Below are 57,235 nucleotides of genomic sequence, written 5' to 3'. Positions count from 1 at the left end.
TCAGCGTGTCGCTCAAGCCGAGCCGCGCAAAGATCGTGAACATAGGAATCGCGATCAGCAGCGGCGGGAACATATAGGCGTAGAGCATCGCGCCGACGATGAGCTTCTTGCCGCGAATGCGCTGTCGCGTCACGGCGTAAGCAATCATCACCGAAAAGACCATGGTCACGACGACCGTGACCACCGCCACGACGACGCTGTTCATGAAGTGGGTCGGATAGTCGGTCAGTTCGAGCAGGTTACGGTAGTATTCCAGCGTGAATGGCCCCGGCATAAGGGAGACCGTGCTGAGCAGACTCGTCGGCTCGCGGAGGCTGGAAATGAACATCCAGTAGATCGGAAACGCCGAATAGATCGCGATCACGATTGCGGAGGCATAGAGGCTGAGCCGGGCGGGGAGCGATTTAACGGCGGCCATTAATCGTCCTCCAGCGGGAAGATACGGAAGTAGAAGAACACGGCCACAGACAGGATCGCGAACGAGATCGTCGCAATCGCAGCACCGCCGCCGATGTCGAACAGGCTGAACGCGTGACGATAGGACAGGATGGCCAGATGTTCGGTGGAGCCGACCGGACCGCCGCGGGTCAGTAGCCAGATTACGTCGAATTTGTTGAACATCCAGATTGCGCGCAGCAATACCACCACGGTGAGGATCGGCTTCAGCATCGGCAAGGTAATGTGGAAGAAGCGCTGAACCGCCGTAGTGCCGTCGACTCGTGCTGCCTCGTAAAGGGATGTCGGCACCGTTTGCAGAGCCGCCAGAAAGCATGTCGTGACAAATGGTGTCCACATCCAGACGCTGACGAGAACGACAGATGTCATTGCCGCGCCTGAGCTCTCAAACCAATTCACCGGCGGCAGGCCCATCGCGGCGATAGTCTTGGTGATAATGCCGATACTGCCGTCCACCATCCATTTAAACGTCAGGATCACGACCACGGTCGGCAAAAGATACGGTAGGATGGACAATCCGCGCACGAAGTTTCGGCCTGGAAACGTCTCGTTCAGGATCAGCGCGAATCCGATGCCAAGCACGACTTGAAGCACGATCGACCCGAGAGAATAAAGCACACCGTTCCAGAGTGCGCGCCAGAACTCCGGTAACTTCAGAATTGCGATGTAATTATCGAAGCCAGCCCACTTCGCTTCGCCGACGAACGAATCAAGCTTGTAAAAGCTCAGGCTGATCGCATACGCCACCGGCGCAACGATCAAAACGAGCGTCACGAGAAGTCCGATCACCAGGAAGGTGTATATCGTCGCCTTCGAACTCAACTTCGTCTTTCCGGGGAAGAGCCCGGCCGGGAGCATCCGGCCGAGCAGTTGGCACACGCGTTTCTTATGATGCCGTGAGCTTGCGCATCTTGTCTCCAGCCGCCTTGACGCATTCGGTCGCCGGCATGTTCTTCAAGACGCGATTTTGCAACATCTCGGGGATCACAAAGCCTTCGAACACCTTACCCGGACGCAGGTCCGGCGCCGGGCCTTCCGTGTCGACGGACGTCAGGATCATCGACTTGTCGACGATGAAATTTTTCATCGTCTCCACCGCATCCTTGTGCTTCTCGATCAGCGGGTGGGCGCGCCAGCGCGCGTCCTCGTAGACGTCGAGGCGTGGCGGCTGGAAGTGCAGCGGCGCGGTGTGCAGGAAGTTGATATACTGGTTCTCGGTGAACCATTTCATGAACTTCATCGATTCACTGGAGTTCGGCGTCTTCAGCACAACCCAGCCGTCATAGCCGTGGTTGACGGCCTTCGCCTTCCCTGCGCTGTCCATGTACGGCGTGATACCGTACTTGGTCGCGAGAGCCGGCGACGTGCGCTCCAACGCTTCAATGATACGGCCCGCATAGGCAGTGTGTCCGACCTTGTCCGAGGAGAAATTGGAGAGAACCTCGCCGAAGCTCGCCTGGCTGGTGCCCGACGGCATGGTCTTGTAAAGGTCGGCGAAGAAATCGAGATAGGCCGCGACCTTCGGAGCGTTCGCCGCGTTGTCGATGGAGACATTCCATTTGTCGTCGAAAAGCTTGACGCCCTCGGCCCACATGAAGCCCGGCGACAGCCAGTTGGTCGCGCCGTTGCTGCCGATCGGGAACAGCGAGCCTGAGCGGCCATCCTCGTTCAGCGCCTGTGAGTTCTTCAGCATCTCGGCCCAGGTCTTCGGGACGCTCAAGCCCTTCTTCTCGTAGAGATCTTTGCGATAGTAGATCCAGGCCAGATTGTAGTCGTAGGGATACCAGTAGACCTCATTCTTGATGGGGAAGAGAATTTTCGGTCCCCACTTGTGCTTGCTGGTCAGTTCGGTCAGCGGCATCAAATGCCCTTCGGCCTGCAGCAGCAGAACGTGACCGACGAATGCGAATGTCGCGATATCATAGGGCTGACCGCCGCGCAGAGACGTCGTCACCTTGGTGAAGGCATCGTCAAGCGGCACCGAGTCAACAATGACTTGCGTGCCTGTCATCCGCTCATACTCGGCACAGGCAACTTTGAGCGCGCGAATGCTGTCGATGGAAGTTTCGGTGTTCAGGAAGCGGATGGTTTTCTTGCCTTGGCCCCATACCGCCGGTGCGCCGAGCGTGCCTGCGGCAAGACCCGCGCCAACTGCTCCCGCTCCCTTGATGAGCGTACGGCGATCGATATTCGATATTCCGTCTTTAGCCATTTCCCTTGTCTCCCCTAGAAATTTCACTGTTGTGAACGTTCATTTTGGTTTCTTGGTCGTCTAAAGTCGCTGCCCCGTTGACTTCGAGAACAGGTGGAGCCGTCCAGCCTGCAGCCGGACGGGAATTCGTTGGCCGAACTTCCAGTTATCGACACGGTCGGTAAGAATACGCAGACGAGCCCCGCTCACTTCTCCGATCGTCAGTGTCTGAGCTCCTAGTTGCTCGATGACGCCGACCTCAAATGCCAGCGCGTCGGGTCCCTCGCCAAGTGCGATATGTTCGGGCCGGATACCGAGCACGACATCCTCGTTGGCCGCTCGGTATTGCTCGGGCAGAGAAACCCGCAGCGCACCACTCTCGAACACGCCATTGGATGCTCGTCCTTCGACGAGATTCATTTCCGGCGAACCGATAAATCCCGCCACAAACAGATTCACGGGGCGATCGTAAACTTCGAGCGGAGCCCCAACCTGCTGCACGTGACCGTCGCGCATGATGACGATGCGATTGGCAAGCGTCATCGCCTCGACCTGATCGTGGGTCACATACACCATGCTGGTGCCGACTTCCTGGTGCAGGCGCGCGATTTCCTCTCGCATCCGGACACGCAGCTTGGCGTCCAGGTTCGACAGCGGCTCGTCCAGCAAAAACACCTCAGGTTCACGCACGAGCGCACGGCCGAGTGCGACGCGCTGCATCTGGCCGCCCGAAAGCTGTTTCGGCTTACGCTTCAGGAATTCATCAAGACCCAGCATCTTTGCTGCGCGCTGGACCCGCATGTCAATCTGCGCAGGATCCATCTTTCGCATCCGCAAACCGAAGGCGAGATTCTCGTAAATCGTCTTGTGCGGATAGAGTGCGTAGTTCTGGAACACCATGGCGATGTTGCGATCTTTCGGCTCCAGCGCGGTAACATCGCGGTCACCGATAAAGAGTTTGCCTGAGGTAATTTCCTCAAGGCCCGCCATCATGCGCAGCGTTGTCGACTTTCCGCAGCCTGATGGCCCGAGGAACACCACGAATTCACCGTCGCGAATCGTCAGATCAACGCCGTGAACGGCGACAACCGGACCGTAAGCCTTGCGAACCTTTTCGAGCCTAATCTCTGACATGCATCACTTGTTCTGACCGGCCACGAAACCGTGGATGCGATGATTGATCGGCGCGAGCGCCTTCTGAATATCGCGGTAAATCGGAAAACCCTGATCGTAGACAGCGGTCCGGGCCGGATCCGGCACCGCCCGCGATACGATTTGAACGACATCGGCCGCCGCACGCTCATCCTTGAAAACGCCAATGCCGACGCCTGCCAGCAATGCCGCGCCATACGAGGCATCAGCGACGGCTGGCAGTTCAACCGTGATGTTCAGCACGTCGGCGACGATCTGTCGCCACAAGGCGCTGCGCGCGCCGCCACCCGTCAAGCGCGCCGTCGAAAATCCAAGACCCTTGGACTTCATGACCTCAAGACAATCCCGCAGGGAATAGGCCACGCCCTCGTAGAGCGCGCGGACAAAATGGCCGCCGCCGTGGTTGAAGCCTGCACCGACGAAATCCGCCCGCAGCAGCGGGTCCCAGTAAGGGCTGCGTTCGCCATTCAGATAAGGATGGAAGAACAATCCCTCTGCGCCTGGCCGCACCGCAGATGCTCGGGTATCCATGGCATCGAAAACTGCGCTGCCGTCTTCACCGTCACGGCGGAAGAATGTATCGCGCAGCCATTTGTGCGCGGACGCGCAGGAGTTGGTAGCGGCAATGACGTACCAGTGGTCCGGCACGACATGATAGTAATTGATCAGCGAGAAGTCTGGCTGGGCCTTGGGCGACAGCACATTGACTGTCGCGGCGGTCGCGAGCTTCACGACCCCCATCCCCTCGCGCACCATGCCCGCGCCAAAGGTCTCCGCTGCGGTATCGGACGTGCCGCAGACCACCGGCGTGCCTTCCGCCAGGCCTGTCGCCTGCGCAGCTTTCGCCGTCACCTTGCCGACAATGGCGCTCGGCTTGACGATCGGCGGCAATGTTGCCATCGGCCAGCCAATCATGTCGCACAGTTCTTTCGACCACTCTACCTTCTGTGCATCCAGCATCAGAGTGCCCAGAGCATCAATAGTATCGGTCTCCCAAGTACCGGTGAATTGCGCGCGCAGCCAATCCTTGGCGACATAAAGCCGCCTGACACGCGCGAACGCTTCCGGCTCATGCGTGCGCAGCCACTGCATCTGCGGCAACGTCCAGGTCGGGTTGGCGCGATTGGCCCCGATCTCCAGAATACGCGCGTCAGCCTTGTCGCGAAGCTGCTGCGTCTCCTCGCGGCTGCGCTGATCGTTCCATAAAATCGCGGGGCGGATCACGTGGCCGTCGGCATCCTCGAGCACCTGCGTGTGAGCGCCGGCCGAGAACGAAATCGCGGCGATATCGGACGCGGGGCGCCCGGACGCTTTCAAACCACAACGTAATGCATCGCAAGCCGCCAACCACCAGTCATCAGGGTTCTGCTCGCTCCAGCCCGGATATGGCGACGATGTCGCGACGGGTGCGGACGCCTCGCTGACCAGCGAACCATCACTCCTGATGATGCTGATCTTGAGCGAGCCCGCACCGAGATCGATGCCGACCAGGAGAGGATCAGACACAGCCATGCGCACCCTCCCCGAATGCCGCGCCGCCGCGCGTCCTGTCAATCACGGCGAATGTCTTTCGCGTTCGGCCCCGGACGCAAACCTAGCTTGCCGGGATTCAGGAGATTGGCGGGATCGAGCGCATCCTTGATTGTCTGGAGCACATTGAGACCCGCGCCGAGTTCGCGCTGCATCCATGGATTTCTGAACAAGCCAGCGCCGTGATGATGCGCGATCGAGCCGCCGTGATCGAGCGTCAGTTCCTGCACCGCATCCCAAAGTCTGGCGTGGATCGGCAGCGCTACCTCATCTGCCATCGGCGGCAGGCGGATCGTCATGTATTGGCATGCGCCTTCGGGATAGACGTGCGACCAGTGCGCGCCGAAATGAACGCCCGGATGAATCTTGCGTACAGCGTTGCTGATCGCGTCATACATAGCGGGGATTGCCGACCAGTTACCGGTCACCTCAATGGTGTCATTGAAATAGCCCGCATCGTGCCACTTCTGCGAGTAAGCGACGTAGCGGTTTTCCTTCCAATGGTGAAACGGAGCATCAGGCCCGATTTCGCCGCCAAGTTCCTTGGCGATCGCCAGCGCCATATCCTGCTCGACTGTGACCAGCGGCTCGCTGCCACTGAACATCATCATGGCCAGATAGGGCCTGGTCTTGAACAATGCGATGTCCTTAGTGCGCTCATCGCTCTCAACCCGATCGTAAAGCCGCACGACGGCCGGGCGCAGTTCTGCTTGCATAATGAGCCGCGCGCAGTCCCAAGCCGCCTGCTGCGTCGGAAACGCCAGCACAACACCGCGCTCGATCTCAGGCTTTTTCCAAATTCGCAGCGTGGCCTCAGTAATAATACCGAAGGCACCTTCACCGCCGATCATCAGATCTCGGATTGACGGACCGACCGAGCGCCGCGCAACCGGGCGCACTTCAAGCGGCGTGCCATCCGGCAGCACGGCTTTCAAACCGGCAACGATGTCCTCGATCTTTCCATAACGGCTGCTGGCCTGTCCTCCACCACGGCAGGCGAGCCAGCCGCCGACGGTGGAAATCTCGATCGACTGCGGTAAATGACCGCACGTGTATCCGGCTTCATTGAGCTGACGCTCGAACTCGGCGCCGTTCATGCCCGCCTGCACGGTCACGACTGCATCGGTCGGGTTGATCGAAACGATTTTATCGAGCCGGCGCGTGTCCAGCATGATCTCACCGCCGAGCGGAATCGCGCCGCCCAGAACACCCGAGCCGTTGCCGTATGGAATGATCGGAGTATTCCGCGACCTGGCAAGCTGAACGACGCGAATAATCTCATCCCCGTTCGCTGGACGCACAACGAGACGCGGCACCGCTCCGGCGAGAGTGCCGGCGCGCTCGCGGAAAACAGCGAATGGCAGGCGATCGCGCGCATAGCCGAGGCGCTGATCGAATGATGCTAGAACGTTGTCATTACCGACGATTGCCCCAAAAGCAGAGACGAGGCTTTCATCGACACGATCGGTTTCGCGCACGGCGGCGATGGTGGTTGCAGTCATGACAGCCCCTTTTCAGAGGCCAAATTCGCCACGCTCACTCGGCGCACTCCCCTGATCGCACTATATTTTCTCGTGATTGAACAAATGGCTTGCACAATCGTTTGTTCAAACGTCTTACAAACGGCCCCTGCGGTCAAGTTAAAATTTAGCGCGGGGCTGGGCCTGTGGAAGCGCGGATGACCAGACCGTCTGGCGCGAGAGGCGCGACCGGTCGCGGCGTACCGCCGTTCAAAAGGTCGATCAGAAGATCGGAAGCAATTTCACCCATCAACTCCGTAGGCATCTTCACCGACGTCAATTGCGGATAAAGCATTGTCGCAACCGGCGCATCGTGCAGGCCCATCACCGATATGTCGCGCGGAATTTGCAGACCCGCTTCATGCAACAGAGCCATCGCACCCGCTGCGGTGACCAGCGTGGCGCCAAGAACAGCCGTCGGCTTCAGTGCAAGAAGACTGCGCATCGCATCCGCACCGCCCTCCGCCGTGTATCCAGCAACGGCGACCAGCTTCGGATCGAACGGAATACCGTGCCGCTTCAATCCGTCGCGATATCCGGCCAGTCGTTCGCCGGCGTTGAACCCGCCGGGACGGCCCGCAAGATGTGCGATCCGCTTGTGACCCATCTGCGCCAGATGATCGACGGCCATTGCCGCAGCGGCGCGGCTGTCGAGCACGACGCAATAAGGGCTGCCCGACAGTTGCCGGTTGAGCAGCACGAATGGCGTATGGGTCGATTCAAGCTCTTCGCGCAACAGGGCGTCATCGTCGAGGCTCGCGACCAGCAGCCCGTCGGCGCGGTTGCCATGCGACAGACGGTGATAGACGGCGTCGGTCGCGCCCGATTCCCGGTGTGCAATCAGCAACGAATAGCCATGCCGTGCAGAGGATTTTTCGGCACCGCGAATGGCAGACGCAAACACCGGGTTATCGAGTTGCGGAACGATGAGACCGAGCGTCCGGCTGCGTGACGTCCGCAAACCCTGCGCGAGCGTATTTGGTGAATAATCCAGATTACGAGCGCTTTCGAGAATCCGCTCTCGCGTCTCCGGACGAATGCGCTGGCTCTCCTCGCCGCGCAGCACCCGCGAAGCGGTGGATACGTCGACCCCCGCCATACGTGCAACATCGGCTAGTCTCGGCCTCATCGATTCCTGCATCCCAAACGGCGTTCGCGCGGCGAGCGTAGACTTGGAGGCTCTATAAAACAAGCAAGCGCAAGGCCCGGACTCGACGCATTCCGGCCGTCAACGTACAAGGCTTGAGCGGTCGAAAACCGGATTGGCCGGGTTAACGGATGCAGCCATGAACGTCACCATCTATCACAACCCGGATTGCGGAACGTCCCGCAACACGCTGGCAATGATCCGGCAAAGCGGCATCGAGCCCACAATTATCGAGTATCTGAAGCAGCCGCCCACCCGCTCAGAACTGATCGAGCTCATTGCGGCGATGGGAGTTTCTGTGCGCTCGCTTTTGCGCGAGAAGGGCACAACCTATGCCGAGCTTGGGCTCGGCGATCCGAAATGGACAGATGATGATCTGATCGATCAGATGCTCGCACACCCAATCCTGATCAATCGGCCGATCGTCGTGACACCTAAGGGCGTCAAGCTGTGCCGGCCCTCGGAGGCTGTGCTCGACGTTCTGCCAAATCCGCACATAGGCAGGTTCGTCAAGGAAGACGGCGACGTCGTCAACCCTGTATGAGGCACGTCGCTGCCGATGACCAACACCCTGCTTATGCAAGGAGAAGGTCAGGCAACTTGCGACTCAGTTTTGTGAATCAGCCTTGGCGAAGCGATCGTCAAGCGCGTAGCCCGCGCCACGAACCGTGCGGATCGGATCCGACTCGCGCCCAAGATTCAGCAGCTTCCTGAGACGGCCGATGTGCACGTCCACCGTGCGCTCGTCGATATAGATGTCACGGCCCCACACGCCATCGAGCAGCTGCTCGCGGCTGAACACACGCCCCGGGTGTTCCAGGAAGAACTCCAGAAGCCGGTATTCGGTCGGGCCCAAGTCGATCGGGCGGCCAGAACGGGCAACGCGCCGCCGGTCACGATCTAGCTCGATGTCGCCAAAGGCGAGAACGGTCGCGAGGCGTTCGGGACTTGCGCGTCGCAGCAGGCCCTTCACACGCGCCAGCAGTTCCGGCACCGAGAACGGTTTGACGATATAGTCGTCCGCTCCGGTCGCAAGGCCCCTCACCCTTTCGCTTTCCTCGCCGCGCGCGGTCAGCATGATGATCGGAATCTGCTTGGTCTCGGGTCGTGCACGCAACCGCCGGCAAAGCTCGATCCCGGACAGGCCTGGAAGCATCCAGTCGAGCACGATGAGATCGGGAACATGCTCCTTGAGCCGGGTGTCCGCATCGTCGCCGCGGGCAACCGTCTCGACGTCGTAGCCCTCGGCATCCAGGTTGTAGCGAAGCAGCGTGGTCAACGCCTCTTCGTCCTCGACCACAAGAATTCGGGCGCTCATTTCAAGTCCTTTAGTTCGTCTTACAAATTAACTGCCTGACGCGGCCGTTGCAAAGTTCGTCATATCGCCCTTCGGGCGCTGATCGAGCATCTGCTGGCCTTCGATCATGTAGAAAACCGTCTCGGCGATGTTGGTCGCATGGTCGCCGATCCGTTCAATATTCTTGGCGCAGAACATCAAGTGAATACAGAAACCAATATTGCGCGGGTCTTCCATCATATAGGTCAGAAGCTCGCGGAACAGGGACGTGCAGATTGCATCGACCTCTTCGTCGCCCTTCCAGACGGTCATCGCGGCAGGCAGATCGTGCGCCGCATATGCATCGAGCACCGACTTGACCTGCGACTGAACGAGGTCGGTCATGTGTTCCAGGCCACGGATCAGCTTCAGCGGATGGAAATCGCTGTCGAGCGCTGCGACGCGCTTGCCGATGTTCTTCGACAGGTCGCCGATGCGCTCCAGATCGGTGGCAACGCGCATTGAACTGACGATCTCGCGCAGGTCGACCGCCATCGGCTGGCGGCGAGCGATCGTCAGCACCGCGCGTTCCTCGATCAAGTGCTGCAGTTTATCGATCTCGAGGTCGGCCGCGACAACGCGCTTGCCCAGCGCGACGTCGCGCCGGATCAACGCATCGACGGAATCGACGATCTGCCGTTCTGCCAGTCCACCCATCTCGGCCACGAGCCGGTTGAGTTCCTGAAGGTCGTCGTCGAACGCTTTGGCGGTATGATCTGAAGCCATGATATGTTTTCTCCCGCGAATGCGCGTCAGCCGAAGCGGCCGGTGATGTAATCTTGTGTGCGCCGGTCGGTCGGCGAGGTGAATATCTTGTTGGTGTCGTCGAACTCGACCAGCTCACCAAGATACATGAACGCTGTCTTGTCAGACACACGCGCCGCCTGCTGCATATTATGCGTCACGATGGCGATCGTGTAGTCCTCCTTGAGTTCCTGGATCAGTTCTTCGACCTTGGCGGTAGAGATCGGATCGAGCGCCGAGCAAGGTTCGTCGAACAGGATGACCTCAGGACGGACGGCGACAGTGCGTGCGATGCACAGGCGCTGCTGCTGGCCGCCGGACAGGCTGAGGCCGCTGGCGTTCAGCTTGTCCTTGACCTCGTTCCAGAGCGCGCCGCCCTTCAACGCGGCCTCGACGCGGCCGTCCATTTCGGACTTCGAAATCTTTTCATAGAGCCGGATACCGAACGCGATATTCTCATAGATCGTCATCGGGAACGGGGTCGGCTTCTGGAACACCATACCGATCCGGGCGCGCAGCAAATTCAGGTCCAGTTTCGGATCGAGAATATTGGTCGAGTCCAGCATCAACTGGCCGACCGCTCGCTGACCGGGATAAAGGTCGTACATGCGGTTGAAGATGCGCAGCAATGTGGATTTGCCGCAGCCCGACGGTCCGATGAAGGCGGTCACGCGGTTCTCGCCGAGAACAAGATTGATGCTCTTCAGGGCGTGGTGCTCGCCATAATAGAAATTCAGATCGCGCGCGGTCACCTTGGGCCGCGCATCAAGCCGGCCAATACCACCCGGTACGGGGCTGCGGGAAAGATCTACGCTGACAGAAAGCTGCTCGTTCATTTCGATGTCCTCTCGGCGCCGAGAATGCGCGCGCCAATGTTAAGGGCAAGTACGGTCAAGGTGATAAGCAAAGCCCCGGTCCATGCGAGCTGTTTCCAGTAGTCGTAGGGGCTTTGGACGAAGTTGTTGATGGTCACCGGCAGGTTCGCCATCGTCTTGGTCAGATCGAGACTGAAGAACTGGTTGCTCAGCGCAGTGAACAGCAGCGGCGCGGTTTCGCCAGCGACGCGTGCCGTCGCCAGCAGGACGCCGGTGATGAGGCCGGCGCGCGCAGCGCGATAAGCGATACGCTTAATGACGAGCGAACGCGGAAGACCGAGTGCAGATGCTGCTTCACGCAGCGGATTGGGCACGAGACCAAGCATGTCTTCGGTGGTGCGCACCACGACCGGGATCACGATCACCGCAAGCGCCAGCGTGCCGGCCAGCGCCGAGAAGCCGCCCATCGGTACAACGACCGCACCATACACGAACAAACCAATGATGATCGATGGCGCGCTCAGCAGGATGTCGTTGATGAAGCGGATCACCGAGGTCAGGCGGTCGTGTTTGCCGTATTCGGCGAGATAAGTGCCGGCGAACAATCCGATCGGCGCGCCGATGCCGACGCCAAGCACCGTCATGATGATCGAGCCGACGATGGCGTTCAGCAATCCGCCGTCGGTGGATCCGGGCGGCGGCGTATTCTCGGTGAAGACACCGAGATGCAGGCCAGCAAAGCCGTTGTAGAACAGCGTGAACAGGATCAGCGCGAGCCAGGTCACGCCGAAAACAGCTGCGCCAAGGCACAGGAACCGGATGACGATGTCCCAGCGGCGGCGAGAGGCATAGATCGGGTTCATGACTTAGTTCCCCGCCTTCTTTTCAAGACGCATCAGCATCAGCCGCGCTGCTGCGAGCACGAAGAACGTCAGTACGAACAACAGCAAGCCAAGCAGAATGAGACCGGACTGATGCAGACCGTCGCTTTCCGCAAATTCGCTGGCGATGGCCGCTGAAATTGTCGTGCCCGGAGCAAAGACCGATGAGGATATCCGGAACGAGTTTCCGATAATGAAGGTCACCGCCATCGTCTCGCCGAGCGCACGGCCGAGTGCGAGCATGATGCCGCCGATCACGCCGACCTTGGTATAAGGGATCACGACGTTGCGGACGACTTCCCAGGTGGTGCAGCCGACACCATAGGCCGCCTCCTTCAGCACTGGCGGCACCGTCTTGAATACGTCGACAGAAATCGCGGTGATGAAGGGTAGCACCATGATGGCCAGAATCAGCGCGGCATTGAACAGGCTGAGGTAGGACGGCGGCCCCGCGAAAATCGTGCCGAGGACGGGCACACCGTCAAACAGCCGGATCATGAAAGGCTGGAATGAGTTTGCCAGGAATGGGCCAAGTACGAAGAAGCCCCACATGCCGTAGATGATCGACGGAATACCTGCGAGCAGTTCGACGGCGATGCCGATCGGACGGCGCAGCCACTGCGGGCAAAGCTCGGTCAGGAAGATCGCGATACCGATACCGACCGGGATGGCGATAATCATCGCGATCACCGAGGTTATCAGCGTGCCGTAGATCGGTCCAAGCGCGCCCAGAACCGGAGGATCAGCGGACGGCGCCCAGCGCTGTGTCCAGAGGAATGCAAACCCGTATTCCTTCATCGCGGGCCATGCGCCTGCGATCAGCGATAGAATAATGCCACCGAGAATAAGCAAGACGGCGATCGCGCAGACCCTGGTGGTCCAGTAGAATGCCTTGTCGCCGAACTTGAATGCGCTCAGAGCTTTTGCGCGATCGTAAGGTCCGGCTGCTTCCATTGAGGTGCTCTGAACCGCCATCTCTGCCACGCTAGTCCCCTGTCCCATTCACTTTACATAGTTGCCGGCCGCACACGTCGTTACGCCAGCGGTAGTCCAAGAAAACGGAGGAGAGGCAAGCCTCTCCTCCGGAACATTTGCTTAGCTCTTGATGTCAGCCGACCAGGTCTTTTCGATCAGCTTGACCACCGGCTCAGGCATCGGGATGTAGTCGAGCTCTTCAGCCATCTTGGCGCCCTTCTCGAACGACCACTTGAAGAACTTGATCGCTTCCGCGGAGGCAGCCTTGTCGACCGGGGTCTTGTGCATCAGGATGAAGGTTGCGGCGGTGATCGGCCACGAAGCTTCGCCCGGCTGGTCGGTCAGAATCACGTAGTAGCCCGGAGCCTTGGCCCAATCAGCATTGGAAGCCGCCGCCTGGAACGCAGCAACGGTCGGCTGAACGGTCTTGCCGGCCTTGTTGATCATCGCAGTGTAGGTCAGCTTGTTCTGCTTGGCATAGGCATACTCGACATAACCGATCGAGTTCTTGGTCTGGCCGACGTTGCCGGCTACGCCTTCGTTGCCCTTGGCGCCGACACCGGTGGGCCATTCAACAGCGGTCCCCTGACCAACCTTGGCCTTCCACTCAGGGCTGGCCTTGGACAGATAGTCGGTGAAGTTGAAGGTCGTTCCCGAACCGTCCGAACGGCGAACCACGGTGATGGCATCGGTCGGCAGCGTCAGCTTCGGGTTCAGCTTGGCGATTGCGGGGTCGTTCCACTTGGTGACCTTGCCGAGATAGATGTCGCCCAGCAGTTCGCCGGAGAGCACCAGTTCGCCCGGCTTGATGCCTTCGAGGTTCACGACAGGCACGATCGCGCCCATCACCATCGGCCACTGAATGAGGCCATCCTTCTCGAGCTGTTCAGCCTTGAGAGGCGCGTCGGTCGCGCCGAAGGTCACGGTCTTGGCCTGAATCTGCTTGATGCCGGCGCCGGAACCGATCGACTGGTAGTTCAGACCGTTGCCGGTCTCTTTCTTGTAAGCGTCAGCCCACTTCGAGTAGACGGGGAACGGGAACGTCGCACCCGCGCCGGTGATGTCGGCAGCAAAGGCCGAGGTCGATGCGGCGACAAGGCCGGCAGCGACGATCGCTTTTTTAATGAAATTCACTGGGTCTCTCCATCGTGTGAACAAAGCGCCTGACCGTTCGAGATCGTTATCGCGCTTCGAGGCCGCCTTCTTAGAAGGCCGAGCCTGCACTTTTTATGAAATCCACATGACAGCGGTGTGACAGCGTTTACCACTCAGTAACACACAACCAAGCCATTGATTTATAAGATGAATATATAATAATCTATTCCGGAAGAACGATGGATGCCACTCATGTTTACCCGCTTCCCTTCTAAGCAGCCGAGTGTGACAGTGCGTGGATATGATTGGCGGCAGGTATCTGCTGCGCCAACCGCCGCACCGAGCAAGGGCTCCAAGGACGATCTGCATGCCCCGGCAAGGGTAATCATGGACGCAGGAACCCCGTCCTGCCCCCGGCACGCAGACCGTTGGACCCGCTCGGCGAAACTAGCGAGCTACCAGGACAGCACTCTTATTTCAGGCTCGCCCGCCTGACGCCCGATGGAACTGCCTCCGCTTTCTTTCCTTTGGAATCGAACTGCTTGAGGTAGGCGACGACATCGTCAATCTGCTTTGAATCTTTCAAGCCCGGGAAAATCATCTTGGTACCCGGAATCTTGGCTTTTGGATCCTTGATGTATTCCCGGAAGGTCGCTTCATCCCAGGTGAGGCCGGAGTTCTTGTTCGCCGCCGAGTAGTTGAAGCCTTCAATAGTCCCGGCTTTGCGCCCGAATAGTCCGTTGAGCACGGGCCCGACGGCGTTCTTCGCGCTTTCACCGATCCGGTGGCAAGCCCTGCACTGAGCAAAAACCTTCTCGCCTGCGGCCGCATCCTGGGCGGTGGCGGGAACAACCGAGAGAAGCCCTGCTCCTACGACGAGAACGAAAATGCGCATGCGACCACTCCATGTCTGATAAACAGACGGCTGAGGAAACCAAATCTGAAACGAGCGAGCTGTTGGCCGGGCGGGTTAGTCCAGCGAATTGATGATTTCCCGGTAAGCGGCTTCGGGAAATGCCTTCAATGTGTGCGTCCTGATATTTCCCATCATTCCAAGTTGCAGGTTGAAACGCGCAGCAACCGCATCGTCCGGAGCTTCGTAAACTGCGACGATGTCATATTGGCCCATGGTCAGGAAAAATGATTTGAACTCACCGTCCATATCCTTGAGCGCCTGCTTCGCCGCATCCAGACGGCGCGGCGAGTCCTTCACGGCCTGAACGCCTTTGTCAGTCCAGTTCGCCAGCATGATATATGTCGTCATGGCAGCCCTCCGTACGTACGAGGCCCCCACCAGTCTCAAGCTCCTGACCTGAAGAACACGATCCGGGTCAACAACGTGTAGTCCGACTCCAGAACCATGATGGCCACGAACACCAGCAACACCAAGGGCTACGGACAAGACTTAAGGGGCACGGCTCATGTCGACACGGGATGGCATGCCTCAAGATAGCCATCGCAATGCTGGCCGCCTTGCCCCCTTAACCGGTCGCAACATCGAAACCGACATCAGCAGTTTAAAGAGCAAGTATGCCGGTCGGGTTCAATTCAGCGAAGATGCTGCGATCGCAGGTGTCATTGAACTATGGGCATTACTACTAGAGGATGTTCCTCGCCGGGCTTGATTGTCAATAGACCGGCTCATGCGGACAGGCGATGCTTGTTGAGCGCTGTGCCGTCGCATAATGCCGCAATGCAATCGGGAACACAGAAGCGCGTGACGTCTTCTCACCTTGCCTTCAAAAATTTTGCAGATGCACAATGGATCTAACAGCGCGTGCTATTCTTGTCTGGTTGCGCTATACTTGCTCCACAGGTCGCGACCCGGTTTGCCCGGCATAGCTCTTTCGTGAACTTGGCCGTCTCATCTGGTCGCCATTTCTGCGCACGAAGGCGATTGAACGTCGCTTGAAAAAGACGCCCAATCTCGCCGGTGCGAACGCATGGGAGATTGCGGCCATGGCCACACCGTATTCAGACAACATTCCACAAGTTGTACCAGACGCGTCTTCCGGCGCTGCCGTCCCTGTCGTTCGCGACATCCGAACCTCCGATCTGCTCGAGGCCTTGCGGCTGGGCTGGGAAGACTTCAAGGCGATCCCAAGCCACGCGGTTATTCTGTGCGTGATCTATCCGGTGCTCGGACTTGTGATCGCAAGGACAGTGCTCGGCTATTCGGTGTTGCCGCTGCTGTTCCCGCTCGCGGCGGGCTTCGCACTGATCGGTCCCTTCGCCGCGCTTGGGCTCTATGAGCTCAGCCGCCGGCGCGAGCGCGGGGAAGAGCCTTCCGCATGGGATGCATTTGCCGTGCTGCGATCACCGTCTTTCGGAGCGATGCTCGGACTTGGCGTGATCCTGCTAATTCTTTTCGTTGTCTGGGTCACCACCGCAGATTCCATTTACGTTGCCATCTTCGGCAACACTCCTGCTGCAAGCATTCCCGATTTCGCCTCACGCATTTTCTCGACCAAGGAAGGGCTGCAGCTGATGGTCGTTGGATGCAGCGTCGGCTTTCTGTTCGCAGTCATCGCTTTGTGCATCAGTGTCGTGGCGTTTCCGCTGATGCTTGACCGGCATGCGAATACGATCGATGCCATGCGGACCTCGCTGCGGGTCGTGGCGAAGAATCCCGTTGCAATGGCGACGTGGGGTCTGATTGTCGCGGCGCTGCTGGTGATCGGATCGATTCCGCTGTTCCTCGGTCTCGCCGTTGTTCTGCCCGTACTCGGTCATGCCACGTGGCATCTTTATCGCAAGGTGCTCGAGCCGGATCCAAATCCATACCAGGAACCGCCACACCCGCCGAAAGGACGGCGCTACGCGGCCGATTTTCCTGCTTCTCTGCTCCCGTGGGGGCGCGACAAGCCGTAGGACCAATCACCGAAGCGTTTCCGCTGCTCCGTCGTCCATAGCGGAAACGCTTGAGACCGGTTACATCCCGAGTGCTCGCCCGTCGCTGCGCGGATCATGCGCTCCCGTCATGCGTCCATCGGCTTCGATGCGCATGGCGCCCGGATGTCCAGCGAGAGGACTTTGAGCGGGAAGCGGACTCATTTCGTGGCCGCGCTCCGCAAGTTTCTGGAACACCTCCGCGCCAGCGTCCTTTTCGAGCTTCAGGCTGTCGCGTGAATCGGAGAACGTAGGATCAGTGATCCCATGCCGGAGTGCGCTACGATTCCTTTCTTCCAGTCGGCGAAGCTCTTCCTCTTGTGAGTACGAAAGCGCTTATGGGTTCCGAACGATATGCGTTCCGGTCTCGCCGCGAAGCGCAGGCATCGCGTGATCAAGGTGACTGATGATGGCGCACTTGCCGCCGCCTTCCAGAAAGCGGATTGCCGCATCGACTTTCGGAGCCATGCTGCCCGGCGGAAAATGTCCCTCCCGGTGATAGGCCTTGATCTCGTCGAGCGGACCTCCGTAAGCTCCTTCTGGTTCGGCTTGCCGAAATTGATGGCGACACGCGGCACCGCCGTCAGGATCAGCAACTCGTCGATATCGAGCACGTTGGCGATGTGTGCCGACGTCAGATCCTTGTCGATAACCGCAGGCACGCCGGTCCGCACGCCCTTCGCATCGCGGATCACCGGCATGCCGCCCCTGCCACCGGCAATAACGATGGTGCCGCGCTTGACCAGCGCATCGACCAGCGAAATATCGCAGACGTGTTTTGGTTTCGGCGACGGCACAACATGACGTCAGCCGCGACCTGAATCCTCGGGCATCGCCCAGTTCAGTTCCTTACTGATGTTCTTGGCTTCCTCTTCCGTGAAGAGCGGACCGACAAACTTGGTCGGGTTGCGGAAGGCGGGATCGTCGGCATCGACTTCCACCTGGGTCAGGAGACTTGCGACGTGCCGCTGATTGCCCTGTTCCCGCAAGGCGTTCTCGATCGCCTGCATCAGGAGATAGCCGATGCCGCCCTGACTGTGCGCCACGCAGATGTCCGTCGACATCGGCGGAATGCGGCTCATGGTCAGCATCTGAAGATCATGATCTTGCCGACCACGGGGCCATTTCCGTGCGTGATCACCAATTCATTGTCGATCTGGGCCAGCGGCAACAGCGCCTCCGCGGTCTGCTGTGCGACGGACTTCTGCTCTTCGGAGGTGCCACTGATGTCTTCCGGATGAACCGCATTGCCACCGATGGCGATTACAAGACCGCGTGGAGGCGATGCAATCCGCCAGAACTTCGTTGTCGGTCGAAGTCCGCGCCAGCGACGGCCCCACCTCCCTCAGAAACACGCTTGAGCAGGCGCGATTGCGCTGGCAATCTCATCGCCCATCGAGAGGCCGCGCGCGATGATCGACTTGAGATCAATGCCGCCGCGCGCCCGGATGGCCTTGGCAAGGACCGGTCCGAATACGTCGCGCATCCAGGCAAGTCGCGCGAGCGTACTCGCGTCATTGCCTCAAAAACGCATCACTTTTCCAAGGCACTCGTTGATTGCACAATAGGCGCAATTACCAAACTTGGTGTTCTCGACAACAAACAACGGGTTGCGCGCGCGTAAACAGGACAAGGTCAGACGAGGTTAGGGGCTTTGCCCTGCACCGGCGAAAGTTTCGGTGAGGAGACCTTCTTACCATCCTTGCGCAAGGTATCGGGAACCGTCAGCCACGCCATGATCACGTCGTGAGCGTGCCTGCGGCGGTCTTCAAGCCAGCCCGCATCGCCCAGATCCTTGTCGAACATCAGCGACAGTGTATGCCGGTTCGATACGTGGAAATAACTGAACGCCGTAATCGTCACGTAGAGCTGGATCGGATCCACGCCGCTGCGGAAAATGCCGGCCGCCGCGCCTCGCCGTAGAATATTCTCGATGTTGGAGACGAGCGGCATTGTCAGCGCGGCGATCTTGCGGGATTTGCGAAGATACTTTCCGCGCTGCAGATTCTCCGTGTTTATCATCGCGATGTAGTCTTGGTGATTCTGGAAGAACGTGAACGTAAAATCGACCAGCTCGCGCAGGGCTTCCGCGGGGTCGAGACTGTCGAGATTAAGCTGCTGTTCGGCGGCGCGGATATCCGTATAGACATGCTCCAGAGCGGCGAGATAGAGCCCGTCCTTGTCGCCAAAGTAGTGATACAGCAGGCGCATATTGGCCTTCGCACGGTGAGCAATCGCATCGACGCGCGCCCCGCCAAATCCATTGCGGCAGAATTCATAAGTCGCAGCTTGCAGGATCGATTCCTTGGTGAGGGCGGAATCTCGTTTGCGTTTGCCACCAGCGGCTTTCTTGCGTGCGGGCTGCTTCTTTGCTGACGTCTCGTTCATTCGTGCACCTGGTCAACACCATTGAAAGCATTTGGTGACTTTAACATAGTTGCCATTACGGGCGGGGTCATTCCACTTCTGAAACTGCATTCTGCGGGCAATATGGGTCCTAGCTACCACATCGCCGCAACTGCAATCAAATGACGAGATCCGCCGTCCTCGCTGGATGGACGGCCTATTGGCCAAAGCGCTTGCTTCAACGCACATCGGAGACCGTCACGCCGTTGCGGGCGACCAGGCGGCCGGCTTTATAGACGTCACGAGGTTTGGGCCGCGCGATAACGGCTTCCTGAACATGCTGCGCATCGATCACCAGAAAATCCGCAGGCCCGCCTTCCACAAGACCATACCCCTTAATACCGAGTGCTCGCGCCGCGTGCGACGTCACCATGTCGAACGCAAGCGCGAGTTCCGCGTCGGTATTGAAACCTGAACGATACCCCACGATCATCGCCCGTTCGAGCAGATCGCCATCGCCATAAGGCCACCAGGAATCGCGGATGTTATCGTTGCCCGCGAAGACATTCACGCCCGCTTCGTGAAGCAGCAGGACCGGCGGAAATGCGTGAGCGCCGGGCGCATTCGTCAGAATCGAATCCCCGGCTTCCGCAAGGCGATTTGCCGCCCGCAGCGCGATATCTCGCGGAACCCGACCCAGCGCATGGGCGTGACTGATCGTTACCCTGCCACCAAGTCCAGGCACCTTCGTGCGCCGCGCGATCTCCTCGATTTCGAACACACCGAGCAGATCGCCGTCGTGCAGATGGATATCGATGCCAACACCATGACGCTCCGCGACATCGAGATTGCATCTGGAGACAGGCGCGATCGTCAAAAGTGGAGCTGCAGAGACCATCGCGAAGGACCCCTCGCTCGAAGCCTCCTATCTGGGAGGAGAGGCCCCAGGCAAGCGGCGCAGAGAGAATTGTGGTCGCGGCCTGATCCACCGCGACGCGGGTCCATTTTCAATGCCCGCGACGTTATGCATCACCTGAGCCGGTTGTCGCTATCGGTTGCCTCCGCTGACCGTCAAAAGCTCCGCAGTCACGGCGTCGACTGGCAGAAAACCGTTGATGCTCCTGAGGATGGCTCTCGATTGATGGTATTCGATGAGCGGAGCGGTCTGCTCATCATACGTATGCAGACGCACTTTCAGCGCCTCGTGATTGTCATCGAGACGAACGTCCCCGCCGGCTTCTTGCATCTCACGAGCCCTGATCATGACCCGATCGAGCAAGATCTCCTCGTCTGCGCGCTCCTGACGCCAACATATGCAAGATGCGCGGTTCGGGGGAAGGTTCCGTCAGACCATCTAGCGGGTTACTTGCGGACAGCCGGCCGCAGAATGAGGTGTCCATTCGGACGACACGCGAACCGGGATGGATCTCAGCCGACGTCCCGGCCCCCGTCGATCATGTCAGGCTCCTGTAGGGTTCGTCTACTCGGCAGCATGCTGCTTTTTGACATCGTCTCCAAAATGGGTCCAGCGACGAGCTCTCGCCATATCCATATTGCTTATCTCGCAGCACTCAGGATTTACGCCGGGTTGGGGTATGCGCGGGTCTTTGGTTACCGGAGAACCAGCTCTTCGACTTTACGAACTCACTCTCAAGAAAACGCCTGACCTCTCTGGTCAGCTTTCTAAGATCGCTTTCAGGACGGCGAAGCAACCACACGTTCAAAAATGCCGTCTCATTCGGAAGCACCCGGACAAGTCGTTCGGCATGCGCAAAGGGCACAGCGAGCAGGGCCAGACCAAGGCCCTCCGCCGCCGCAGCAAAGTGACTTGCAACTGGCAAAATGCGCAGGGCATTTCGTACCTCCGTCGCGGCAAAGAACTGTGTGGCCAACTGCATCTGGCCGGCGCGTTCACTTCGGAAGCCGGCAAAATCCTCTGTGAGTCCGATAATGTCGTGATCCTTGAGTTGAGCCAGCGATCGCGGTGCAGGATGCGCCGCCAGATATTCTTCCGAAGCGAATATCCCGAACGCGACGGTCGCTACCCGCTTTCCGATCAGTTCACTTTCGCCGGGATCACCCATTCTGATGACGAAGTCGAGATCGCTCGTCGCCAGGGACTGCTGATGCATTGTCGATGTGAGTTCGAGACGCAGACGGCTGTTCAGACTGCGGAGTTGTTTGACGCGAGGCAGGAGCCAGTGCTTTGTCAGTCCCTCCGTGGCGGAGATCTTAACCACGGACGACCTCTGGCCGACCCGCGAACGCAACTCGCGATTGAACAAGTCGAACGCGGACAAAATATCCCCAGCCGAGCGCCGGAGATCTTCGCCTTCCGGCGTGAGTTTTACTCCCGACGACGCCCGAAAGAACAGCGGCGCTCCGACGTACCGCTCAAGCTCCTTTAACCGCCGGCTCAGTGTCGGTTGGCTCATCCCAAGTTCATTGGCGGCGCGATTGACGCTTCCCGTTCGAGCCACGACCAGGAATAGACGGTACAGGTCCCAGTTTGCTTCGGTCACATCTGCATTCCGCGCTGCCTGGGAAGGGATAGGGATAGTGATGGGACGGGCATGCAGAGCTAGTTTACACGCCTGTCGTGTCCCTGCCAGTACCGTTCACGAAGCTTGCGCTTCAATATCTTTCCCGAGGGATTTCTCGGCATCTCTGACAAGAACTCGATCGACTTCGGGATCTTGTAACCTGCCAGGCGCTCCCGCGCATACCGCAAAATGCTGTCGGCGTCCGCAACGGCATTCTGCATCGGCACTACAAGAGCCTTGACGGCTTCGCCCCACCGCTCATCCGGTACGCCGATGACCGCGATATCGGCGACATCCGGGTGGCTGAACAGGACACTCTCGATTTCCGCGGGATAAATGTTCTCTCCGCCGGAGACAATCATGTCCTTGATACGATCGTGGATATAAAGGTATCCGTTTTCATCAAGATATCCTGCATCGCCGGTATGGAGCCATTCACCTTTGAGGGTCTTCTCTGTGTCGTCGTGACGATTCCAGTATCCAACCATGTTCTTTGCCGTCCGGCAGACGACCTCTCCCACCTCGCGCGGTGGCAGCGGCGTTCCCAGAGCATCCACAATTCGCAGTTCAACGCCGTCGATGGCCCGGCCGCATGATTTCATGACTTCGCTGTCGATACGGGAATGGTCTTCCGGCAAAAGCGCGGTCAGCACTCCGGTGGTCTCGGTAAGGCCGTAGACCTGGACAAAAGCGGTTTGCCTGAACACGCGCAACGCGCTTTTCAACAGATCGATTGGAATTGGCGAGGCGCCATAAATCACTCGCTTTAGCGAAGAGGTATCGATCTGATCGATATTCTTTTCAGACAGAAGCGCCAGTATCATCGCGGGCACAAAGAACGAAGCCGTGACACGATCGTGTTGAATCCATTGAAGGACCTGAGACGGGACAAACTCGCGAAGAACGACGATCTTCATACCAGCGAGCAGGCCCAGGATGCCCGTCCCGGCCCCGGCGATATGAAACAGCGGCATTGTAGTCAGCAGCGTGTCACTGGATGTCCAGTGACCCCAGAAGTCGAATACCGCCGGCGACGTCAGCGAAAAATTCCGGTGAGTGAGCTGAACCCCCTTGGGATGACCAGTCGTTCCACTGGTGTACATCTGAATACAGACGTCCTCGGGCTGAGAGATCACGCCGGGATCACGGGGGTTCTGCGCGTCGCGCCACGCCGCGTAAGACACATCGAGAACAATCACCTCGCGGATCGTGACGAGTTGATCGCGAATCTTGCCGAGCGTTTCCAGAAACGGTTCACCGATAAACAGCACTTCCGCTTCGGCATCGTTGATCACAAACGCGATCTCCGGAGCGGCAAGCCGTGCGTTAATGGGCACGAGCACCGCATTCGCCTTGGCGGCACCCAAAAGAACCGAAAAGAAGGCGTCGCTGTTTTTGTCGAGAATCGCGATGCGGCGCGCAGGTTTGACGCCGGCCGCGATCAGGCCATTTGCAACCTGGTTTGAGGCACGATCGAGAGCACCATAGGTGGTTTCCCTGCCCTCAAAATTCAGCGCGACCGCATCCGGGGTCAAAGCTGCATAGTATCGTGGAATATCGGAGAGCGTCTCGATTGGCGCGACGGCGTTAGCCAAGGCTATGGAGTTGGTCATGAACAGCGTTTCCCTTGGGCTCCATTGAATCTGGACCTTTAGGACAGGAGGCTGAACGTGCCCGTCCTGAAGAGGTAGGGAGAATTTGGCGACTGGCTATTCAATGATGAATGACGCAATCGCTATTCACTGCTGGTTATAGGCTCGAAATATCTGCCATGGCGATCATTCCGGCCGCGACGACAATGACAGTCATAACCATGATGAAAGGTGCTGATTGTTATGACGGATATCACGCTCGCCAACGTTAAGGACTTCGTTGGCCAGAGCCTTGGGGCGTCGGACTGGGTCGATGTTGACCAGCTCCGAATCAATCAATTCGCCGAATGCACTGGCGACCAGCAGTGGATCCACGTCGATATTGAACGCGCCAGGAAAGAGAGCCCGTTCGGCGGCACGATTGCCCACGGATATCTCAGTCTCTCGCTGGTCGCCGCACTGGCAATGAAGCTGGGACTTGCTCCCAGGGATGCCTCTGCAGTCATCAACTATGGGCTGGATAAAGTCAGGTTCATTACGCCCGTGAAGGCCGGCGAGCGGGTTCGCCTGCAATTGGCTCTGATCGGCATCGAGCCGAAGGACAACGGGCAATTCCTGATCAAAAGCAAAGCGACGCTGGAGATCGAGAACAATCAGTCTCCGGCTCTGGTGGCGGAGAGTCTCGCTCTCATCATCCCCTAATCAGGTGACGACGCGACCGATAATCAAAAACCCGGCCCGTTTCCGGGCCGGGTTTGATAACTCAGGACGACGACAGCACGGCCGTCAGACCGCCATCGACGGCCAATATCTGCCCGGTGATATGCTTTCCGGCGTCGCTGGCGAACAATAGCGCAGCACCCTTGAGATCGTCATCATCGCCAAGGCGTCGAAGCGGCACACCTTCGGTTAACTTGTCGACACCGACCGATGCGATCACTCCCTTCGTCATTTTTGACGGGAAGAAACCCGGCGCAAGCGCGTTGGACGTGATGCCATGACGGCCCCAACTGCCCGCAAGAGCGCGGGTGAAGTTAACCACCGCACCTTTGCTGGTGTTGTAGGCGATCGTCTGCATCTCACCGCTGCTGCCGAACAGCCCGGCAACCGATGCGAGATTGATGATCCGCCCGTACTTGTTGGGAATCATCGATTTCTTGCCGATCTGCTGGCTAAGCACGAACAGCGCGCGGATATTGAGATTCATCAGCTTGTCCCATGCTTCGATGGGATGATCTTCCGTCAGCGCGCCCCAGGTCGCACCGGCGTTGTTCACGAGGATGTCGACCTTGCCGAGCTTGGCGATTGCGCCATCCGCGAGCCGCTTGATGTCTTCGTCCTTGGAATTGTCGGCTGCGATCCAGTCTGCCTTGATGCCAAGCTTGGCGAGATGACCCTGAGCTTCTTCCAGATCACCGGCTTTGCGCGACGAGAGGACGATTTTTGCCCCCTGCTCGCCAAGTGCCTCGGCGATCTGAAGCCCAAGCCCGCGCGAGCCCCCTGTAACGAGTGCGGTCTTGCCGGTCAGATCGAATGCCTTCTTGATGCTTCCCATGTCGCTTGTCGTCCCTCTGATGAGTTGAATGGTTACCGTCTCGGATGCGGCTATTTTCCGCGGAAGACCGCAGGGCGGCGCTCAACGAAGGACTGAATGCCTTCCTTGAAGTCCTCGCTGTTAAACACGCGGTCTCTGATCTTCGGGATGTAGTCGATTGCAGACCGCTCGCCGCTCTCGATGAACTTCAGGGCGGCTTCCTTGGTGACCTGAATGCCGATCGGCGCGTTCTTCGCGATCGTCTGAGCAATCTCCATCGCACGCTGGATCTGCTGGCCGGGGCTCACCACCTCCTGGACCAGACCGATCTTGTAGGCCCGCTCCGCCGAAAACTCATCGCAAAGGAAGAGATGATACATCGCGTCGCCCCAGCCGGCGCGCGTCAGAAAGCGAAAATGCGCACCACCCAGCGGGGCGATGCCGCGCTTGGATTCCATCTGGCAGAAACGCGCGTCGCTGGCGGCGATAACAATATCGCCGGCAAGCATCATTTCGATGCCGATGGTGAAGCAGATACCTTGAACCGCCGTGACGACAGGCTTTCGGCAACGCTTCTGAAGCGCGAACGTATCGACGTTGCCTTCTTTTAGCTTGAGCGCATCCTTGTCCGCTGTCGGACCGAAGAACTTCGGCATATCGAGGCCGGCGGTGAAATCGCTTCCTTCCGCGCAGACCACACCGACCCAATAGTCATCGGTATTGTGCAAGAGGGTAAGCGCATCGGACATCTGATGCATCATCTGCGGGCTGAAAGAATTCTTCTTGGCCGCGTTGTCGATGATGATCTTCAATACATGACCATGCACCTCGGTTCGAACCTGCCCTATAGCAGCCTTTGTCTCACTCACGTTGTTTCCTCCTGAATGCTCTTGGATCAAATTGCCCGACATTAGGATCGACGATCCGCCATAAAGCCGGGCGCGCTATCGGAGTAAATGGATTAGCGGAATGAAACCAGCCGCCTTCCGAATGCTCCATCCAGCTTCCTGCAATACCCGTTGCCATCCGATCAGGCGTCGGGCGCGCTTGGGCTCGATCAGATCAGCCGACACGTCTTCCAGCTACTAAAATTCTGGATGATCGCTATTCATCAGTGAATGACCATCTTGGGCCACGCAGCGCTTCACCTCTGAATAGCGCCGGTTCAAGATTTTCATTGGGGCGGACAAAGTCCGCCTGCTTAGCTCTCGCGACTTTGCCAAAAGCCGAAAAAGGCAACGCAAAGCCGTAAAGCCTGGGAGGGCGCCATGAATTTCAAGACATTCGCAAAAATCGCGCTTGGACTGATCGTAGCATATGGGCTCGCAACAAGCGATGCAGCGCTCGCGCAGAAACGCTACGACCCGGGAGCGACCGATACTGAAATCAAGATCGGCAACACATCGCCGCACAGCGGACCCGCTTCGGCATACTCTGCGATTGCAAAAGCGCAGGCGGCCTACTTCAGGATGATCAACGACCGCGGCGGCATCAACGGCCGCATGATCACTTACATCTCTTATGACGACAGCTACAGTCCGCCCAAGACCGTCGAACAGGCCCGCAAGCTGGTCGAGAGCGACGAGGTCCTTTTCCTGCTGAGCAATCTCGGCACGCCAGGCAACACGGCCATTCACAAGTACATGAACCAGAAGAAGGTGCCGCAACTGTTCGTCACCAGCGGCGCGGACAAGTGGGCCGATCCAGCGAACTATCCGTGGACCATGGCACTTCTGCCCAGTTATCGCGGCGAGGCACGCATCTATGCCCAGTACATTCTCGCGACTTATCCGGACGCCAAAATCGGGGTGCTGTATCAAAATGACGACTTCGGAAAAGATTATCTGATCGGGCTGAAGGAAGGGCTCGGCGAAAACGCCAGCAAGCTGATCGTCGCCGAGGTGCCGTTCGAGGTTTCGGCTCCAACCATCGATTCCCAGATCGTGCAGATCAAGGCCGCGAATCCAGCGGTCTTCATCAACATCGGAACGCCGAAGTTCGTCGCACAAAGCATCAAGAAGGTTGGCGAGCTTAACTGGAAGGTTGTTCAGATTATCCCCCAGGTTTCGACCACGATCGGAGGCGTCATCAAGCCGGCAGGCTTCGAGAACGCGCAGGGCGTGCTCAGCGCCTATTACCTGAAGGACGCCACCGATCCAAAATGGAAGAACGATCAGGGCATGATCGAGTGGAATGCCTTCATGGACAAGTATCTTCCGGACGCAGACCGGGCGGATAGCCTTTACATTTATGGATATGCGGTCACCCAGATCATGGCACAGGTGCTCAAGCAGTGCGGCGACGACCTGACCCGCGAAAACGTCATGAAACAGGCCGCCAGTCTCGATATGGAGGTGAATATGCTTCTCCCGGGCATCCGCGTGAAGACGAGCGCGAGTGACTACCGGCCGATCGAGCAGCTTCAGATGATGCGCTTTTCCAAGGATCAGTGGGAGTTGTTCGGCCCGATTCTCAGCAGCGAAAACAAACCTATGTAGCTCCACCCAGACTGACCCGACACTCATTCATCGAGTGCCGGGTTTCTTTTTATTTGCAGGACAAGAACTCAAGGAGCTTCACACCATGTTAGGCCTGATGCAGGACTGGCCCTTGCTGTGCCACCGTATCATCGACCATGCCGCGGACTGTCACCCCACGCGAGAGGTCGTGACCCGGTCAGTCGAAGGACCGATCCATCGCACCAACTATCTGAACATCCGGACGCGCGCCCTGAAGGTTGCACAGCGGCTCGACCGTGACGGCATCAGGCTCGGAGACCGCGTCGCGACCCTAGCCTGGAACACATGGCGTCATCTTGAGGCCTGGTACGGAATCATGGGCATCGGCGCGGTCTGTCATACGATCAACCCGCGGCTGTTCCCTGAGCAGATCGCGTGGATCGCCAATCACGCTCAGGATCGGATCCTGCTGACCGACCTCACCTTCGTGCCGCTGTTGGAGAAGCTGGCGCCGCAACTCTCCTCGGTCGAGCGTTTCGTGATTCTCACCGACCGTGCGCACATGCCGGCGACAAATCTGCCCGGGGCAATCGCTTACGAAGACTGGATCGATAGCGTCGACGGCAATTTCGAATGGAAATCGTTCGACGAGAATACCGCAGCCGGTCTTTGCTACACGTCGGGGACGACCGGGGATCCGAAGGGGGTGCTCTACTCCCACCGCTCCAATGTCCTGCATTCGCTGATGGTCGCGCAGGCTGATGTAGTCGGCCTGAAATCCACCGATACCGTGTTGCCTGTCGTCCCGCTGTTTCACGCCAACAGTTGGGGGCTGGCGTTCCATGCCCCGATGACCGGCACCAAGTTGGTGTTTCCGGGCGCGAAGATGGACGGCGCGTCGATCTACGAGCTTCTCCGGGACGAAAAGGTCTCACTGACGGCTGGTGTGCCGACCGTCTGGCTGATGCTTCAGCAATACATGGAAACAAACAACCTGCGGCTGCCCGATCTCAAGCATCTGACGATTGGCGGCGCAGCCCCACCGCCCGCCATGATCGAGGCTTTCGGCCGCATGGGGATTCCGGCGCGTCAGGGCTGGGGCATGACCGAGATGAGTCCGATCGGCTCGATCGGAGCACTCAAACCGCCATTCGAAAATCTCTCCGGCAAGGACAAGATCGACCGGCTCTCCAGCCAAGGGTTTCCCCCTTTCCTTGTCGAGATGAAAATCACGGACGACTTCGGCAAGAAGCTGCCACGGGATGGGAAGACGTTTGGACGCCTGAAGGTCCGCGGAGCGGCCATCGCCAAGGCGTACTATCGGGTCACCGACGGTATTCTCGATGACGAGGGATTCTTTGACACCGGAGACGTCGCCACTCTCGACGAGCACGCCTATATGCGGATCACCGACCGCTCCAAGGATGTCATCAAATCCGGGGGCGAATGGATTTCCTCGATCGATCTGGAAAATCTGGCGGTCGGCCATCCCGACGTGCTGGAGGCCGCGGTGATCGGCATCCGCCATCCCAAATGGGACGAGCGGCCCCTTCTCATCGTCCAGCTTAAACCGGATTCGAAGACGAAGGGTCCCGACATTCTCCACTTCATGGAAGGCAAGATCGCGAAGTGGTGGATGCCCGACGACGTCGCCGTCGTCGATGCGATACCTCACACCGCAACCGGCAAGATCAAGAAGACCGATTTACGGGAACAGTTTCAGCACTACCGGTTTCCAGGCACTTAGCCGCGGGACATATCGAGTCCGGCCCGGTCGGACCGTTCGAGAATGGATAAAAAAATGAGTTCAGTGCGCTTCGAAAAACAAGCAAATGTTGGCGTCATCACGATCGACAATCCGCCGATCAATCTCGCCGATAACGCGCTGTTTGCGGCTTTCGAGACTGTACTCGACGAGATTGAAGCGTCCGACATCCGCGCGCTGCTGGTCCAGGCCGCGGGCGATCACTTCGGCTGCGGCGTGAATGTGCAGACCACCTTCGTTGGTGTCGACAGCAAGAGCGCCCGTCAGATGCTGGGCCGGGGGATTCGGATCTGCACCCGGCTGGAAGCCCTGAACATTCCTGTCGTCTGCGCCGTTCAGGGGCTTTGCCTCGCAGCAGCGCTCGAAATCGCACTCCGATGCGATGTCATCATCGCTGCCGATGATGCGCAGTTTGCACAGGTCGAACAGCACATTGGCGCTGCGACCTATCTGGGCGGCGCTTATCTTCTGGCCGAGCGCTGCGGCCCTGCCCGCGCGCGCGAAATCTGTTTCACCGGCGACTTCTATGACGCGGCATCGTTTGAACGCTGGAATATCATCAATCGGGTTGTTCCTCGGGCCTCGCTGCAAGCCGAGGCCATGGCATGGGCTCAAAAGCTCGCCAACGCACCGACCAAAGCTCACGCCGTCACCAAGCGCCTGATGCGCGCGTTTCTTGACCACGGCGTACGCGCTGCGGACGAACTGCTGCTCGACCTCGGCCCGCCGCTCTTCGACAGCGCGGACTTCAGGGCCGGCGTGCAAGCAGTGGTGGAACACGGTTCAAAAAACTTCCGCGGCAAGGTCGTTTTTCAGGGGGGCTAGAGGCTATCCAACTCAGGCGGCGATCCCCGGAGAGCCATTGCATAGCTGCCGCGCCACCGTTTTGAATTGACGTTGCCAGAACTACAACCGCACAATTTTCATCAGAAAATCGCCAGTCAACTGTCGCGAGGCCTTCATGTCGACCACGAACCCGCTGTTCCAGCCATTCCGGCACAAATCGCTTTCACTGCCCAATCGCGTGGTGATGGCGCCGATGACGCGCTCTAAGAGCCCGGACGGGACCCCCGGTGAGGATGTCGCGACCTACTATCGCCGCCGCGCGGAAGGCGGCGTCGGGTTGATCATCACCGAAGGAACCACGGTCGACCGCGCAGGCGCATCGAATGATCCGAACATCCCGAACTTCTATGCCCCGAAGAGCCTCGATGGCTGGCGTCGTGTGGTGAAAGAAGTTCATGCGGCCGGAGCAAAGATCGCGCCGCAAATCTGGCATCAGGGAATGGTCCGCAAGGCTGGGACCGGTCCGCGTCCGGAAGGCAAGTCTGATGGGCCATCGGGATTGTCCGGTTCAGGCAAGCTGGTTGGCGAGCCGATGACCGACGCGGATATCGCAGACACCATCGAAGCGTTTGCGAAAGCCGCGGGCGCCGCCAAGGAGATCGGCTTCGATGCCGTCGAACTTCATGGTGCGCACGGCTATCTGGTGGACCAGTTCTTCTGGGAGCAGTCGAACCGGCGCGACGACGCTTACGGCGGGGATCTCGTCAAGCGTACTCGTTTTGCCGCCGACATCATCAAGGCCATCCGCCAGCGTGTGGGACCGGACTTCGTCATTATTCACCGGTTTTCGCAGTGGAAGCAGCAGGACTACGGTGCGAAGCTGGCTCACTCGCCCGACGAACTCGCCGCGTTCCTCCAGCCGCTGGTCGACGCAGGCGCCGACATCTTTCACTGCTCGACGCGGCGGTTCTGGGAGCCCGAATTCCAGGGCTCCGACCTCAATCTCGCCGGCTGGAGCAAGAAGCTCACCGGCAAGCCAACGATCACGGTGGGATCGGTGGGTCTGAAGGGCGGCGACTTCATTCAGTCCTACAAGGGTGAAAGCGCGGAAGTTGGCGATCTCAGCGAACTTGAAGCGCGGCTTGCGGATCATGAGTTCGATCTGGTCGCAGTTGGCCGCGCGCTGATTACCGATCCGGAGTGGCCGGCCAAGGTGCGCGACAAACGCTTCGCCGAACTTGCACCGTTCTCGCCAAAAGCAATGGCGACGCTCTAAGCGGCGCTAGTCCTCACCGTTCGGTACGATACCTGGACGGCGCGGCACATCGTGTGCAGGCGCCGGCTGTCGCAGTCCCGTACCCATTAGATGACCTCTAAACACGGCTCGCCTTATATATAGGACTACTCTATAATAGAGAGATGAATAAGCTCTCAGTCATTTTCGACCGCAGCCGTATGCCTCTGTACTTGCAGCTGGCATCGGTAATGCGGCAGCGCATTGAAGCGGGCCGCTGGCAGAACGGGGACAAGATCTCGACGATAGAAGAGCTCGAAGCCGAATTCGGCGTTGCCAAGATCACCATCAGCAAGGCCATCGAGATTCTTCGCGAAGAAAAAATGCTCGATTCCCGGCAGGGTCTCGGCACCTTTGTATCCTACGTGCCGAAGGAACGGCACTGGCTGAACATCGCCAATGACCTCGACGGCCTTATCAGCTCTATCAAGGACAATCGCGTCGAGATCGTCCACATAGAAGAAAAAGTTGCCAGCCCTCCCCTCGGCGAGGGTGAAGGTGTCCCCGCGCACAGATATGCGCTGCTGAGAAGCGTGCAGTACAACGGGGATGAGCCGTTTTCAGTCGTCAACCTGCACCTGTCGCAAGAGATATTCGCACGCGAACGGAAACAGTTCACGCGGTTACCGGCCCTGCCGCGCATTATGGAGATGAAGGATATCTCGATCAGTCACGCCTATCAGACGGTGACGATCGGCATAGCGAATCCCGAGGTCGCCGACCTGCTCAAGATCGGACTTGGCGAGCCCACCGCCGACTGCAGGATCGTTCTTCTGGACGACCGGAATGTTGCGATCTACGTCGCGGATTTTCATTACCACCGGAATTGTTTCGCGCTTCGGCGCGATCTGATGAATCGCAGCTAGCCAGGCGCTCCGGCGAAGCCCCCGCCCGAAAAAAATCCTGGGGCCGAAACCCCAGGCAGTACAGAGGAAGTGTCCGCGCGCCAGAGATGATCTTTGGCGCGCGCGATTGTGTACGGATCGTCAGCTCAACCGGCAGACTCCAGTTCCGCGATAATAAGTTTATCGACCATCCGGCGCATCTTCATCGGCGCCGCGTCGATTCCCAGAATGATGCGCTTGTAGTTCGGGTCGCGCTCTTCCTCGAGCTGGATTCGCTCCAGGATGACCTTGTCTTCCTTGAACGCCATATCGAGATCGGCGGTCAGCGAGGCGTCCATGTTGTGCTCGTTGGTGCGGAAGTTACGGACATGGAACCAGTGCTGAAGCACCGTCCGTTCATCGACCGGGGTCAGAACGTGGCAGGCGAACATCCGAACGCCCTTATCCCTGTCCTCCGTATCGGGAATCGAACCGGCAGGGCACGATCCCATGTCGATCGCGAAGTAGCACGGCGTCGAGTAATTGTAGTAGTGCCAGCGATCGACTGACCCGGTGAGCTTGCCGTACTTCGAGAAAAGCGGAATCGCCGGCCCGTTGCGGATCCATCGCCACACGGTGATTTCGTTGCTACGGTATTCGTTGTTCACCGGAACGGTGGCACCGGCCGGAGTGCCAAGAGTTGTTGTGTGAACGAACGTGACGTGCGCCGGATCAAGCAGGTTGTCGCAAAGGCTGAGATAGTTGCACTCGATCCGCAGCGTGTCGCCCTGCACGGCGTGCCAGCCTTCGGCCTCATACTGAGGCAGATGAAACATCTTGCTGAGATCGGCTTTCTTCGGATTTCCCATCCAAAGCCACACCAGCCCGTACTTGATCTGAAGCGGATATGAGCGGACCAGCGCGTTGCCCGGAATCACATCCTGCCCCGGAATGAGGACGCATTTTCCACTGCAGTCGAATGTCATGCCGTGATAGCCGCATTCGATGTTGTCACCCTTCAATTTGCCCAGGGACAACGGGGCAAGACGATGCGGACACGCATCCTGAAGAGCTGCGATGCTTCCGTCCTCCAGACGATAGATGACGATGGGTTCTTCGAGCACCACGTGCCGAGTCAACTCCCGGCCAACACGATCGGCCCACACCACCGGGTACCATGCATTGGTAACGTATTTCATTTTGTTGCTTCCCTTCGACAGTCAAGAATTCCGCAGCCGTCAATGATAGTAAGCGCCGCCATCGACAACCAAGGTCTGGCCGGTGATGAAAGCGGCATGCGGGCCCGCAAAAAAAGCGACGGCGCCAACAACGTCTCCAGCCAGCATGTCCCGCTTGAGCGCCCTGTTGCGCACGGAAAATCCGGAGACCGTGTTCGCCAGTTCGGGGTTGTTTTGAACGCCATCGCTCAGCGTAAAGCCGGGCGCGACGCTGTTGACGAGAATGCCGTGCTCGCCAAGCTCGGTCGCGAGCGTTCGTGTCATGGACACGATCGCGCCTTTTGAGGCGACGTAATGCAACATGCCGGGATTGCCCTTGAACGCGACACCCGACGAGATGTTGATGATGCGCCCGGAGCCCTGCTTCTTGAATGCCGGCAGCACCGCCTTGCAGCACAGAAACTGCCCGATGACATTGACATTCAGCATTTTTTGCCAGTCATCGACCGTAAGCTGCTCGAAGGGCTTGAGGGACAGAGTGGAATAGATCGCGGCGTTGTTCACCAGAACGTCGATGTGCCCGAACCGTTCGACGGCCGCTGACGCCATGCGGCCGGTGTCCTGCTCGCTGGAAACATCCGCATCGACATGGTGGGCCTGATATCCGCGCTGGCGCAATTTATCGGCGGCGGCCAAACCTCCCTTGATATCTGCAATCATGATCGACGCGCCCTGCCCGGCCAGCGCCTCGCAGATCGCATAGCCGATCCCCATCGCGCCGCCGGTGACGACAGCCACCTTTCCTGTCAGGTCCATTCCTAGTCTCCAGTTCCGAAAAGTGAGGGCGGTACGATGTAGAACCCTCTTCCGATGGGTGCGGCAGCACCTCTTTCATCGAGGATCGCAAGATTGATGATCGGCGTGACGCCGGTGGCGCGGACGACGTCGGTATCGATGACACGCATACCGGCGTTGATGATGGCGCTGGCGCGCGATTGCGCGTCCGGCGGGAGCAAATGTGCCCACTCCGCTGCGAGCACTGGCGCATGACTTAACGCCTGTCCGCCAAACCCGCAGACATCGACGAGCGCGCTGTCACCGATGGCGCCCAGGGCCGGCGCCGTCTGCTGTGGATTGAAGCGGATTCCTGTTGGCGGCGCGCATGATACGGTCGACCATCTTGTCTCGCCGCGCCGTCGCAAGCCGAACTCAATGCCGTTGCCGCCAATGGCCACGATCTCGCTTGCCGATGTGTGCAGTTTCCACGCGGCCCAGGCCATCCAGATGCCCAGGACGAAACCGGGATTCGCCCGGATATCGGCCACGATGCCCGTGGGCAATTCGCTCATGAGTTCGAGGAACCGATCGTTTCCGGCCCGTGTGATGGCGTGGCAGTCGTCCCCCTCGCGCAGCGCCTCCCGCATTATCGATTCGATGTCCGGCAGTTTGCCAAGCTGGGGATTGAGTGCTCGCGCCACCTCCGCAGTCCAATCGCGCGCGCGCGTGACGCAGAGCGGATCGGCGGAGCCAAATCGCAGCGCTGGCGGCGGCCCTTCGGAGACAGGAGAATAGAAGACGCTGTCATTGTCCCCGACCTCGAAACACCACATCGACGGCGCAGCCACCATCGCGAGCGGAACAGCAATGCCGTGGTCCTGCGCCGGCTTGAGTGAAAGTGAACCCGCCTCAAGCATCCCGCGCGCGGCTGAGATATCCTCGGCGAAACCTCCGATCACCGCGGCCTGCTCCGCTGCCGCCATGACCGCGCCCGGCGGTTTGCCTTTGTAAGGCGGTCCAGCATGAAGCAGAGTGTGTGCAGGCAGGTCCGCCCTGGCGTCACTTAACCGAACGAGACGACGAAGATGCGCAAGCTTCCGATTCATTCCGCACTCACCTGGCGCACAGAATGCGCGGCCTTCCGACGTTGATTTGCGGCATTCGCCAAACAATGAACGTGTCCGCCAACCTAATCATTCTATTTATAGCATGATAGAGATAAGCAGCAAGTGCGCAAAGCGAGTTTTTCGTGCAAATTGCCCCGAAAAATAGCACCATCGATTACATTTGCGGCTTGGTCATACTATTAATAGGGTGATAGTGTGACTTGGCGCGCAAACAGGCGGGCGGGTAAAACCGGAGGGAGGAATTCAATGAAATCGTCTTGGTCCAGAATATTGCTAGCGGTCCTGTCAACCAGTGTCGGGACAGGCGCAATAGCCCAGGAAACCATCAAGCTCGGCGTCAATCAGCCCCTCACGGGCGTGGTCGCCGCGTCGGGGAATTTCGTCACCAACGGCGCCAAGATCGCCGCGGAAGAGATCAATGCGAAGGGAGGCGTGCTCGGAAAGAAGCTTCAACTGATCATCGAAGATAATAAGAGCAATCCCACCGAAGCTGCGAACGTCGCCGAGAAGCTGATTACACGCGACAAGGTGCCCGCAATGATGGGCGCATGGAGCTCGACTTACACACTCGCAGTGATGCCAAAGCTGATGGAATACAAGGTCCCGATGCTGGTCGAAACGTCCAGCGCCGACAAGATCACGACCATGGGCAACCCGTATGTATTCCGCATCAGCCCGACCAACAGCATGGAAGCCAAGAGCTTCACCCGCTTTGTCGAACCGTTGAAGATCAAGAAGGTCGACTTCCTGGTCGTCAACAATGATTGGGGTCTCGGTGCGGCTGCCGAATTCGGGAAAATGCTGAAGGAGAAGGGCATCACCGTCAATCGCACACTGCACATGGACGCAGCGGCGCAAGACATGTCTTCGCAGCTCTCGACCATCAAGAGCACAGACAGCGACACCCTCTTCACGACATCCGGCCCGGAACAGATGACGCTGGTGATGAAGCAGGCGCAGGCGCTCGGCATCAAGCGACAGATCATCACCACCGGCGGTACCGTGCCGGATCAGTTGATTGCCCAGGCCGGCTCGGCAGCGAACAATTCGTTGCATGACGCGATGTTTGCGCCATGGTTCCCGGAAACCTCGGCAGATCCGGCAGCGGCCCGCTCGTTCATCGCAGCGTGGGAAAAAACCGGACTTCCGTTTGCGGGACTGCCTGAGGGCGCGCGCGGCTATGACGGCATTCAGGTGCTGGCCGCAGCCATCAAGAAAGCCGGTGTCGCTGAGCCGGAGAAGATTCGCGCAGCTCTTTGGGAGATCGAGTTTCCCGGCCTGACCGGCCGCATCGTCTTCGAGAAAGTCGGCCCGGCCGGCGCCGAGAGCGGACAGAGCCCGGCGACAACGCACCTCGTCAAGATCGACGATGGAAAGGTCGTGCTGGTCAGCAAGTAACGGGCAAGGATCAGCGGCGGCGCCGATATCGGCGCCGCCGCTATTTTTTCACTCTGAAGAAACTAGGCCTGAACGGTGCGAAGCTTTGCGAGATTGAACGCGGCGTCACCGGCCTGCTGCGCAGTTGGTGAAATCTGCCGCCCGATCAGGTCCCGCGCGACCATGTGATCCCTGGCGGCGTTGATCGAATCCACTGCCACAAGACGGCTTTCGCGAAAATGAAAGATCGAAAACGAATGGCTTCCCATATCGCCGCGCAGGACATGGGTGTCCGCCCCGCGCGACAGCCCCGCAATCTGTAGCTTCATGTCATACTGGTCAGACCAGAACCACGGCGTTCCAAGACTTGGCTTGTCCGTTCCCAGCAGTGCGCAGGCCGCCGACCGGCCCTGCTCGACCGAGTTCTGAACCGACTCCAGCCGCAGCATGGTGCCATCCAGCAGGCGGCGAACCGTACAGTCGCCCGCAGCGACAACATTGGGAACGGAGGTGCGTCCGCATGCATCCACTACGATTCCATTTTCGCACACGATTCCAGCAGCCCTTGCCAGTTCGTCGTTGGGCGTCACGCCAATTCCCGCAACCACCAGCCCGGCAACGATGCAGCGTCCATCAGCAAGCTGGACCTCCGCTGCATGCGCTGTGATCTTCCGGATTTCAACTATCCGCGCTTCAAAAATCAATGTCGCGCCGCGATCGGCATGCAGCCGGGCATACCACGCGGACAGTTCTGCGGACAAAACTCTTTCCAGCAGACGCGGAGCCGCCTCGAGGACAGTAACTTCGATACCAAATTTTCGCGCGCTCGCCGCGACCTCCAGCCCGATGAACCCTCCCCCGACAACGACCAGAGGCAGTTCCATTTGCACGCAATTCTGAAGTCCGCGCGCGATGGCGTCAGCATCGGCGCGTGATCGCAGCGTCCGAACCAGATCGCCGGCTTCTTGCGCCTGCGGAAGCTGACGCGGCGTTGCGCCCGTGGCGAGAACCAGCCCGGTGTAGGCCAATGCTCGCCCATCGCGCAGCAACACGGCTTGCGATCTCACATCGATCGCCGACACGGATGCGCCGGTGCAGAGATCGATCTGCCTCCTCTCCAGCACGGAGGGATCACGCAGCGTGAGCTGTTCAGGGTCCAGTTTGTCCGTTAGCCACGCTTTCGAAAGCGGAGGCCGCTGATAAGGCGCGTGCGGCTCGGCACCAAGCAACGTGACCCGGCCCTCAAACCCTTCGCTGCGAAGTGTTTCGGCGGCCTGAAGACCGGCCTGCCCTGCCCCGACAATGACAATGTGGGGATCGGTGCCGGTCACGTCTGGCACTCGGGAACGGTGACAACGAGTCCGTCGATCGCGGGTGAGGCCTTGATCTGGCATGACAGGCGACTGTTGGGACGCCGCTCGGCTTTCACTTCGTCCAGAAGTTCAAGTTCGTCCTCGCCAGGCGGCGGGAGTTCCGTCAATCGCTCTTGCTCGACGTAGACATGGCAGGTCGCGCAAACACAGGATCCGCCGCACTCGGCGACAATACCGTCGATGCCGTTTTTCACCGCGGCCTGCATCAGGCTCCAGCCCTCGGGCACATCCAGTTGAGACGCTGTTCCCGACGGCTGAATGACTGTAATCTGAACCATATCTCTCTATCTCATTGTTGTCCTATAGATAGAATGATATAAAGCAATTCGACCTGTGGCAAGCGGTGATCTGATCGGAGGGATGATGGATTTTCAGAGCGTCGGCGCGTCGTTGCTGCGAAAGGAAGACGACCGCTTCTTGCGCGGCCGCGGCCAGTATGTGGGCGACCTCAAGCTACCCGGACTCAAGGACGTTGCTTTCGTCCGCTCCCCGCTCGCTCACGCGAAGATACGTGGTGTGCGAATCCCGCCGGAATTTCAGGATCGCGTTTTCACCGCCAGGGATCTTACAGACGTCAAACCGATCGTCGCCGCATCCGGCCTGCCCGGTTTCAAGCATTCGGAGCAGCCTCTTTTGGCGCACGAAAAGGTCCGGCAGGTCGGCGAGCTTGTCGCCATGTGCATAGGCAGTACGCGCGCCGAAGCTGAAGACATTGCCGCCGCAGTTGAACTCGACCTCGACGAACTGCCGGTGGTAAGCGAGATGCTGGCCGCGAGACGGCCCGGTGCACCGCTGGTTCACGACCATTGGGGCGATAACGTTTTCCTGGAAACGTACATCGACGTGAATATGGAAGCGGCCTACGACGCCCCGATCAAAGTGACCCGTGAAATCAGGACGGCGCGGCAATGCATGGCGCCGCTGGAAGGGCGCGCCACTGTTGCTTATTGGGACAAGCGCCTAGATCAGCTTGTTCTCTATACCGGGACGCAGCAGCCGCACATTATCCGAACCGGCATCTCCGAATGTCTCGGGCTCGACCAGAGCAAGGTACGGGTCATCTCGCCCGACGTTGGAGGCGGCTTCGGTTACAAGGCTCTCATGCCGCCGGAAGATGTTTGCCTCGCCTGGCTTGCGATGCACTCCGGTCATCCAGTCCGCTGGATCGAAGATCGCCGCGAGCATCTGACTGCGAGCGCAAACTGCCGCGAGCATCATTATGTCATCACCGCATACGCGGATCGCGACGGCACGCTGCGCGGCATCGAATGCGAGGCCACCGTCGATTCCGGCGCTTACTCATCTTACCCGTTCTCGGCCTGTCTTGAGGCCGCACAGATTGCGAGCATCCTGCCGGGGCCTTACGACTTTCCGTCATATCGCTGCCAGACTTGGTCGGTCGCAACCAACAAGTGTCCAATTCTTCCTTATCGCGGCGTCGCCCGTACGGGCGTCTGCTATGCCATGGAACTGATGGTGGATGCCGTCGCGCGCGAGGCAGAACTCGATCCTCTGGAGGTGCGGCTGAAAAATCTGGTGAAGCCTGAGCAGATGCCGTTCGACAACATCACCAAAAAGCATTTTGACAGCGGCGATTATCCTGAAGCTTTGAAACGCGCCATGGCAAGGATCAATCTCGACGCCATCCGCAAACAGCAGGAAAACACCCACAGACTGATCGGCATCGGTCTTTCGATCTATTGCGAGCAGGGCGCGCACGGCACATCGGTCTATTCCGGCTGGGGAATCCCGATGATCCCGGGACACGAACAGGCGACTGCGCGCGTCACGCCGGATGGAGGTCTCGAGCTTCGTATCGGTGTCCATTCGCACGGGCAGAGCATGGAAACAACATTGCCGCAGATCGCCCACGAGATTCTGGGCATCGAGACCGCAAAGATCAAGCTTGTCCACGGCGACACCGAATACACGCCATACTCGACCGGGACGTGGGGGTCGCGATCAGCGGTAATGGCAGGCGGTGCCGTGTCACGCGCCTCGCAGGAAATCGCCGGCCTCATCAAAGGCATCGGGGCGCATCTGCTGCAAACCGATATTGCGAATGTACGCCTTGAGGACGGCTGTGTGATCGGGCCATCGGGAAGCGTGACTGTGAAGGAAGTCGCTCACACCTGGTATCGGCGCCCTCAGGATCTGCCTGCCTCGGTCGATCCGCGCGGCCTTGAAACCACGATTGGCTACAAGCCGGTGCGCGACTCCGGGCACCTTTAGCTACGCCGCACATATCGCCGTCGTTGCAGTGGACCCGGAAATGGGCGACATCGAAATTCTCGACTACGTGATCGTCGAGGACGGCGGCAAGCTGATCAATCCGATGGTCGTCGACGGCCAGATCTACGGCGGCCTCGCACAAGGTATCGGCACGGCTCTCTATGAAGAGATGCCGTTCGATCCATCAGCACAACCGCTGGCATCGACCTTCGCGGATTATCTGCTGCCTGGGCCAACCGAGGTTCCCGCTCCGCAGGTCGAGCACATGGAAACGCTGTCACCTTACACGGAGTTCGGTGTCAAAGGTCTTGGTGAAGGCGGTGCGATTGCTCCTCCCGCCGCCATCGGCAACGCTGTCAACGACGCACTCAAATCACTGGGGGTGGAATTACTGTGCTGTCCGATGACACCGCGGCGGGTGCTGGAGGCAATCCACCGCGCGAAAGGTAACGCGTAGCATATGCTGCACGTAGCGAAAACCTGCGGTGTCGTCACAACACCGCAGGCCGGAAGCTGGAGGCGTCAGACGATCCCTGGGAAGAATCCGGCCTCAGCAACACCGCATAAAGCGAAGGGCGTATAAACTGTTCGGCCCGCTGACGAATGCCATCGAAGCGGAAATCAGTCCCCATGTCACCATGATGCGCGCAATCCATCGGCGGGCGGCGGATTTTTCCGCGTCTTATTGCAGCTGGCGCGGCTCTTGGGGCCCGCCGGCTGTTTGCTGCTTTGAAACTGTTTGTTTTGTCCGTTCGTCCGCCTATTGGCGGAACGTCGATCCTTCGGCGTCGAGCTGCCGGATCAATGCGTCGTAGGTGTCCTGACCAAACGCATGCTTCTCATCGAAGCCCTTGGCGACGGCCGTTTGCGACTGCTGCATGGTACGCTTCAGCACTGCTTCCGGCAGATGCCTCAGCTCCTTGCCCATCTGGAAGGTGTGCACCTGCACCTCGCAGGCGCGCTGCAACATATACATCCGGAAGAATGCAGCCGCGGCGGTCTCTCCGCAGGTCAGCAAACCGTGATGGCGCAGGATCATGATGTTCTTGCTGCCTAACGACTTCACCAGCCGTTCACGTTCGCTGAGATCGACCGAAATTCCTTCGAAGTCGTGATAGGCCACTTCGCCGTAAAGCTGCGCGCCATAAAAACTATGCGGCGATAGACCGCCGTCCGCGCATGCAACCGTCACGCCCTCGGTCGTATGGGTATGCACGATGTAATGAGCATCCTCGCGTGCCATGTGGATCGCGGAGTGGATGGTAAACCCCGGCGCATTGACCTTGGCATCGCTGCCGTCAACGACGTTGCCATCAACATCGATCTTCACCAGATTCGACGCGGTGATTTCATTGTACATCAACCCGAACTGGTTGATGAGAAAGTGACGCTCCGGTCCCGGAACGCGCGCGGTAATATGATTGTAAATAAGCTCGGTCCAGCCGAACCGGTCGCAGATTCGGTAAAACGCCGCCAGTTGCTCACGTGCGTGGCGCTCTTCGGACGATATCTGCGACAGCTTTGGTTTGACGTGCCGGTTCATGAATTCCTCCTGGCATTTAAGAATTTGATCCGCGACCGCCCTCGTGGGAGCGGCCGCGATGCTCCTAGTCGAGAAAGTCCGGCTGCTCTTTCAGAATGCGCGCATAGAGCGACTGGAACTGAAACCATCCGCTGAACGACGAGCCGACGATCTGATAAGCCTGCTGTGCGGACTTTTCCGAAATCATCTTGAGCTTCTGCCCGGAGTAAGCAGCCGCGGCTTCTGCCATCAGTTGCACCTGGCACGACCGGTCCATGGTAATGAACCACCATGCCGCCTCGTCGACGGTCTGGCCCACTGTGAGAAGGCCGTGATTTTGCAGGATGGCTGCCTTGTGCGGGCCGAGCGCCTTCGCGATCTGTTGTCCCTCGTCGAGATCGACCGCGACCCCGCCGTAATCGTCGTAAAGCGCGTGATCGTTGTAGAAGGCGCAAACGTCCTGCGAGATTGGATCCAGCTTGCGGCCGAGCGCGGCAAAGGCGCGGCCATAAGTCGAGTGTGAATGCGCCGCGCCGACTGAGTCCGGACGAGCTGCATGGACACGCGAGTGAATAGCAAACGCGGCAGCATTCACCGGCCGATTGCCTTCGACTACCTTTCCGTCGTGCCCGACACGGATCAGATCAGATGCCTTGATCAGGCTGAAGTGCATTCCGAACGGATTGACCCAGAACGTGTCAGTGAATTCGGGATCGCGCGCCGTGATGTGGCCAACGACACCCTCGTCGAAGCCGAATTTCGAGAACAACCGGAAGCTGGCGGCCAGGCGCTGCTTGCGATGCAACCGCTCCTCGCCAACTGTTGCAAATACCGGCGGGCGCGGCAGATCCGTGTACATCTTCTCGGCAGCCGGTGTTGAATCATGGAATTTCTGCGGGGCGTTCATCTGGTTCTCCTTCACTGTATATGCGCAACTGGAACGGTCGCCGGCCAGCAGGCACTCGCATGCCCCGCCCGCGCGGCCGGAATTAATGTCGGCGGAGATAACCGCGGTCATCGGCAACCGAAATGGAGGCGGTTGAATCGGCCGGGCAATTGCAGCGACATGCTGCATCGCCCTGGCGCTCGAATGCTTTGGCCAATCATCGTCCTCCGTCATGCCCTTTGTGAGCTTGTTGCCGGTTAGCGAGCATGGCTGACATGCTGCGGCAGCCGCGTTGCCCGTCCTGACATTTGGTGCGAGCATGATCAGGAGTCTTCCGGGGCGCAAATGAATTCCCTTGCGGCCATATGAATGAAATTCACATGCAACGATCGCGATCATCGCTTCCACCGTTATCCACGCTACGGTCATTCGAAGCCGCAGTGAGATTGGGCAGCTTCAAGGCTGCTGCGGAAGACTTGAGCCTGACTCAGTCGGCGATCAGCCATCAGATCAGTTCGCTGGAAACGCATTTTTGCGTCAAACTTTTCGTGCGCGACGGAAACAAGGTCGTGCTTACGAAAGATGGCGCGATGTATGGGACGTCAATCCTGAAAGATTTCGCGGAATTATCACGCGCCGGCGAAGCGCTGCTAAGCAAGGAACGCAGGGAAATAGTGAGGGTTAGCGCCTCGCCCAGCTTCGCGACATTCGCCGCGCTGCCCCATCTTCAGAAATTCAAATCCGCAAACAAATCTCTCGATCTCCGACTTGAAGCGCGAAACACCGATGTGGATTTCAACACTGAAAGCATCGATGCCGCCATTCAGGTAGGTGGACCGCCGTTTCGCGGCTTGCATGCCCACAGGCTGTTTCGGTCAAAACTTGCGCCTTTGGCCCATCCCGATCTCTGCGAGAAATTCGCGCCATTGAAGAGCGCCAAGGATCTCGCGCGAATGCCCCTTATCGAGCTCAATAATATTCCTGGAATGTAGGAGCAATGGTTCGCCAAGGCAGACCGCAGAATCAAATTGAATGAACTCAGCCTGTCGAGCGACAGCCTGCTGGCGGCAATCCAGATGGCCGAGTCAGGTGTCGGTGTTGTCCTCGCGCCGTTCCCCTTGACGGCATCGGTTGTGGCGGCTGGCCGCCTCAAGGCCCTCTTTCGTCCGTCACTCCTGATGGACAAACGCGATTTTCATCTCGTCTATCGGAAGGAGGACGCCACGAGCGCGAAGATCAAGGCAATTCGCAAGTGGTTGAAAGACGTGATTGCTGAATTGGAACAGCGGACCAATACGAACGATCTGTGATCCCTTTTTACTTGGCTCACCGTGTATGGATTAAGTGAGCCGCGCCTGTGATTCAAAGTGGCAGCGCTTCGGTAATCACACCCGTGCACGAGCCAAAAACGCATGACATTGTACGCCGCAGTTTTTTCATCGATCATTGGCTTCATTACAAACTCCGGTCATGCAAGACGGCGTGCACTGCTCAGTCATACGCCCCGACCGGACTTCGCCTGCTGAGGAGTACCTTGCGCTGTTGCAGATCCGTAATGCGAGAATCCGGAACATTGTTCTCCCGAAGAATCTCCTCGTTGTGCTCGCCCTGAAACGCCGGGACACCGGGAAGAGGCAGTTCGGATTCGCTGAAGTGCCATGGATTGCCCGGCATGCGGGTGGTATTTCCGGCGCGGTCCTCAACCTCGACAACCGCGCCCCATTCCTTCACCCATTCCGACTCCGCAAACTCGCGGACAGTCCGAACTCTCCCGACCGCAAGGCCGGCCTCGCTGACCTGCGCCTGAAGCAGTTCAAGATCGGAGAATGTGGTCAGCCATGACCGGATTTCCGCCAGAAGCGATGGCAAATTCTGACGCCGCAGTTTCGCCGTGGCGTAACGCGGATCGGCCAGCAGGTCGTTTCGCCGCATCATGGCGCAATATCGGCTGAACATCGGAGAGTAGATCGGACTTCCCGCGATGGTGAGCCTGCGCCCGTCGGACAATTCGAAGATATGAGATTCATTGGCCGACAGCGCGATCGGCTCGCCGTCTGTGTCGATTCCGGAGAGCTGCGCGCCCGCGCGCTCGTTGACGGAGAGCATCGTGGCTGCCATCGACACGTCCACGTGCTGGCCCTCACCGGTTCGACTGCGATGATTCAGTGCGGCGAGAATCGCAATGACACCCTGGAGACCGGTATAGACGTCCGCGTGGCTGCAGGCGTCTCCTCGCGGCTCGGACAGCGCATTGCCGAAATGCTCCTCGACAATCGCAGTCAGTCCGGTTTCGGCCTGCACCGTGGGAGCAAAAGCGGGCCGATTGCGCCACGACGTGGTCTGGCCGTATCCGCTGAGTGAGGCGTAAACAACCTTCGGATTGAAGGCGCGGACGTCTTCGTATGCCAGACCGAAGCGCTTCAGCGTGCCGGGCCGGAAATTCTCAACGATGACGTCGGCGTTGCGGCACAGATCAATCACGATCTCGCGCGCCTCCGCCCAGTTCAGATCGATGCTCAGATTCCGCTTTCCCGCGTTCTGCTGGACATAGTAGAGGCCCATATCGCCGATATGCGGCAGACTCACGCGGCCGAGATCGCCCGACGGCGGCTCGATCTTCGTGACCTGCGCACCGAGATCGCGAAGCGCTTTCGTGCAATGCGGTCCTGCGAGCACACGGGTGAAATCGATAACGCGCAATCCTTCCAGAGGAGCTGAAGACACGGTCAGTCTCCCTTGAACGCTGCAGAGGCCGGGCCGGTTGCAAAGAACGCGTCGAAGCCCCGCTGCCGATCAGCAGCCTTCCAGATCATGTCATTGATCTCGATCTGCCGCTGGTCGGCAGACGCAACGCCGCCCCGCGATGCGAGGTTCGCCAGCATTTTGATGCCTTTGATCACCGCCGTCGGACCCGCCGCCAGTTGACGTGCCCACGTCAGCGACGCGGCGGGCAGATCCGCCTCGGGCACCACGAGATTGATGATGCCCCAGCGCTCGAAGGCTTCCGGCGTATGCCGCCGCCCGAGCATGGCAATTTCCTTTGCCCGCGCCGCGCCAGCACGCTGCGCCAAACGCTGTGTCCCGCCAAGCAGCGGGAGCAGTCCGACGGTAACTTCAACCTGCCCCAGAAACGCGGTGTCCGCGGCGATGATCATGTCGCAGGTCAGCGCCAGTTCAAGACCACCGCCGAGAACGCCTCCGTGTACCGCAGCAACAGTCGGGACCGGGACATCTTCAATCGCATCGAGAAACTCGGTGAAGCGTTTTTGATCGCTCTGGATCATTGTGGTCGTGCCGAACGATTTAAGCTCTGCCCCAGCGCAGAAGTGGCGCATCGAGCTGCGCAGCAAAATTGCGCGGCAGCCCCCTGCGAGCACCGCCCGGTAAGCTGCGATCAGATCCGCGATCATCTGGTCGTCGATCAAATTGTGCGGCGGCTTGGCGAGCGTCACGACGCCTACTGCGCCGTCCATCTCGTGCGTGACTGTCGTCAATTTTCTCTCCCATTTGACCGGCGCTGCGGGTTCTGCAGCCCGCTTCCTCGTTGCGGCAACTTGTCCGCCGCTCACGCCGCCAGCAACGTCAAGAAGTGCCAATATTCAGGTCCGAAAATGCCAACTGCGGTGCACAATGCAGTGACAGACGGGGTCCAAACGTGCCAATCTGACAGAAAAAGAACACGATGCGCCCGGAGGAACCGATGGTGATATCCAAGATCATCAGTCCGCTGTCGGACGATATCGATGCGCCGACTCAAAGCATGCTTGGGCTTGCCGCTCTTGCGGCCGAACTCGCCGCCGAAGGCGTTTCCGTGAAGGACCTGTTCGCCCGCACCGGCGCCCTTCCGTCTCAGCTCGAAGACCCGCATGCGCGCATCTCGCGGCGGCAGCGTCTGGCAATCTATCGAAATGCCGTCGCGCTCGCCAAACGAACGGATATCGGATTGCTCGCAGGCGCGCGGCAGCGCATCAGCGATTACGGAATCTATGGCTATGCGATGGTGAGCAGCCCGACATTCGGGGAAGCATTGAAATTTTCTATCGAGCACATCACGCAAGCCGGATCCACCGTGCTGCAAATCAGTTACCGCGTGGAGAATGGCACAGCTATCCTCCGCAGCCATGGCACCCAGTCACTGGGTCACCTGCTTCCGTTCGTCGCGGAATTCTGGCGGAGTTCGATGACAGCGCTTTTCAGCAGGGTTCTGGAGGCGCCGTTCCCGACAACACGCATGCTGTTTCCCTATCCCGCACCCGTTCATTGGCGAAACTACGAGCGGATGTTCAATTGTCCGATTGAGTTCGACGCCGGCTCGATGGAATGGCATTTCCCGGTCGAGGTGATGGATCGGTGCTGTCCTAACGCCAACCCGATCACCGCACAGGTCTGTCAGCAGTTCTGCAACGCAGTGATGGCCCCGACTCCCGGAGAAACAGAGCTGGTGCGCCGGATAAGAACCGCATGCTTCAACAGCCCGCGGCGCTTCCCGACCGCTGAAGAGATTGCGGACCAGCTCGGTCTTTCGCTGCGTACGCTGCATCGGCGATTGGCGCAGGAAGGACTGTCGTATCAATCCGTTCTGGACAATATGCGCCGCTCGGTGGCGACCGAATTTCTGGAAAATACCCATCTCATGATCGACGAGGTTGCCGAGCGGGTCGGGTTTTCGGACGCCACGAGCTTCCGCAAGGCTTTCCGTAAGTGGACCGGTCATTCGCCGACACACTATCGTCCGCGTCACCCCGGCTAGCAGTCCCAGCCTGACATACGCTGCAAAACATCGCGTTTAATCGCGATGCAGCCGTCCCGCCTTGGCATTTTAGGACGCGGCATTTGGCACGGTTCGACGTTGTCATACCAGGTAGAGCGCACAAGATTGGCGCGGCCGCCTGGGAGACTCCATGTGCAACCTCGATAGCATTTATGCCCTGATCGTTTTGGAAAGCGCTGCTCTCGAACGGCAACCCCTGCGACTCATGCAGAACGGTTCTCGAAGCGACATTCCAGAGGGCCTGGCCGCGAATTCAATGACGGCGTGTATCAGGGCGCTCTCCCAAATCGGGCTCTTCAAGGCGCTTTGTGACCAGACCCAAGATCTGGCAACCCAAACATGATCACACGGAGGGAATATGAGGCACATTCGATCATCGATTATTGCTGGCGTCGTCGGCTTGAGCATGAGCGTTATCACACCGGCGCACGCCCAGAAAAAATATGATCCCGGCGCGTCGGACACGACCATCAAACTCGGAAACATCATGCCCTACAGCGGACCGGCTTCCGCCTATAGCGTCATCGGAAAGACGCAAGCCGCTTACTTCAAGAAGATCAACGACGACGGCGGCATCAACGGCCGGAAGATCGAATTCATCAGCTACGACGATGGCTACAGCCCACCGAAGGCCGTCGAACAGGCGCGCAAACTAATCGAGAGCGACGAAGTGCTGCTGATTTTCAGCCCGATGGGGACGCCGTCGAACTCAGCGATTCAGAAGTACATGAACGCAAAGAAGGTGCCACAACTTTTCCCGGCGTCTTATTCGTCCAAATGGAGCGACCCAAAGACCTACCCATGGACGATGCTGCTCGGCACCAGCTATCAGACTGAAGGAAGCATCTATGCCGCCTACCTCCTTCGCGAAAAGCCGGACGCGAAGATTGCCATTCTTTATCAAAATGACGATTTCGGAAAAGAGTTGTTGAACGGACTGAAAGCCGGCCTCGGCGCGAAGGCATCGATGATCGTCGAGGAAGCTCCCTATGAAGTAGCCGACCCGACCATCGACTCGCAAATCGTCAAGCTGAGACATTCCGGCGCCGACGTGATGTTTACCTTCGGCACGCCGAAATTTGTCGCGCAGAGCATCAAGAAGATCGCCGAATTGGGCTGGAAGCCCATGCACTTTGTCCCCAACGTCGCCTCATCCGTTGGAACGGTCATCGTGCCCGCGGGCGTTGAGAATGCGCAAGGCGTGCTGTCAGGAACCTTCATCAAGGATGCGTCGGATCCGCAGTGGGACAACGATAAGGGTATGAAGGCCTACACCTCGTTCCTCGCGAAATATATGCCCGACGCCAACAAGGCCGACAGCCTCATGATCCACGGTTATATGGGCGCCCAGTTGATGGTTCAGGTGCTCAAGCAGAGCGGCGATAACCTGACCCGCGAAAACATCATGAAACAGGCTGCAAGCATCAAGAACTTCGAGTCCGATGTCCTGATTCCCGGCATTCTGGCAAACACCGGCGAGAAGGACTTTTCCCCCCTCGAAGACATGCAGATGATGCGGTTCAAAGGGAGCCGTTGGGAGCCTTTCGGTGTCGTCATCAAGGGCCGCAGCGACGGCTAGCCGCAGGTCCCTTGCTCTGTGAGGTGCTTCACATACCGCACCCGCGAATGGGCCTAATGAATGCCTCCTTCAAAGGAGGCATTCATGCAAACCCCGATAGGAGAATTTACCCATTCCGGGTTGAGCAGTCGGCGAAACTGGATTGTGTGTTGGAGATTGTCTGTTTCGATCCTGGCCGTGGAATTCGCTCTTGTCATGGCCCTGATCGGATTCGCCGTAAGCTCTCGGTCAGTCTCGCCTGTGAAATCATCTTTTCAGGTTGAACAGGTACAGCAAAACCCTGCGCACAGCCGCAAGGCGTGTCCGCTGCGCAACCTTCAGAAAACGCAAAGTCTCTGACGGCCGGCAGGCTGATCGATTCGGCACCGTCCGGCCGAGACTTATCCCTGATCGGCATATCCCCAGCGTGATCAGTCTTGCGATCGCTCCGCCATACTCCTCAACGAGTCTACATCGATAACGGTGATCGATCCGCGTTGAAGACGGACCAGTTTCCGATCAGCCCACTCATGCAGTTGCTTGTTGACGCTCTCCCGCGACAGGCCAAGCATCTCGCCAATTTCCTGCTGTGTGATGGTGATCTTTTTATCCACAGCAGCGCCCGGCCGATCGATCAGACGAATAAGGGCCTTGGCCAGCTTGCCTGACAGATCAGGGAATATGACCTGCTCCACGTGATCGCTGATCCAGCGCAATCGAACACACAGCAGTTCTATCAGTTTTGTTGCCAGCACCGGTTGACTGGCCAATAGAGAGAAGAAATCCCTTCTATCAATGACAAACAACTCGCAGTCCGAATTCGCAATGGCATCGGCAGTTCTGGCAAGACCATCGAGAACCGCAATCTCGCCGAACATCTCTCCCGCATCGACCATATTGAAGATAGCGCCCCGGCCATCGGCGGACGAGACACCGATCTTCACCGTGCCGCTGATAATAAAGAACAGGCTTTGGCCCGGATCACCTTTGGCGAAAATCGTTACACCTCGTTTGAAGGTTCTCTTTTTGGCGTAGTGGCACAACTGATCCAGCGCCTCAGTCCCGAGGTCGCGAAACAGTGGGTGGTTACGCAAGACATTCGTCTTGTCCCCGGCAGATCGGGCTATGGTCGGCTTGTCGTCCTGAAGCATCGCTGTACGGCCCAATCGCGAAATAGCTAAACTTGCTCTTGTTCGGCGATGATCAGGATACGCCGGGAACAAAACAATACAAACTCCTTGAAGTTTCAATGAAATGCAGCCTGGGAGGGGCGCAGCCGTTGGTATATCGCCACATCCCCTTGGCTCGCGGCTATTTTTTCGGCGTGTATCCCGACGGCATGGGCTCGTTCATCTTGCTATTGCCCAAGGAACCCTTAAACCTATTTGGGGCTAAGGAATTGCGGGGCTGCCATAACCATAGGGTAGCGTAGCTTGGTCGGCGGCATAGATTATCGCTGTAGCTACTGCGGTTTCGTTATGGAACCGACAGCGAGATTTTGCGGTGGCTGCGGTCGCCCGAAGGCCCGCTCCAGCGAGACGGCGTCGAACGCGCTCTCCTTTCTGCAGTCGAACATCCCCCCCGACCTTGCCGACCGCATCCTGCGTTCCGGCGGTGCGATGCTGGGCGAGCGAAAGCACGTCACAGTCGTTTTTGCGGATGTCCGCGATTCGACCGCGCTCATTGATCAGCTCGATCCGGAAGAAGCGCTCCAAGTTCTCGGCCCTGTCCTGAAAAGTCTGATGGATGCAGTCCATCATCACGACGGTTTCGTGAACCAGACCCTGGGCGACGGGATTATGGCGCTGTTCGGAGCTCCTATCGCGCGGGAGGATCATGCGGTCCAGGCGTGCAGCGCGGCACTGGCCATGCGGACCGCCGTTGGTGAACTCAACCAGCGGACCGGACGGGACATCGCCATTCGCATTGGCATCAATTCCGGAGAGGTCGTCATTCATTCGATCGGCAACAATCTGGCGATGAACTACGATGCCGTCGGCAAGAGCGTTCACTTGGCCGCGCGCATGGAGGAACTCGCCGCACCGGGCAAGATCCTGCTGACAGCGGCAACGCACGATCTCGCGAAAGGGTTTGTGACGGTCGAGCCGCGAGGATTTGCGGAGGTGAAAGGCGTCTCGGAAGCAGTTGAAGTTTTCGAGCTGACCGCAATACGGATAAGAACGCGATGGCAGGTTCGCTCCGCGCGAGGCCTCAGCGTTCTCGTTGACCGTCAGAATGAAATGCGCATCCTGAGAAGTGCGATCGAGAGTGCTGCAGCGGGAAATGGACAATCGCTGAGCATCGTCGGCGCCGCCGGGTTGGGGAAATCCCGGCTGATACACGATTTCATCCGGAATCTTTCGGACGAATGGACCGTGCTTGAGACCGCCTGTCCCTCGCAGCGAACAAGTTCGAGCTACTATCCCATTGGCATACTCATCAGAGCCATGTTCGGGATTGGCATCGATGACACTCCCGAGACTGTCATTACGCGCGTCAAGGAGGGGATCGACCGGCTGGGGAGCAACTTGTCGGTCTTCTTGCCGCCGATTCTCTCGCTGCTGGATCTCAACACCGACGACCAGGAGTGGAAAAAACTGGAACCATCCGAGCGGCGGCTCAAAACCATGGAAGCCGTCAGATCGCTGGTTTTTCATCGCGCACAATCGAATCCCTCGGTGATCCTGGTCGAGGACGTTCACTGGGCCGACGCAGAGACCAAGCTCATTCTGCAAAATCTGGCTAGCGCGCTGGAAGGGACGCGGACGGTTCTCATCCGAACGCAACGCCCCGAGGGCGGCCCGGTAGATAGCGGCACAATCGGCATCGATTTGTCGCCGCTTGACGATGTGACGTCGCACCAGTTGATGGACTGGCTCATGGGCGACGACAGCAGCCTCATTCCGTTAAAGCGGAAAATACTGGCGCAGTCCCAAGGCAATCCCCTGTTCATGGAAGAACTGGTCCAGACGCTCAAGGAAACGGGGTATCTTGAGGGACAGCCGGGGAACTATCTGGCCGCGAAACGAACCGGCCGAGTTGAAATTCCACAAACCATTCATTCAGTGCTCGCGGCGCGCATCGATCTGCTGGACGGGTTTCCAAAGTCCCTGTTGCAGACGTCAGCCGTGATCGGCACCGAGATTTCCGTGGCCCTGCTCTCGGAAATGCTGGACGTGACTCCCGCGGAGATTTCCGGCGAACTGCGAACGCTGGAAGCTGCCGATTTTCTCCGGAAAATCAGAAGCACCACATCCGCCGACTATTCCTTCAAGCATGAGCTTACGCGTGAAGTTGTCTACGGCACGATGCTGCTGGGCCTTCGACGCTCCCTTCATGCCAAAGCCGTCGACATCATCGAGTCGCGCTTTCCCGATCGTCTTGACGAGTATATTGATCGGCTCGCCGACCACGCATTCAAGGCCGAGCTATGGGAAAAGGCCGTCCCCTATCAATTGCGCAGTTGCCGCCGCGCTGTAAAGCGCGGCGCCAATCAGGACGCGATCAACATCTTCGAGCGCGGCCTGGAAACCCTGTCGCATCTGCCGGCCTCCCCCGCCAAGATCAAAACCGAGATCGATTTCCGCCTGACGCTGGTGATTGCACTCGAACCGCTCGGCAAGCATCGCCGGATTGCAGAGGTATTGCGCGAAGCGAGCCGTCTGGCCGACGCCTCGGGAGATCCCGTGCGCACCGCCGCGGTCAATTGTCAGCTCGCTGTGGCACTATGGAGGCTTGGTGAGCATGCCCCCGCGATGGCAGCGGCCGAAACCGCAAGCCGCATCGCTGACAAGATCGGCGATCCATCTCTCCAGTTCGCAGCACTCCTCATCGTGGGTATTGTCCATCATGAGCTCGGCAATTTCGCGACATCGATCGAGATGCACGAAAAGTGCATAGAGATCGAAACGCCGGAGCTTGACCAGAAACGGGCCGGTTGGGCCGCCTATCCCAGCGTTCTTTTGCGCACCTTCATGGCGGACTCCCTGATTGAACTCGGCGATCTCGACCGCGCGGAAACTGTAGCGGAAGACGCCAGCAGGCGCGCTGAAATCCTGGATCACGCTTACTCGCGCGCAAATATCAATCATGTGCTCGGTCGCCTGCGGACAACCCAGGGGCGGCATGCAGAAGCACTCCCGCTTTTGCGCGAAAGCTGGCAGACCTGCCTGGATCTCGAAATGGTCCAGATGTATCCCGTCTTCGCAGCCCGCATGGGTGAAGCCCATCTCGCGACGGGCGACGTCGAGACAGCCCTCAATATCCTATCGGTGCCCGAGCGGCTCGACGTACCCTTGGCGGAGCATTCGTTCGGTTGGCGATATCTTTTCATTGCGCAAGGCCGGGCCCTGCTCGCGGCCGGCCGTCTCGCCGAAGCGCATGCAGCCGGCGAGCGCGCTCTGTCGCTCGCCGAACAGCGCGGCGAGCCGCCGCAGCAGGCCTATGCGACGCATTTGCTCGGTGAAATCGCACGTGCCAGCAATCCGGATGATCCAGTCGCCGCCGAAGTCTATTTCAGCCTCGCGTTGGGATTTGCAGAGAAATGCGGCATGCGCGCCTTAGCAGCTGCTTGTCGTCACGCGATGGAAAGCTCCGAAAATCGAAACAAGGAACCGAGCATCGCGAACCGGTAATTTCTCTTAGTCTTGACCGGTCGGGACTGGTTGGATCTACCTTGCCAGCGCGCGAACCGCTTCAATCCCGGGCAGAAAGAAGTAAGCACCACCCCGAACCCGGACAAACGGGCGCGGACGATCTACGTGGTGGTTCGTTGGCCGGTTCTGAATGGCGACCACATCTCCGGCGCAACTGAAATGTCCAAGCGGATCTGTCCCGGCATAAAGACCGCCGAAGTGAGTGTTGTTCAGCCATGAATGCTGGATCATTTCGAATTGCCCGGCGATATCCGCATTAAGGGCAATGAATGCCATTCCGCGCGCCGCTTGTTTGCCGGTCGCGCTTTCCTTCTCAACGCCGACTCTTTCTCCATACGGCCTGCCGCGCCTGATAATGCGATGCATTTTTGAAAGACGCAGCGCCGTATCGGCATCTGGCCCGACGTTGTCACGCGGATTCGCGCGGCGAATGTGAGCGCCGATCGGGCAAGCCATGCCAAATCGATCCTCGAAGTAATAGAGAAAATCGTTGCGCGGAGCCGCATCAGGCGGACGGTCTATCGGAACCAGAGGATGGCCTTGGCGCGTCCGCCCGACAAGCTTTGACGCAATCTTCTCTTGCGCGGGCTCATCGGCTCGCCCATAAATACGCTCAGCCGTCTTCGCGACAAATTCATTGAAGGCGGGTACATCCTGCTCAAGTTGCCGGAACACGAGATAAGTGCCGTTGCGCCGGATATCTTGCGGTCCCGTGTTCGCGTCAGCCCTCTCGGGATAGACGTCCGAGATACTGGTACGCCGCTCGTTCCTGTAACCAAGCACGAACTCACCGGGCTTGACGAGAAGAATCCGCTTTTCGTCTGATGTCAGCTCCTTGTTGTTGTCGACGTCACTGGTGCGCTTCCCATTTGCCTTGGGCGATCCTTCAATCAAAGGCTGGGAAATACCGTCTGTAAATCCAAAGTGCTCTTTGCGATCGTCATAGACCCGGCCCTCGATGATGAGCGGCTCGCCATTCTGACGCAACGCTGGTACAGCAGCTCCCGCCATTGCGCTGATCTCGGCATCGATAAGCGAGAGCAGCTTCGTTTGGTCGGCAGCGTAGAGCAACAGCACCCCATCGATATCGCGGCTCTCTTTCCAGCCACCCCACTCCCAGAACTCGGGTGAACTATCACCGACATCCCCGAGAATGTTCGACCGGCGCGGAAAGTGCGCTTCCGGCGTCGGCTTCGGAGCCATCCCTTCGAGGAACTCGAGTGAGAAACTGCTCAGCACTCCACCACTGACGCGGAGATGCTCCAGCCCATGCGCCGTAAGCGCAAGGTTGATCGCTTGCTGATCGCCGCGGCCCGTCGCGCGCGTCAGCCGGCCTGACAACAGCCTTAACCACTTTCTTGCCGCCTCGACCTCGCCGGGCACGAAGTGCCAGAAGACGTAAGCGGAAAATGGCAATTTCGGATACCCGCTCAGCACGAGCCTCTGAACGTCATCCCATTCAACCTTTTCCATGGCACTCTTCCACATCAGAGGCTTCGAAATATCGCGTCGATGTCGCCGTCGCTCAGCGGCTCGAATAGCGACTGTCTCAGCTCGGTGCTGGCGTTGATATTAATGACACTGAGCGTGGGATATGCGCTGTACCAAGCGATCGTTTCGACCTGGCTTTGCCGGACATAGGCCTTGAAAGGCTGCTCGGCTTGCGCGCCCTTCCAGAAAAGAAATTTCGATGCAGGAAACCCGTAGGATTTTCCATCCGCCGAGACGAACGTGTTCGACCAGATGGCATTCAGGCCCTTCACCGCTGCCAGATCGATGAACTCGTTCAGATAGCTTTCCCAGGCGCCGCCATAATTATCGAGAAACAAGAGCCGCTTCCCGCCGTCGATCATCACCCACCGGGCCGACAGAATCGTCGGTATGCCGCCAAGCTCCCCGCGGTTAAACCAGAAGCGGGACAGCAGGTTAATGACAAACAGAGCAAGGCGCAGCAGCCAGCATCGAATGAAGCCCGGCTTCACGGTCGTGATGCTGGCCAGATGATTCTGATACCTGTTGATGCCGCCTTCCTCGCGAGCATACTTCCTAGCGTTCTCCCGGGCTCGCGCGATGAGTTCGGCGGGTTCGGAAAAATTACGTTTGTCGCTGACTTCAAGTGCTCGTATGAGCCCGAATATGAGAAGCCCAATGGCATAAAAAGCCAAAATGCCGATGAGTCCGTAAGCCACAGTGACGAGGATGGCAAAGACGATTGACCGCGCGATTGTCGCGATCTGCTCGCTAACGGCGAACGGGATGTGGCGCGCGACGAGCAAAACACCTATGGCCGTTACGACGACCATCGCGAATGTGAGAAGATCGAGCAGCAGCCGGCGAACGTTTTCACGAACAGCGCTATAGGGCCGAATTTGCACAGCAAGCTTCAGGGAGGTTGCCGAGTAGTTCAGGACAGCCAGGATCAAGCCGACAACGATCAGACGCCAGACAATTGACCAGAAGCCGTACTGAACCGCGTTACCCGCCGACCGGGCCGCGGTCATTCCTGAAATGATGGCCAGCACGACCGAGCCGACAAGAAACACGATCAATGCGTATCTGACGATAACCGCGATCTGGAGCGGGAAACGATTGATGAAAAGCTGATCGTGAGGGTTCTTCGTCCAACTGGTGAGAAAGAGTTCAAAGACACGCACGATCAGCCATACGCCGGTCAACGCAATCAGGATGTGGAGGATCGCAGGCTCGATCGTGATGTGACTGGCAATCCAGGGAAACCGGGAAACCATAAAGTTGCTGATGCTGGCGCCGATGTGGCTCACTTGCTCGAAGGCCCGGACGATATGTCCGTACAGCACAAACGGCCCCCACCCAAATAGCGCGCCTACGGCTATGCCGGTGGCGCAGACCGCAACGAACGCCGCGATGATAGCAGCGGCCACAATCCCCGAACGCTGCCGTATTTCCCAGGGCACCGGCGCGGCTTGCTCGGCCCAGCGATTATCGTCCCGGCCGCGGATCACATGACGTCGCACCTCGTCGAGAAATCCGGCCGGTCGCGCGGGAATAGCGTTGCCCGGCTGGCATCGCTTTGACAGGAACGTGAGAATGTCGCGGCGCAGAAGGTTTTCACCCAGGATTTGCCCAACGGTCCGCCCCGGATTTCCGCTGAAAAAAGTGTTCGCGCCGACATCATGATTTGCGAGGTACTCTTCGATCAGTTGAGGCGCGGCGGGCCCGGAAAACGGATAGTCCGTGCAATGCCGATAAACCTCATGCATGCCCTCTGGTGCAATTTCCAGCAACTCATCCAGAAAATCTTCTCTAGATCCGTCAAAAGTCGCCTCGAATACGAGGCTTGGAGCAAATTCACCTTCTTCATCAAGAATGACAAAGCTGCAAAAATGAAGGCCTGCGATCTTGTCGAACCGGAACAGAGGCTGGCATTCGATGAGATCGCCGGCGAGACGAGGCTCAGCGTTGTCGCGCAGATACTTCCGGCACGCGTCCACACGGCCGGGATCGAGCGGTGTGATGATGGTCGTGTAGTTCGGGTTCACCGTTCCTGAGCCCCGATGGTTTGCCTATTGAATGTGAGTACAAATGAACATGGCGCCGGTCCCTCATAGTGGATCTGGCCATCGGCTCCGGCTGCTCGCGCAAGACCGGGAAGACGCAGCAATGCGCGCACCATTTCCATGAGAGCGACCTCGGCAACGTACCGCCCGAAACAATGACGCTCCCCGTGGCCAAAATGAATGTAATTCTCAAGCGGCCGATTTGGATCGAAGCGCAATGGTTTTGGAAACGCATCCGGATCAAACATGGCGGCCAATGGCGCAGCCAGAATGCGGGCACCCGCCGGCACGATACGCACGCGCCCCGTTCCGTTGGCGATGATTGTTTCGCGCGGACAGTCGCGAACCAGCAAGGGGAGCATCGGGCGA

The 57,235-nt window shown here is 58.7% G+C and carries 51 protein-coding genes and 5 pseudogenes (2 of these 56 only partly in view); 16 read left to right on the top strand and 40 right to left on the bottom strand.

Features of this window, described 5'->3' with window-relative positions:
• The 7 genes from ACP7AL_RS17120 to ACP7AL_RS17090 all read right to left on the bottom strand — a co-directional run.
• Nucleotides 1-418, bottom strand: partial view of a carbohydrate ABC transporter permease gene (locus tag ACP7AL_RS17120; protein WP_006019446.1) — the 5' portion only. It extends 416 nt beyond the left edge of the window; the window shows 418 of its 834 coding nt (coding positions 1-418); its start codon is at nt 416-418; the stop codon falls past the left edge of the window.
• Nucleotides 418-1,278 (bottom strand): carbohydrate ABC transporter permease, encoded by an 861-nt coding sequence (locus ACP7AL_RS17115; protein ID WP_051054990.1) that lies wholly within the window; start codon nt 1,276-1,278, stop codon nt 418-420. The genes ACP7AL_RS17120 and ACP7AL_RS17115 overlap by 1 nt, the downstream gene beginning before the upstream one ends.
• Before the next feature lie 64 nt (nt 1,279-1,342).
• Entirely contained in the window at nt 1,343-2,668 is a 1,326-nt protein-coding gene (locus tag ACP7AL_RS17110; RefSeq protein ID WP_425993188.1) for an ABC transporter substrate-binding protein, read from the bottom strand.
• A gap of 60 nt (nt 2,669-2,728) precedes the next feature.
• Nucleotides 2,729-3,781, bottom strand: a complete 1,053-nt coding sequence (locus ACP7AL_RS17105; RefSeq protein ID WP_425993186.1) for an ABC transporter ATP-binding protein — start codon at nt 3,779-3,781, stop codon at nt 2,729-2,731.
• A 3-nt stretch (nt 3,782-3,784) separates the two neighbouring features.
• Nucleotides 3,785-5,311 carry a xylulokinase gene (gene xylB / locus ACP7AL_RS17100; protein WP_425993184.1) on the bottom strand — a complete coding sequence of 509 codons (1,527 nt, stop codon included), beginning with the start codon at nt 5,309-5,311 and terminating at the stop codon, nt 3,785-3,787.
• A gap of 38 nt (nt 5,312-5,349) precedes the next feature.
• The gene (locus ACP7AL_RS17095) at nt 5,350-6,831 is read right to left on the bottom strand and encodes an FAD-binding oxidoreductase (protein ID WP_425993182.1); all 1,482 of its coding nucleotides are present in this window, start codon (nt 6,829-6,831) and stop codon (nt 5,350-5,352) included.
• 145 nt (nt 6,832-6,976) lie between these two features.
• Nucleotides 6,977-7,978 carry a LacI family DNA-binding transcriptional regulator gene (locus ACP7AL_RS17090; protein ID WP_425993180.1) on the bottom strand — a complete coding sequence of 334 codons (1,002 nt, stop codon included), beginning with the start codon at nt 7,976-7,978 and terminating at the stop codon, nt 6,977-6,979.
• Nucleotides 7,979-8,135: 157 nt separating this feature from the next.
• Between ACP7AL_RS17090 and arsC the strand changes: the two genes are divergently transcribed.
• A complete protein-coding gene (gene arsC / locus ACP7AL_RS17085; RefSeq protein ID WP_425993178.1) occupies nt 8,136-8,540 on the top strand; it encodes an arsenate reductase (glutaredoxin) in 405 nt (134 codons plus the stop codon).
• A 63-nt stretch (nt 8,541-8,603) separates the two neighbouring features.
• On the opposite strand, the gene phoB is transcribed toward arsC, so the two are convergent.
• The 8 genes from phoB to ACP7AL_RS17045 form a co-directional block, all read right to left on the bottom strand.
• Nucleotides 8,604-9,314, bottom strand: a complete 711-nt coding sequence (gene phoB / locus ACP7AL_RS17080; RefSeq protein WP_006019438.1) for a phosphate regulon transcriptional regulator PhoB — start codon at nt 9,312-9,314, stop codon at nt 8,604-8,606.
• A 27-nt stretch (nt 9,315-9,341) separates the two neighbouring features.
• On the bottom strand, nt 9,342-10,058 hold the full coding sequence (phoU, locus tag ACP7AL_RS17075; RefSeq protein WP_006019437.1) for a phosphate signaling complex protein PhoU: 717 nt from the start codon (nt 10,056-10,058) through the stop codon (nt 9,342-9,344).
• A 26-nt stretch (nt 10,059-10,084) separates the two neighbouring features.
• The gene (gene pstB / locus ACP7AL_RS17070; RefSeq protein ID WP_006019436.1) at nt 10,085-10,912 is read right to left on the bottom strand and encodes a phosphate ABC transporter ATP-binding protein PstB; all 828 of its coding nucleotides are present in this window, start codon (nt 10,910-10,912) and stop codon (nt 10,085-10,087) included.
• Complete coding sequence (pstA, locus tag ACP7AL_RS17065) at nt 10,909-11,754, bottom strand: phosphate ABC transporter permease PstA (RefSeq protein ID WP_024921457.1); 846 nt, start codon at nt 11,752-11,754, stop codon at nt 10,909-10,911. The genes pstB and pstA overlap by 4 nt, the downstream gene beginning before the upstream one ends.
• A 3-nt stretch (nt 11,755-11,757) precedes the next feature.
• On the bottom strand, nt 11,758-12,756 hold the full coding sequence (pstC, locus tag ACP7AL_RS17060; RefSeq protein ID WP_024921456.1) for a phosphate ABC transporter permease subunit PstC: 999 nt from the start codon (nt 12,754-12,756) through the stop codon (nt 11,758-11,760).
• Nucleotides 12,757-12,867: 111 nt separating this feature from the next.
• Nucleotides 12,868-13,881: a phosphate ABC transporter substrate-binding protein PstS gene (gene pstS / locus ACP7AL_RS17055; protein WP_006019433.1), complete on the bottom strand. Its 1,014-nt coding sequence runs from the start codon at nt 13,879-13,881 to the stop codon at nt 12,868-12,870.
• Nucleotides 13,882-14,314: 433 nt separating this feature from the next.
• The gene (locus tag ACP7AL_RS17050; RefSeq protein WP_425993173.1) at nt 14,315-14,737 is read right to left on the bottom strand and encodes a c-type cytochrome; all 423 of its coding nucleotides are present in this window, start codon (nt 14,735-14,737) and stop codon (nt 14,315-14,317) included.
• A gap of 75 nt (nt 14,738-14,812) precedes the next feature.
• On the bottom strand, nt 14,813-15,106 hold the full coding sequence (locus tag ACP7AL_RS17045; protein WP_425993171.1) for a GYD domain-containing protein: 294 nt from the start codon (nt 15,104-15,106) through the stop codon (nt 14,813-14,815).
• Nucleotides 15,107-15,263: 157 nt separating this feature from the next.
• Between ACP7AL_RS17045 and ACP7AL_RS17040 the strand changes: the two genes are divergently transcribed.
• Together ACP7AL_RS17040 and ACP7AL_RS17035 are read left to right on the top strand one after the other, a co-directional pair.
• On the top strand, nt 15,264-15,467 hold the full coding sequence (locus tag ACP7AL_RS17040) for a hypothetical protein (RefSeq protein ID WP_425993169.1): 204 nt from the start codon (nt 15,264-15,266) through the stop codon (nt 15,465-15,467).
• Between the two features lie 334 nt (nt 15,468-15,801).
• On the top strand, nt 15,802-16,713 hold the full coding sequence (locus tag ACP7AL_RS17035; RefSeq protein WP_425993584.1) for a DUF2189 domain-containing protein: 912 nt from the start codon (nt 15,802-15,804) through the stop codon (nt 16,711-16,713).
• 60 nt (nt 16,714-16,773) lie between these two features.
• Here the strand turns inward: ACP7AL_RS17035 and ACP7AL_RS17030 are convergent.
• The 9 genes and pseudogenes from ACP7AL_RS17030 to ACP7AL_RS16990 all read right to left on the bottom strand — a co-directional run.
• Nucleotides 16,774-16,983 (bottom strand): annotated as a pseudogene (locus ACP7AL_RS17030) (gamma-glutamyltransferase); the annotation flags it as partial.
• Nucleotides 16,956-17,528 carry a hypothetical protein gene (locus tag ACP7AL_RS17025; protein ID WP_425993167.1) on the bottom strand — a complete coding sequence of 191 codons (573 nt, stop codon included), beginning with the start codon at nt 17,526-17,528 and terminating at the stop codon, nt 16,956-16,958. The pseudogene ACP7AL_RS17030 and the gene ACP7AL_RS17025, both read right to left, overlap by 28 nt.
• A 9-nt stretch (nt 17,529-17,537) precedes the next feature.
• Entirely contained in the window at nt 17,538-17,822 is a 285-nt protein-coding gene (locus ACP7AL_RS17020; RefSeq protein ID WP_425993165.1) for a hypothetical protein, read from the bottom strand.
• Between the two features lie 254 nt (nt 17,823-18,076).
• Nucleotides 18,077-18,217, bottom strand: coding sequence for a DUF1116 domain-containing protein (locus tag ACP7AL_RS17015; RefSeq protein WP_425993163.1), 141 nt, complete (start codon nt 18,215-18,217; stop codon nt 18,077-18,079).
• A gap of 149 nt (nt 18,218-18,366) precedes the next feature.
• Complete coding sequence (locus tag ACP7AL_RS17010; RefSeq protein ID WP_425993161.1) at nt 18,367-19,119, bottom strand: TetR family transcriptional regulator; 753 nt, start codon at nt 19,117-19,119, stop codon at nt 18,367-18,369.
• Between the two features lie 196 nt (nt 19,120-19,315).
• Nucleotides 19,316-19,918: pseudogene (locus tag ACP7AL_RS17005) on the bottom strand (amidohydrolase family protein); the annotation flags it as partial.
• 207 nt (nt 19,919-20,125) lie between these two features.
• Nucleotides 20,126-20,359 (bottom strand): hypothetical protein, encoded by a 234-nt coding sequence (locus ACP7AL_RS17000; RefSeq protein ID WP_425993583.1) that lies wholly within the window; start codon nt 20,357-20,359, stop codon nt 20,126-20,128.
• Nucleotides 20,360-20,648: 289 nt separating this feature from the next.
• A complete protein-coding gene (locus ACP7AL_RS16995) occupies nt 20,649-21,599 on the bottom strand; it encodes a LysR family transcriptional regulator (RefSeq protein WP_425993158.1) in 951 nt (316 codons plus the stop codon).
• A gap of 59 nt (nt 21,600-21,658) precedes the next feature.
• Nucleotides 21,659-23,233 carry a fatty acid--CoA ligase gene (locus tag ACP7AL_RS16990; RefSeq protein ID WP_425993156.1) on the bottom strand — a complete coding sequence of 525 codons (1,575 nt, stop codon included), beginning with the start codon at nt 23,231-23,233 and terminating at the stop codon, nt 21,659-21,661.
• Nucleotides 23,234-23,455: 222 nt separating this feature from the next.
• On the opposite strand from ACP7AL_RS16990, the gene ACP7AL_RS16985 reads away from it, so the two are divergent.
• On the top strand, nt 23,456-23,914 hold the full coding sequence (locus tag ACP7AL_RS16985) for a MaoC family dehydratase (RefSeq protein ID WP_425993154.1): 459 nt from the start codon (nt 23,456-23,458) through the stop codon (nt 23,912-23,914).
• A 61-nt stretch (nt 23,915-23,975) separates the two neighbouring features.
• Here ACP7AL_RS16985 and ACP7AL_RS16980 read toward each other — a convergent pair whose 3' ends face one another.
• On the bottom strand, nt 23,976-24,767 hold the full coding sequence (locus ACP7AL_RS16980) for an SDR family oxidoreductase (RefSeq protein WP_024921438.1): 792 nt from the start codon (nt 24,765-24,767) through the stop codon (nt 23,976-23,978).
• 50 nt (nt 24,768-24,817) lie between these two features.
• Complete coding sequence (locus tag ACP7AL_RS16975) at nt 24,818-25,615, bottom strand: crotonase/enoyl-CoA hydratase family protein (RefSeq protein WP_425993152.1); 798 nt, start codon at nt 25,613-25,615, stop codon at nt 24,818-24,820.
• 399 nt (nt 25,616-26,014) lie between these two features.
• Between ACP7AL_RS16975 and ACP7AL_RS16970 the strand changes: the two genes are divergently transcribed.
• From ACP7AL_RS16970 to ACP7AL_RS16950, 5 genes are all read left to right on the top strand, one after another.
• Nucleotides 26,015-27,244 carry an ABC transporter substrate-binding protein gene (locus ACP7AL_RS16970; protein WP_425993150.1) on the top strand — a complete coding sequence of 410 codons (1,230 nt, stop codon included), beginning with the start codon at nt 26,015-26,017 and terminating at the stop codon, nt 27,242-27,244.
• A gap of 85 nt (nt 27,245-27,329) precedes the next feature.
• Complete coding sequence (locus ACP7AL_RS16965; protein WP_425993148.1) at nt 27,330-28,952, top strand: fatty-acid--CoA ligase; 1,623 nt, start codon at nt 27,330-27,332, stop codon at nt 28,950-28,952.
• Nucleotides 28,953-29,006: 54 nt separating this feature from the next.
• Entirely contained in the window at nt 29,007-29,795 is a 789-nt protein-coding gene (locus ACP7AL_RS16960; RefSeq protein WP_425993146.1) for an enoyl-CoA hydratase/isomerase family protein, read from the top strand.
• A gap of 136 nt (nt 29,796-29,931) precedes the next feature.
• The gene (locus tag ACP7AL_RS16955; protein ID WP_024921434.1) at nt 29,932-31,032 is read left to right on the top strand and encodes an NADH:flavin oxidoreductase; all 1,101 of its coding nucleotides are present in this window, start codon (nt 29,932-29,934) and stop codon (nt 31,030-31,032) included.
• A gap of 143 nt (nt 31,033-31,175) precedes the next feature.
• The gene (locus tag ACP7AL_RS16950) at nt 31,176-31,916 is read left to right on the top strand and encodes a GntR family transcriptional regulator (RefSeq protein ID WP_006019402.1); all 741 of its coding nucleotides are present in this window, start codon (nt 31,176-31,178) and stop codon (nt 31,914-31,916) included.
• Nucleotides 31,917-32,041: 125 nt separating this feature from the next.
• On the opposite strand, the gene ACP7AL_RS16945 is transcribed toward ACP7AL_RS16950, so the two are convergent.
• From ACP7AL_RS16945 to ACP7AL_RS16935, 3 genes are read right to left on the bottom strand one after another with little or no spacing between them, the layout of a single operon-like run.
• On the bottom strand, nt 32,042-33,073 hold the full coding sequence (locus ACP7AL_RS16945; protein ID WP_425993143.1) for a Rieske 2Fe-2S domain-containing protein: 1,032 nt from the start codon (nt 33,071-33,073) through the stop codon (nt 32,042-32,044).
• 39 nt (nt 33,074-33,112) lie between these two features.
• Nucleotides 33,113-33,868: an SDR family NAD(P)-dependent oxidoreductase gene (locus tag ACP7AL_RS16940; RefSeq protein WP_425993141.1), complete on the bottom strand. Its 756-nt coding sequence runs from the start codon at nt 33,866-33,868 to the stop codon at nt 33,113-33,115.
• A 2-nt stretch (nt 33,869-33,870) separates the two neighbouring features.
• Entirely contained in the window at nt 33,871-34,812 is a 942-nt protein-coding gene (locus ACP7AL_RS16935) for a DUF1116 domain-containing protein (RefSeq protein WP_425993139.1), read from the bottom strand.
• A 390-nt stretch (nt 34,813-35,202) separates the two neighbouring features.
• On the opposite strand from ACP7AL_RS16935, the gene ACP7AL_RS16930 reads away from it, so the two are divergent.
• The gene (locus tag ACP7AL_RS16930) at nt 35,203-36,354 is read left to right on the top strand and encodes an ABC transporter substrate-binding protein (protein WP_006019398.1); all 1,152 of its coding nucleotides are present in this window, start codon (nt 35,203-35,205) and stop codon (nt 36,352-36,354) included.
• A gap of 62 nt (nt 36,355-36,416) precedes the next feature.
• On the opposite strand, the gene ACP7AL_RS16925 is transcribed toward ACP7AL_RS16930, so the two are convergent.
• Both ACP7AL_RS16925 and ACP7AL_RS16920 read right to left on the bottom strand, forming a co-directional pair.
• Nucleotides 36,417-37,664: an NAD(P)/FAD-dependent oxidoreductase gene (locus ACP7AL_RS16925; protein WP_425993136.1), complete on the bottom strand. Its 1,248-nt coding sequence runs from the start codon at nt 37,662-37,664 to the stop codon at nt 36,417-36,419.
• Nucleotides 37,661-37,984, bottom strand: coding sequence for a 2Fe-2S iron-sulfur cluster-binding protein (locus ACP7AL_RS16920; RefSeq protein WP_425993134.1), 324 nt, complete (start codon nt 37,982-37,984; stop codon nt 37,661-37,663). Before ACP7AL_RS16920 ends, ACP7AL_RS16925 begins: the two co-directional genes overlap by 4 nt.
• Before the next feature lie 85 nt (nt 37,985-38,069).
• Here ACP7AL_RS16920 and ACP7AL_RS16915 point away from each other — a divergent pair.
• Nucleotides 38,070-40,395 (top strand): annotated as a pseudogene (locus ACP7AL_RS16915) (xanthine dehydrogenase family protein molybdopterin-binding subunit).
• Nucleotides 40,396-40,463: 68 nt separating this feature from the next.
• Here the strand turns inward: ACP7AL_RS16915 and ACP7AL_RS16910 are convergent.
• The 3 genes and pseudogenes from ACP7AL_RS16910 to ACP7AL_RS16900 form a co-directional block, all read right to left on the bottom strand.
• Nucleotides 40,464-40,614, bottom strand: a pseudogene (locus ACP7AL_RS16910) (MFS transporter); the annotation flags it as partial.
• Nucleotides 40,615-40,698: 84 nt separating this feature from the next.
• Nucleotides 40,699-41,481 carry a class II aldolase/adducin family protein gene (locus ACP7AL_RS16905; protein WP_425993132.1) on the bottom strand — a complete coding sequence of 261 codons (783 nt, stop codon included), beginning with the start codon at nt 41,479-41,481 and terminating at the stop codon, nt 40,699-40,701.
• A 64-nt stretch (nt 41,482-41,545) separates the two neighbouring features.
• Nucleotides 41,546-42,367 carry a class II aldolase/adducin family protein gene (locus ACP7AL_RS16900; RefSeq protein ID WP_425993130.1) on the bottom strand — a complete coding sequence of 274 codons (822 nt, stop codon included), beginning with the start codon at nt 42,365-42,367 and terminating at the stop codon, nt 41,546-41,548.
• Nucleotides 42,368-42,711: 344 nt separating this feature from the next.
• Here ACP7AL_RS16900 and ACP7AL_RS16895 point away from each other — a divergent pair.
• Nucleotides 42,712-43,656 (top strand): annotated as a pseudogene (locus ACP7AL_RS16895) (LysR substrate-binding domain-containing protein).
• Nucleotides 43,657-43,837: 181 nt separating this feature from the next.
• On the opposite strand, the gene ACP7AL_RS16890 reads toward ACP7AL_RS16895, so the two are convergent.
• Nucleotides 43,838-45,070, bottom strand: coding sequence for a CaiB/BaiF CoA transferase family protein (locus ACP7AL_RS16890; protein ID WP_425993128.1), 1,233 nt, complete (start codon nt 45,068-45,070; stop codon nt 43,838-43,840).
• A 2-nt stretch (nt 45,071-45,072) separates the two neighbouring features.
• Complete coding sequence (locus tag ACP7AL_RS16885) at nt 45,073-45,840, bottom strand: enoyl-CoA hydratase/isomerase family protein (RefSeq protein ID WP_425993126.1); 768 nt, start codon at nt 45,838-45,840, stop codon at nt 45,073-45,075.
• Between the two features lie 206 nt (nt 45,841-46,046).
• On the opposite strand from ACP7AL_RS16885, the gene ACP7AL_RS16880 reads away from it, so the two are divergent.
• From ACP7AL_RS16880 to ACP7AL_RS16870, 3 genes are all read left to right on the top strand, one after another.
• Nucleotides 46,047-47,096 carry an AraC family transcriptional regulator gene (locus ACP7AL_RS16880; protein ID WP_425993124.1) on the top strand — a complete coding sequence of 350 codons (1,050 nt, stop codon included), beginning with the start codon at nt 46,047-46,049 and terminating at the stop codon, nt 47,094-47,096.
• Nucleotides 47,097-47,247: 151 nt separating this feature from the next.
• Nucleotides 47,248-47,460 carry a hypothetical protein gene (locus ACP7AL_RS16875; RefSeq protein ID WP_425993122.1) on the top strand — a complete coding sequence of 71 codons (213 nt, stop codon included), beginning with the start codon at nt 47,248-47,250 and terminating at the stop codon, nt 47,458-47,460.
• A 15-nt stretch (nt 47,461-47,475) separates the two neighbouring features.
• Entirely contained in the window at nt 47,476-48,696 is a 1,221-nt protein-coding gene (locus ACP7AL_RS16870; protein WP_425993120.1) for an ABC transporter substrate-binding protein, read from the top strand.
• Nucleotides 48,697-49,106: 410 nt separating this feature from the next.
• Here ACP7AL_RS16870 and ACP7AL_RS16865 read toward each other — a convergent pair whose 3' ends face one another.
• Nucleotides 49,107-49,826, bottom strand: a complete 720-nt coding sequence (locus tag ACP7AL_RS16865) for a Crp/Fnr family transcriptional regulator (protein WP_425993118.1) — start codon at nt 49,824-49,826, stop codon at nt 49,107-49,109.
• Nucleotides 49,827-50,153: 327 nt separating this feature from the next.
• Between ACP7AL_RS16865 and ACP7AL_RS16860 the strand changes: the two genes are divergently transcribed.
• Complete coding sequence (locus tag ACP7AL_RS16860; protein WP_425993116.1) at nt 50,154-53,309, top strand: ATP-binding protein; 3,156 nt, start codon at nt 50,154-50,156, stop codon at nt 53,307-53,309.
• Between the two features lie 36 nt (nt 53,310-53,345).
• Here the strand turns inward: ACP7AL_RS16860 and ACP7AL_RS16855 are convergent, their stop codons facing one another.
• The 3 genes in view from ACP7AL_RS16855 to ACP7AL_RS16845 are tightly spaced (at most 14 nt apart) and all read right to left on the bottom strand, a layout consistent with a single transcriptional unit that may run on beyond the window.
• The gene (locus tag ACP7AL_RS16855; protein WP_425993114.1) at nt 53,346-54,803 is read right to left on the bottom strand and encodes a Dyp-type peroxidase; all 1,458 of its coding nucleotides are present in this window, start codon (nt 54,801-54,803) and stop codon (nt 53,346-53,348) included.
• Between the two features lie 14 nt (nt 54,804-54,817).
• Nucleotides 54,818-56,848: a hypothetical protein gene (locus ACP7AL_RS16850; protein WP_425993112.1), complete on the bottom strand. Its 2,031-nt coding sequence runs from the start codon at nt 56,846-56,848 to the stop codon at nt 54,818-54,820.
• Nucleotides 56,845-57,235, bottom strand: partial view of a cytochrome P450 gene (locus ACP7AL_RS16845; RefSeq protein ID WP_425993110.1) — the end only. 1,097 nt of this gene lie beyond the right edge of the window; 391 of the gene's 1,488 nt are visible here — the last part of the coding sequence; its start codon lies beyond the right edge, outside the window; the stop codon is at nt 56,845-56,847. The genes ACP7AL_RS16850 and ACP7AL_RS16845 overlap by 4 nt, the downstream gene beginning before the upstream one ends.

The sequence above is a fragment of the Afipia sp. DC4300-2b1 genome, assembly GCF_049895725.1.
GTDB lineage: Bacteria > Pseudomonadota > Alphaproteobacteria > Rhizobiales > Xanthobacteraceae > Afipia > Afipia broomeae.
This window is presented reverse-complemented; position numbering and strand designations above follow the sequence as displayed.

What these genes read in the sequence shown, in the direction of transcription:
- ACP7AL_RS17090 (WP_425993180.1), bottom strand. Translation starts at nt 7,978, where the DNA reads ATGAGGCCGAGACTAGCCGATGTTGCACGTATGGCGGGGGTCGACGTA.
- ACP7AL_RS16985 (WP_425993154.1), top strand. Translation starts at nt 23,456, where the DNA reads ATGACGGATATCACGCTCGCCAACGTTAAGGACTTCGTTGGCCAGAGC.
- ACP7AL_RS17050 (WP_425993173.1), bottom strand. Translation starts at nt 14,737, where the DNA reads ATGCGCATTTTCGTTCTCGTCGTAGGAGCAGGGCTTCTCTCGGTTGTT.
- xylB (WP_425993184.1), bottom strand. Translation starts at nt 5,311, where the DNA reads ATGGCTGTGTCTGATCCTCTCCTGGTCGGCATCGATCTCGGTGCGGGC.
- ACP7AL_RS16945 (WP_425993143.1), bottom strand. Translation starts at nt 33,073, where the DNA reads ATGAAATACGTTACCAATGCATGGTACCCGGTGGTGTGGGCCGATCGT.
- ACP7AL_RS16965 (WP_425993148.1), top strand. Translation starts at nt 27,330, where the DNA reads ATGTTAGGCCTGATGCAGGACTGGCCCTTGCTGTGCCACCGTATCATC.
- ACP7AL_RS17105 (WP_425993186.1), bottom strand. Translation starts at nt 3,781, where the DNA reads ATGTCAGAGATTAGGCTCGAAAAGGTTCGCAAGGCTTACGGTCCGGTT.
- ACP7AL_RS16930 (WP_006019398.1), top strand. Translation starts at nt 35,203, where the DNA reads ATGAAATCGTCTTGGTCCAGAATATTGCTAGCGGTCCTGTCAACCAGT.
- pstA (WP_024921457.1), bottom strand. Translation starts at nt 11,754, where the DNA reads ATGAACCCGATCTATGCCTCTCGCCGCCGCTGGGACATCGTCATCCGG.
- ACP7AL_RS17010 (WP_425993161.1), bottom strand. Translation starts at nt 19,119, where the DNA reads ATGAACGAGACGTCAGCAAAGAAGCAGCCCGCACGCAAGAAAGCCGCT.
- ACP7AL_RS16900 (WP_425993130.1), bottom strand. Translation starts at nt 42,367, where the DNA reads ATGAACGCCCCGCAGAAATTCCATGATTCAACACCGGCTGCCGAGAAG.
- arsC (WP_425993178.1), top strand. Translation starts at nt 8,136, where the DNA reads ATGAACGTCACCATCTATCACAACCCGGATTGCGGAACGTCCCGCAAC.
- ACP7AL_RS16970 (WP_425993150.1), top strand. Translation starts at nt 26,015, where the DNA reads ATGAATTTCAAGACATTCGCAAAAATCGCGCTTGGACTGATCGTAGCA.
- ACP7AL_RS16905 (WP_425993132.1), bottom strand. Translation starts at nt 41,481, where the DNA reads ATGAACCGGCACGTCAAACCAAAGCTGTCGCAGATATCGTCCGAAGAG.
- phoU (WP_006019437.1), bottom strand. Translation starts at nt 10,058, where the DNA reads ATGGCTTCAGATCATACCGCCAAAGCGTTCGACGACGACCTTCAGGAA.
- ACP7AL_RS16990 (WP_425993156.1), bottom strand. Translation starts at nt 23,233, where the DNA reads ATGACCAACTCCATAGCCTTGGCTAACGCCGTCGCGCCAATCGAGACG.
- ACP7AL_RS16950 (WP_006019402.1), top strand. Translation starts at nt 31,176, where the DNA reads ATGAATAAGCTCTCAGTCATTTTCGACCGCAGCCGTATGCCTCTGTAC.
- ACP7AL_RS16955 (WP_024921434.1), top strand. Translation starts at nt 29,932, where the DNA reads ATGTCGACCACGAACCCGCTGTTCCAGCCATTCCGGCACAAATCGCTT.
- pstB (WP_006019436.1), bottom strand. Translation starts at nt 10,912, where the DNA reads ATGAACGAGCAGCTTTCTGTCAGCGTAGATCTTTCCCGCAGCCCCGTA.
- ACP7AL_RS17040 (WP_425993169.1), top strand. Translation starts at nt 15,264, where the DNA reads ATGTCGACACGGGATGGCATGCCTCAAGATAGCCATCGCAATGCTGGC.
- ACP7AL_RS16960 (WP_425993146.1), top strand. Translation starts at nt 29,007, where the DNA reads ATGAGTTCAGTGCGCTTCGAAAAACAAGCAAATGTTGGCGTCATCACG.
- ACP7AL_RS16920 (WP_425993134.1), bottom strand. Translation starts at nt 37,984, where the DNA reads ATGGTTCAGATTACAGTCATTCAGCCGTCGGGAACAGCGTCTCAACTG.
- ACP7AL_RS16855 (WP_425993114.1), bottom strand. Translation starts at nt 54,803, where the DNA reads ATGGAAAAGGTTGAATGGGATGACGTTCAGAGGCTCGTGCTGAGCGGG.
- ACP7AL_RS17095 (WP_425993182.1), bottom strand. Translation starts at nt 6,831, where the DNA reads ATGACTGCAACCACCATCGCCGCCGTGCGCGAAACCGATCGTGTCGAT.
- ACP7AL_RS16860 (WP_425993116.1), top strand. Translation starts at nt 50,154, where the DNA reads ATGGAACCGACAGCGAGATTTTGCGGTGGCTGCGGTCGCCCGAAGGCC.
- ACP7AL_RS16940 (WP_425993141.1), bottom strand. Translation starts at nt 33,868, where the DNA reads ATGGACCTGACAGGAAAGGTGGCTGTCGTCACCGGCGGCGCGATGGGG.
- ACP7AL_RS16935 (WP_425993139.1), bottom strand. Translation starts at nt 34,812, where the DNA reads ATGGCGGCAGCGGAGCAGGCCGCGGTGATCGGAGGTTTCGCCGAGGAT.
- ACP7AL_RS17015 (WP_425993163.1), bottom strand. Translation starts at nt 18,217, where the DNA reads ATGCGCGACGTATTCGGACCGGTCCTTGCCAAGGCCATCCGGGCGCGC.
- ACP7AL_RS16880 (WP_425993124.1), top strand. Translation starts at nt 46,047, where the DNA reads ATGGTGATATCCAAGATCATCAGTCCGCTGTCGGACGATATCGATGCG.
- ACP7AL_RS17020 (WP_425993165.1), bottom strand. Translation starts at nt 17,822, where the DNA reads ATGCTGACCATGAGCCGCATTCCGCCGATGTCGACGGACATCTGCGTG.
- ACP7AL_RS17110 (WP_425993188.1), bottom strand. Translation starts at nt 2,668, where the DNA reads ATGGCTAAAGACGGAATATCGAATATCGATCGCCGTACGCTCATCAAG.
- ACP7AL_RS17045 (WP_425993171.1), bottom strand. Translation starts at nt 15,106, where the DNA reads ATGACGACATATATCATGCTGGCGAACTGGACTGACAAAGGCGTTCAG.
- phoB (WP_006019438.1), bottom strand. Translation starts at nt 9,314, where the DNA reads ATGAGCGCCCGAATTCTTGTGGTCGAGGACGAAGAGGCGTTGACCACG.
- ACP7AL_RS17035 (WP_425993584.1), top strand. Translation starts at nt 15,802, where the DNA reads ATGGCCACACCGTATTCAGACAACATTCCACAAGTTGTACCAGACGCG.
- ACP7AL_RS16980 (WP_024921438.1), bottom strand. Translation starts at nt 24,767, where the DNA reads ATGGGAAGCATCAAGAAGGCATTCGATCTGACCGGCAAGACCGCACTC.
- ACP7AL_RS16870 (WP_425993120.1), top strand. Translation starts at nt 47,476, where the DNA reads ATGAGGCACATTCGATCATCGATTATTGCTGGCGTCGTCGGCTTGAGC.
- ACP7AL_RS16865 (WP_425993118.1), bottom strand. Translation starts at nt 49,826, where the DNA reads ATGCTTCAGGACGACAAGCCGACCATAGCCCGATCTGCCGGGGACAAG.
- ACP7AL_RS16875 (WP_425993122.1), top strand. Translation starts at nt 47,248, where the DNA reads ATGTGCAACCTCGATAGCATTTATGCCCTGATCGTTTTGGAAAGCGCT.